General features: G+C 72.5%; 32 protein-coding genes (1 of these 32 running past the window's edge). 19 read left to right on the top strand and 13 right to left on the bottom strand.

The genetic code is table 11. The features are described from left to right. From ACIO3R_RS18155 to ACIO3R_RS18140, 4 genes are all read right to left on the bottom strand, one after another. Nucleotides 1-385, bottom strand: the 5' end (the start) of a protein-coding gene (locus tag ACIO3R_RS18155) for a S8 family serine peptidase (RefSeq protein WP_385026235.1). 818 nt of this gene lie to the left of the window's left edge; only the first 385 of its 1,203 coding nucleotides appear in the window; the start codon lies at nucleotides 383-385; the stop codon falls past the left edge of the window. Between the two features lie 252 nt (nucleotides 386-637). After that, nucleotides 638-1,930, bottom strand: coding sequence for an ABC transporter substrate-binding protein (locus ACIO3R_RS18150; RefSeq protein ID WP_402106681.1), 1,293 nt, complete (start codon nucleotides 1,928-1,930; stop codon nucleotides 638-640). Then, entirely contained in the window at nucleotides 1,930-2,769 is an 840-nt protein-coding gene (locus ACIO3R_RS18145; protein ID WP_385026229.1) for a carbohydrate ABC transporter permease, read from the bottom strand. The genes ACIO3R_RS18150 and ACIO3R_RS18145 overlap by 1 nt, the downstream gene beginning before the upstream one ends. After that, a complete protein-coding gene (locus ACIO3R_RS18140) occupies nucleotides 2,766-3,710 on the bottom strand; it encodes a carbohydrate ABC transporter permease (RefSeq protein WP_385026343.1) in 945 nt (314 codons plus the stop codon). The genes ACIO3R_RS18145 and ACIO3R_RS18140 overlap by 4 nt, the downstream gene beginning before the upstream one ends. 132 nt (nucleotides 3,711-3,842) lie before the next feature. Here ACIO3R_RS18140 and ACIO3R_RS18135 point away from each other — a divergent pair, with 132 nt between their 5' ends. After that, on the top strand, nucleotides 3,843-4,709 hold the full coding sequence (locus ACIO3R_RS18135) for a phosphotransferase enzyme family protein (protein ID WP_402106678.1): 867 nt from the start codon (nucleotides 3,843-3,845) through the stop codon (nucleotides 4,707-4,709). Nucleotides 4,710-4,752: 43 nt separating this feature from the next. On the opposite strand, the gene ACIO3R_RS18130 is transcribed toward ACIO3R_RS18135, so the two are convergent. Both ACIO3R_RS18130 and ACIO3R_RS18125 read right to left on the bottom strand, forming a co-directional pair. After that, nucleotides 4,753-5,481, bottom strand: a complete 729-nt coding sequence (locus ACIO3R_RS18130) for a 3'-5' exonuclease (RefSeq protein WP_385026223.1) — start codon at nucleotides 5,479-5,481, stop codon at nucleotides 4,753-4,755. A gap of 83 nt (nucleotides 5,482-5,564) precedes the next feature. Next, the gene (locus ACIO3R_RS18125; protein WP_385026220.1) at nucleotides 5,565-6,797 is read right to left on the bottom strand and encodes an SAV2148 family HEPN domain-containing protein; all 1,233 of its coding nucleotides are present in this window, start codon (nucleotides 6,795-6,797) and stop codon (nucleotides 5,565-5,567) included. A 356-nt stretch (nucleotides 6,798-7,153) separates the two neighbouring features. On the opposite strand from ACIO3R_RS18125, the gene glgX reads away from it, so the two are divergent. Both glgX and treY read left to right on the top strand, forming a co-directional pair. Beyond that, nucleotides 7,154-9,319: a glycogen debranching protein GlgX gene (gene glgX / locus ACIO3R_RS18120; RefSeq protein WP_385026217.1), complete on the top strand. Its 2,166-nt coding sequence runs from the start codon at nucleotides 7,154-7,156 to the stop codon at nucleotides 9,317-9,319. An 87-nt stretch (nucleotides 9,320-9,406) separates the two neighbouring features. Beyond that, entirely contained in the window at nucleotides 9,407-11,815 is a 2,409-nt protein-coding gene (gene treY, locus ACIO3R_RS18115; RefSeq protein ID WP_402106674.1) for a malto-oligosyltrehalose synthase, read from the top strand. On the opposite strand, the gene ACIO3R_RS18110 is transcribed toward treY, so the two are convergent. Together ACIO3R_RS18110 and ACIO3R_RS18105 are read right to left on the bottom strand one after the other, a co-directional pair. Then, complete coding sequence (locus ACIO3R_RS18110; RefSeq protein WP_402106672.1) at nucleotides 11,775-12,806, bottom strand: cytochrome P450; 1,032 nt, start codon at nucleotides 12,804-12,806, stop codon at nucleotides 11,775-11,777. The genes treY and ACIO3R_RS18110 overlap by 41 nt on opposite strands. 137 nt (nucleotides 12,807-12,943) lie before the next feature. Continuing rightward, on the bottom strand, nucleotides 12,944-13,858 hold the full coding sequence (locus ACIO3R_RS18105) for a LysR family transcriptional regulator (RefSeq protein WP_385026208.1): 915 nt from the start codon (nucleotides 13,856-13,858) through the stop codon (nucleotides 12,944-12,946). A 97-nt stretch (nucleotides 13,859-13,955) separates the two neighbouring features. On the opposite strand from ACIO3R_RS18105, the gene lpdA reads away from it, so the two are divergent. Beyond that, a complete protein-coding gene (lpdA, locus tag ACIO3R_RS18100) occupies nucleotides 13,956-15,377 on the top strand; it encodes a dihydrolipoyl dehydrogenase (RefSeq protein ID WP_402106668.1) in 1,422 nt (473 codons plus the stop codon). 35 nt (nucleotides 15,378-15,412) lie between these two features. Here lpdA and ACIO3R_RS18095 read toward each other — a convergent pair whose 3' ends face one another. Beyond that, the gene (locus tag ACIO3R_RS18095) at nucleotides 15,413-15,979 is read right to left on the bottom strand and encodes an FHA domain-containing protein (RefSeq protein WP_385026203.1); all 567 of its coding nucleotides are present in this window, start codon (nucleotides 15,977-15,979) and stop codon (nucleotides 15,413-15,415) included. Between the two features lie 209 nt (nucleotides 15,980-16,188). On the opposite strand from ACIO3R_RS18095, the gene ACIO3R_RS18090 reads away from it, so the two are divergent. The 3 genes from ACIO3R_RS18090 to ACIO3R_RS18080 all read left to right on the top strand — a co-directional run bounded on the left by ACIO3R_RS18090 (nucleotide 16,189) and on the right by ACIO3R_RS18080 (nucleotide 22,038). Continuing rightward, complete coding sequence (locus ACIO3R_RS18090) at nucleotides 16,189-17,142, top strand: GNAT family N-acetyltransferase (RefSeq protein ID WP_402106666.1); 954 nt, start codon at nucleotides 16,189-16,191, stop codon at nucleotides 17,140-17,142. Between the two features lie 305 nt (nucleotides 17,143-17,447). Next, nucleotides 17,448-20,753: a right-handed parallel beta-helix repeat-containing protein gene (locus ACIO3R_RS18085; protein ID WP_402107144.1), complete on the top strand. Its 3,306-nt coding sequence runs from the start codon at nucleotides 17,448-17,450 to the stop codon at nucleotides 20,751-20,753. A 67-nt stretch (nucleotides 20,754-20,820) separates the two neighbouring features. Further along, entirely contained in the window at nucleotides 20,821-22,038 is a 1,218-nt protein-coding gene (locus ACIO3R_RS18080) for a S8 family serine peptidase (protein WP_402106664.1), read from the top strand. A gap of 66 nt (nucleotides 22,039-22,104) precedes the next feature. Here ACIO3R_RS18080 and eccCa read toward each other — a convergent pair whose 3' ends face one another. Further along, entirely contained in the window at nucleotides 22,105-26,070 is a 3,966-nt protein-coding gene (gene eccCa, locus ACIO3R_RS18075) for a type VII secretion protein EccCa (protein WP_385026194.1), read from the bottom strand. A gap of 186 nt (nucleotides 26,071-26,256) precedes the next feature. On the opposite strand from eccCa, the gene eccD reads away from it, so the two are divergent. The 11 genes from eccD to ACIO3R_RS18020 all read left to right on the top strand — a co-directional run bounded on the left by eccD (nucleotide 26,257) and on the right by ACIO3R_RS18020 (nucleotide 52,180). Next, on the top strand, nucleotides 26,257-27,648 hold the full coding sequence (gene eccD, locus ACIO3R_RS18070; protein ID WP_402106661.1) for a type VII secretion integral membrane protein EccD: 1,392 nt from the start codon (nucleotides 26,257-26,259) through the stop codon (nucleotides 27,646-27,648). Between the two features lie 12 nt (nucleotides 27,649-27,660). Continuing rightward, nucleotides 27,661-29,130, top strand: coding sequence for a type VII secretion protein EccB (gene eccB, locus ACIO3R_RS18065; RefSeq protein ID WP_385026188.1), 1,470 nt, complete (start codon nucleotides 27,661-27,663; stop codon nucleotides 29,128-29,130). Nucleotides 29,131-29,317: 187 nt separating this feature from the next. Further along, a complete protein-coding gene (locus ACIO3R_RS18060) occupies nucleotides 29,318-29,668 on the top strand; it encodes a hypothetical protein (RefSeq protein WP_402106658.1) in 351 nt (116 codons plus the stop codon). Between the two features lie 61 nt (nucleotides 29,669-29,729). Beyond that, complete coding sequence (locus tag ACIO3R_RS18055; RefSeq protein ID WP_363026200.1) at nucleotides 29,730-30,068, top strand: WXG100 family type VII secretion target; 339 nt, start codon at nucleotides 29,730-29,732, stop codon at nucleotides 30,066-30,068. A gap of 54 nt (nucleotides 30,069-30,122) precedes the next feature. Continuing rightward, entirely contained in the window at nucleotides 30,123-30,584 is a 462-nt protein-coding gene (locus ACIO3R_RS18050) for a type VII secretion system-associated protein (protein ID WP_402106655.1), read from the top strand. Between the two features lie 55 nt (nucleotides 30,585-30,639). After that, the gene (locus ACIO3R_RS18045) at nucleotides 30,640-33,681 is read left to right on the top strand and encodes an AAWKG family protein (protein ID WP_402106653.1); all 3,042 of its coding nucleotides are present in this window, start codon (nucleotides 30,640-30,642) and stop codon (nucleotides 33,679-33,681) included. Between the two features lie 63 nt (nucleotides 33,682-33,744). Beyond that, nucleotides 33,745-34,239, top strand: a complete 495-nt coding sequence (locus tag ACIO3R_RS18040; protein WP_385026176.1) for a YbaB/EbfC family nucleoid-associated protein — start codon at nucleotides 33,745-33,747, stop codon at nucleotides 34,237-34,239. Further along, nucleotides 34,236-34,556, top strand: a complete 321-nt coding sequence (locus tag ACIO3R_RS18035; RefSeq protein WP_402106650.1) for a WXG100 family type VII secretion target — start codon at nucleotides 34,236-34,238, stop codon at nucleotides 34,554-34,556. Before ACIO3R_RS18040 ends, ACIO3R_RS18035 begins: the two co-directional genes overlap by 4 nt. A gap of 4 nt (nucleotides 34,557-34,560) precedes the next feature. Further along, nucleotides 34,561-47,943, top strand: coding sequence for a hypothetical protein (locus tag ACIO3R_RS18030; protein ID WP_402106647.1), 13,383 nt, complete (start codon nucleotides 34,561-34,563; stop codon nucleotides 47,941-47,943). A gap of 94 nt (nucleotides 47,944-48,037) precedes the next feature. Beyond that, entirely contained in the window at nucleotides 48,038-50,704 is a 2,667-nt protein-coding gene (locus ACIO3R_RS18025) for a hypothetical protein (RefSeq protein WP_402106645.1), read from the top strand. 66 nt (nucleotides 50,705-50,770) lie between these two features. Further along, complete coding sequence (locus tag ACIO3R_RS18020; protein ID WP_402106642.1) at nucleotides 50,771-52,180, top strand: hypothetical protein; 1,410 nt, start codon at nucleotides 50,771-50,773, stop codon at nucleotides 52,178-52,180. 21 nt (nucleotides 52,181-52,201) lie between these two features. Here the strand turns inward: ACIO3R_RS18020 and ACIO3R_RS18015 are convergent, their stop codons facing one another. Then, on the bottom strand, nucleotides 52,202-53,590 hold the full coding sequence (locus ACIO3R_RS18015; RefSeq protein WP_385347089.1) for a GH1 family beta-glucosidase: 1,389 nt from the start codon (nucleotides 53,588-53,590) through the stop codon (nucleotides 52,202-52,204). Between the two features lie 168 nt (nucleotides 53,591-53,758). Here ACIO3R_RS18015 and treZ point away from each other — a divergent pair, with 168 nt between their 5' ends. Then, the gene (gene treZ, locus ACIO3R_RS18010) at nucleotides 53,759-55,519 is read left to right on the top strand and encodes a malto-oligosyltrehalose trehalohydrolase (protein ID WP_402106639.1); all 1,761 of its coding nucleotides are present in this window, start codon (nucleotides 53,759-53,761) and stop codon (nucleotides 55,517-55,519) included. A 4-nt stretch (nucleotides 55,520-55,523) separates the two neighbouring features. On the opposite strand, the gene ACIO3R_RS18005 is transcribed toward treZ, so the two are convergent. Beyond that, nucleotides 55,524-56,654, bottom strand: a complete 1,131-nt coding sequence (locus ACIO3R_RS18005; protein ID WP_402106636.1) for an aminopeptidase P family protein — start codon at nucleotides 56,652-56,654, stop codon at nucleotides 55,524-55,526. 68 nt (nucleotides 56,655-56,722) lie between these two features. Beyond that, complete coding sequence (locus ACIO3R_RS18000) at nucleotides 56,723-57,397, bottom strand: nucleoside/nucleotide kinase family protein (protein ID WP_402106633.1); 675 nt, start codon at nucleotides 57,395-57,397, stop codon at nucleotides 56,723-56,725. Nucleotides 57,398-57,671: the final 274 nt, after the last annotated feature.

Below are 57,671 nucleotides of genomic sequence, written 5' to 3'. Positions count from 1 at the left end.
AGGACGGCGGGTTGTTCTGGGTGGCGTCGACGTGGAACTTCTTGTTCTGGACGACCTTGGAGACGGCCGGGTCGGCGGCGAGCCGCTTGGCCTCGGTCCGCGAAAGGCCGCTGGCGGAGAAGCCGTTGATGGCGGAACTGTAGTTGCGCTTGAGCTTGCCGCCGTACTCCTTGGCGAGCTTCGCCTTGTCCGCCTTGTGGTCGAGCATCACTATGTAGCTGCCGGACACGGCGGTTGCCGCGTCGGCACCGTAGATCTTGCCCATCGCGGGGGCGGGTGCCGCTCCGGCCATGGGGCTGCCCAGCAGGGTGATTCCGGCTGCGGCGGCGACCGCGGTGATCGCTGCGGTGAGCTTGATCCGGTGAGTGCGCTTGTGAATCGCCATGAAGAGGGGTCTCCTCGTCATTCTTTGTGGGGGGATTGGCCCTCGGCCGGAAAATCTCCGGGGGCTGCCTCGAAACCCTCACCCATTGACGCGCTCAGATCAAGACCTACATAGGCCTATGGCTTACTCAACAAGGTTTCGTAACAAGGAACCGGCCGGCCGTCGCAAGTCGGGTGCACGACCCCCCAATACCCTTTACATGTGAGGGGCGTACACCCTCCGTCCCGGGGGAACGACCGGCTGCGCGCGGGTTCAGCGCTGGTAGCGGGCCAGCACCCGGTTCCCGTCCTCGACCAGACGCTTCCTCAGCTCGGCCGCGTCGATCGCACCGCTGTAGTACTCCTGGAACGCGGGGGTGGCGACCTTGTCCTTCCACTCGGGATAGCCGCGCACGGACTGGGCGGGCGCAGAGCGCAGCGCGCCCGCGAGGGCGGCGCCGGTCGCCCAGCCCCGGTCCGCGGTGTGCAGCGAGGGGTCCGCCAGGGCCGCCCTGCCGGTCGGCAGCATCCAGTCCCCCTTGGCGAGCCGCACCATGTTCGCCGGCCGCAGCAGGAAGCCGATGAACGCCGCGGCCTCCTTCTTGTGCGGGCTGTCCTCGGCGACGGACAGGGTCTGCGGGCTCACCCCCTGGGCCAGTCCCGCACGGCCGGCCGGGGCGGGCAGCACCGTCCACTCGAAGCCCTTCGGGGCCTGCTCGACCACCTGCTGGCGGTAGGAGAACCCGAGCGGCACCATGGCGTACTTGCCGCCGAAGAGACCGGGGAGGGCGTCGCCGCCCCCCATGCCGAGCGCCGTGCGGGCGGCGCTGTGGTCGGTGTTGACCTGGTCGTGGATGGTCCCGGGGACGACGAGATCACCCGCGTCCATGGCGAGCGTGACCTTTCCGTCGGCACCGCGGTGGAACAGCTCGCCGCCGGCCGAGAGGCCGAGGTTGAGGGTGAGGGAGACCGGTTCCTTGAGCGGCCAGGCCACCCCGTAACGGCCCTTGCCCGTCAGCTTCTTGGCGACCCGGCGGAACTCCGTCCAGCTCCAGGGGTGCGCCGGGGTGGGGATGCGGACGCCCGAGGCCTTGAGGAGCCTGGTGTTGGCGATCAGGACGCGCGGCTCCTGGAGGAAGGGCACCCCGTAGACGCCGCCGTCGAAGGTGCTGGTCCGCCAGCTCCGCTGCGGGATGTCGGCGGTGAGCCGGTCCGGCAGCAGGGTGCGCAGATCGGCGAGGTAGCCGCCGTAGGCGAAGTCCGCGAGGTCGTCGGACGCGTCATGGATGACGTCGGGAGCCTCGTCCCCCTCGAACGAGGTGAGGAGCTGGTCGTGGACGCTGTCCCAGCTGCCCTGGACGTACTGGACCCGGACGTCGGGATGGCTCGCGTTCCACTCCTTCACCAGCCGCTTGTTGGCGTCTACGGACTCCTTCTGCCAGGCCAGCGACTGGAAGCGGATCGTGATCCGCCCGTCCGCCCGGCCGTCGCCGCCCCCGCCGCACCCGGTCAGGAGCAGGGCCAGTGCGGTGGCCGCCGCGGCTGCGGTCCGTACGAGTGCGCGCATCAGCTCTTCACCGCCCCGGCCAGCATGCCGCCGGTGATCCGCCGCTGGATGACCGCGAAGAGGACGAGCGAGGGAAGGGTGGCGAGGAACGCGGCGGCGGCGAGCGGCCCCAGGTCGCTCGCACCCTCCGCGCCGAGGAAGTGGGTCAGCACGACCGGCAAGGTCTGCTTCTCCGGTGTCTTGAGCAGGACGAGCGCGAAGAAGAACTCGTTCCACGCGGTGATGAAGGCGAAGAGTGCGGTCGCGACGATCCCGGGGGCCAGCAGCGGCGCGGTGACCGAGACGAGCGTCCGCAGCCGGCTCGCGCCGTCGACCGCCGCCGCCTCCTCCAGCTCGGGCGGGACCGCCCGTACGTACCCGACCAGCATCCACAGCGCGAACGGCAGCGACCAGACGACGTACACCATGATCAGCCCCCACAGCGTGTTGATCAGATGCAGATACTTGAGGACCAGGAAGAGCGGAATGATCAGCAGGACGAACGGGAACGCCTGGCTGACCACGACCCAGCCGGTGGCCGCGGCGGAGAGCCGCGAACGGTGGCGGGCCATCACGTACGCCATCGGGGTGGCGATGACGACGGCGATGGCCCCGGCGGAGAGCGCGGCGATCAGCGAGTTGGCGGCGGCCCGGAGCAGCGGCTGTTCGTCGAAGGCGGCCCGGAAGTTGTCGAGCGTCGGGTGCTCGGGGATCCAGGTGGGGTGCAGGGATCCCAGTTCGGGTGCCGGCTTGAAGGCGGTGGAGATCAGCCACACGAACGGGAACGCCAGGAAGACCAGGTAGCACAGGAGCGCGGCGTACTGTCCGGCGCGCGCGGCTCCGCGGGTACGCAAACTCATCGGTCCTCACCTCCGCCGAGCCGTCCCACGAGGTACACGGCCAGGAGCACGGAGATCACCGCGACCATCACACAGCCCATCGCCGCGGCGTAGCCGAACTGCCCGTACCGGAAGGCCTCTTCGTACGCGAAGAGCATCGGCAGCCGGGTCCGGCCGCCCGGACCCCCGTTGGTCAGCACGTAGACCAGGGCGAAGGAGTTGAAGTTCCAGATGAAGTTGAGGGCGGTGATGGAGAGGGCGACGGGTCTGAGCGCGGGCCAGGTGACGGTACGGAAGCGGCGCCAGGCGCCCGCACCGTCCAGGGCGGCCGCCTCGTGCAGCTCGTGCGGGGTGTTCTGCAGGCCCGCCAGCAGGGCGACCGTGGTCTGCGGCATCCCGGCCCAGACCCCGACCACGATCACCGCCGGCAGCGCGGTGGCGAGACCGGTCAGCCAGTCCCGGCCGTCCCCGAGCCCCAGGTCGCGGATGGTCTCGTTGAGGATCCCGGCGTCCGGGTTGTAGACGAGCCGCCACATGATGCCGACGACCACCTCCGGCATCGCCCACGGGATGATCGCCAGCGCCCGCGCCAGCCACCGCATCCGCAGGTTCTGGTTGAGCAGCAGCGCCAGGCCGAGGGCCAGCACGAACTGCGGGACGGTGACGCCGACCGCCCACACCAGGCCGATCCGGAACGAGTCCCAGAACAGTCCGTCGTGGAACAGGTCCTGGAAGTTCAGCGCGCCGACCCACTGGGTGGTCCGGGTACGGCCCGACTGGGCGTCGGTGAAGGCCAGCGCGACGCCGTAGAGCAGCGGGCCGACGCTGAGGACCAGGATCGGGATGAGGGCCGGCAGCACCAGGAACCAGGTACCGGCGTTCCGGTTGATCCGGGCGGACCCCTTGCCGGGCGGGCCGCCCGGCGGACCGTGCCGCCCGGACTGCACGGTTGCACTCGCCAATGTCACGGATACGACCCCCTTGCGTCATTCGACCGGCTTGATACCGTTCTGGCCGCTCAGGTGGCCCCCGTCATCGTGCTGAGGGCAGGCTTGTTCGTCAAGGCAACCTGCACAGATGCGAAAATCGGATCCATGAACGAGATGCGAGCGCGCGACGTACTGACCGCTGCCGGACACCCCGGCGACGCGGAGCTGCTCGCGCTGGGCGAGAACGCGGTGTTCGCCGTGGGCGACCTGGTGGTCAAGATCGGGCGGGACGCCGTACGGAGTCCGGAGCTGCGGCTCCGGGCCGAACGCGAGGTGGCCGTCGCACAGTGGCTCGCCGCGTCCGGTGTCCCCGCGGTCCGGGCCGCCGAGCCCTCGGCCCGGCTGGTCGAGGGCCACCCGGTGGCCCTGTGGCACCGGCTGCCCGACGCGGTGCGGCCCGCCGTGCCGCGGGATCTGGCGCCACTGCTCACCGCGGTGCACGCGCTGCCGGCCCCGGAAGGTCTCGTCCTGCCCCGCCGGGAGCTGCTGGGCGGCGTCGAACGCTGGCTGGGCCTGGCGGGCGACGCGATCGACCCGGCCGACGCCGCGTATCTGCGCGAGCGCCGCGACGGCTTCGCGACGGCCGCCGCCGCGCTGGTGCCGCATCTGGCCCCGGGCCCGATCCACGGCGACGCGCTCCCCCGCAATGTCCATGTCGGTCCGGACGGACCGGTCCTGGTGGACCTGGAGACCTTCTCCACGGATCTGCGCGAGCACGACCTGGTGGTGCTGGCCCTGTCCCGGGACCGGTACGCGCTGGCGGCCGACGCCTATGACGCGTTCACCTCCGCGTACGGCTGGGACGTCCGGGAGTGGGACGGCTGCGCGGTGCTGCGCGGCGCGCGGGAGACCGCGAGCTGCGCGTGGGTCGCACAGCACGCACCGGCCAACCCGAAGGCACTCGCGGAATTCCGCAGGCGTGTGGCGTCGCTGCGCGACGGCGACACCGGGGTGCGCTGGTACCCGTTCTGAGCCCGGGGACACGGCGCGGCCGAAGGCCGGGCAGCACCCCCCCTCAGCCCGAGACCGGCACCGGCTCCCGGACCGGCCACCGGCCGTCGATGACCGCGTCCGCCTCGCCCTTGCGGCGCAGGAACTTCTGGAAGTCGGCGGCCCACTCCGCGTACCAGGTGATCTGGCGCTCGTGGAGCTCCGCCGCCGACAGCGCGGCCACCGAGCCGTGGCGCGCGGCTATCGCGTACGCCACCCGCACCGCGGCCAGCGCGTCCGCCGCCGCGTCGTGCGCGCCGCCGTGGACCACGCCGTACTCGACGCAGACCGCCTCCAGGTTGCGCTTGCCCTTGCGGTAGCGGTCCACCGCGCGGTCGATCGTGTACGGGTCGACGACCGGCCCGATCCCCGCGCCGCCGAGGCGCTCGCTCAGCGAGGGCAGTCCGTGCCGGTGCAACTCCGCCGTCAGCAGCGTCAGGTCGAAGGCGGCGTTGTACGCGACGACCGGCACGCCCTGTCGCCAGTAGCCCGTCAGGGTGTCGGCGATCTCGTCGGCCACCTCGCGCGCCGGCCGGCCCTCGGCCGCCGCCCGCTCGCTGCTGATGCCGTGGATCGCCGAGGCCTGTGCGGGGATCCGGATCCCCGGATCGGCCAGCCAGGTGTGCCGGTCCGCCGGTTCGCCCTCACTGCCGTCGACGGCGACGACCGCGGCCGTCACGATCCTGGCCTCCAGCGGTTCCGTACCCGTCGTCTCCAGGTCGAAGCCGACCAGCGCATGCCGGTGCCAGCTCATCCCGTACCTCCTTCGTGGTGCTTCCCCCAGGTGACGACCACCCTCGCACGGGCCACTGACAGCACCCTTTGGGGGACGGTCCCTCAGGAGACCGGACGGGAGTCCGTCCACACGGACTCGAACTCCTCGCGGTACGTCTCGAACAGTCCGTGCTCGCTGTCCTGCCCGGCCCGGACCACCGCCCGCCCGCCGCCCCGGAGCACCAGCACGGGCGCCTCCATGCCGCGGGCCCGGCGCAGATAGGTCTGGACGACCCCCACCGCGTCGGACCCGTCGCCGTCCACCAGGTAGGCGGTGAAGCGCGGGGTCTCGTCGAAGACGTGGATCTCGAAGGCGCCCGGGTCGCGGAGCTTGGAGCGGACCCGGCGCATGTGGAGGATGTTCATCTCCACCGTCCGGCTCAGCTCGCCCTTCTTGAGGCCCAGCTCCCGCTCCCGGCGCTTGACCGCGCTGCTGGCCGGGTTGATGAAGAGCAGCCGGACCCGGCAGCCCGACTCGGCGAGCCGGATCAGCCGGCGGCCGGAGAAGTTCTGCACCAGCAGATTGAGCCCTATGCCGATCGCGTCCAGCCGGCGCGCTCCCCCGAAGAGGTCCTCCGCGGGCAGCTGGCGCTGGAGCCGCACCCGGTCGGAGTGGACGGAGACCACGTCCGCGTACCGGTCACCCACCAGCTCCTCGACGGCGTCGACCGGGAGCCGGTCGGCGGACGGGACCGCGGCGCCGCTGCCAAGGATCTCCAGCAGCCGCGCGGAGGCGCGCTCCGCCTGGGCGAGCACCGCCTCGTTGAGCGCGCGGTTGCGGGAGACCACGTTGCGGGCGACCTCCAGCTCGTCGAGGGCCAGCTCCACATCGCGGCGGTCGTCGAAGTAGGGCTCGAAACAGGGCCAGTGCTGGACCATCAGCTCACGCAGCTGGGGCAGCGTGAGGAAGCTCAGGACGTTGTCGTCGGCCGGGTCGAGCAGATATCCCTTGCGCCGGGAGACCTCGCGCACGGCGACGGCGCGCTGCACCCACTCCTGCCCGGCGGGACCCGCCGCGGCCACCACCCAGTCCTCGCCGTGGACCGGTTCGTAGATGGGCCGGAGCACCGCGGCGACCACGGCGCGCAGCCGCTGCTCCACGAGATTCAGCCAGATGTAGGCGCGCCCGGCCCGCTGGGCACGCGTGCGCACCTCGCTCCACGCGTCCGCTCCCCAGTCCAGCTCCGCGCCGATCTCCATGGGCCGGGCGAGCGAGACCGCCCCGGGCGGCACAACGGTGGCGTCCCCCTCGTGACCAGCGTCACCTGGGGGCAGCTCGAAACCTCCCGAGCTCACCCGCACACCGCCTTCCACTCCCCCACCAACGATCAAGGAAGGGTACTCCGGGAGCGGGAGCCGGTGCAGCCGGATGCGCAGGCTCCTTTCTCAACTCCCCAGCGGGTCAAGCTTGTTCCCTGGGACAAGATCTGCCGTAGTGAGCGGATTCATAGTGATTAAACACCCCACGGCAAGCCGCATACCGGGCAGCCGGCCGGATGCGTCCACCGGATTCCGGTTCCGGGCGACATGGAGGGGCCCGATGTTGACCGGACCGGGCGACGTCCTAGGTAAGGGGCGCTCTTTCGGGGAAGATCTGCCCCAGGGAGCCCGCATTCCCCAGGCAACCGCATCAGAGTGGAAGAGTCGAATCTATGCAGGTCTGGCCGGGACAGGCGTACCCCCTCGGTGCCACGTACGACGGCGCCGGGACCAACTTCGCGGTCTTCTCGGAGGCCGCCCACCGAATCGAGTTGTGCCTGCTGCACGACGACGGTTCAGAGACGGCGGTGGAGCTGCGGGAGACCGACGCCTTCGTCCGCCACGCCTATCTGCCCGGGGTGATGCCCGGTCAGCGGTACGGATTCAGGGTCCACGGGCCGTACGAGCCGCAGCGCGGCGCCCGCTGCAACTCCGCCAAGCTGCTCCTCGACCCGTACGCGCGGGCGGTCGCCGGACAGATCCAGTGGGGCGAGGCGGTGTACGGCTACCCCTTCGGCCGGCCCGACGCGCGCAACGACCTCGACTCGGCGCCGCACACCATGACGTCCGTCGTGGTCAATCCGTACTTCGACTGGGGCGACGACCGGCGGCCCCGTACGGACTACCACCGCACGGTGATCTACGAGGCCCATGTGAAGGGCCTGACGATGCTTCACCCGGGGCTGCCGAAGGAGCTGCGCGGCACCTACGCGGGACTGGCCCATCCGGAGGTCATCGCGCATCTGACGGAGCTCGGGGTCACGGCGATCGAACTGATGCCGGTGCACCAGTTCGTCCAGGACCACCGGCTGGCGGACGCGGGGCTCGCCAACTACTGGGGCTACAACACCATCGGCTTCTTCGCCCCGCACAACGCCTACGCCTCCTGGGGCGACCGCGGCGAACAGGTCCTCGAATTCAAACAGGCCGTACGGGCGCTGCACCAGGCGGGCATCGAGGTGATCCTCGACGTGGTCTACAACCACACGGCCGAGGGCAACCACCTGGGGCCGACGCTCTCCTTCCGGGGCCTGGACAACGCCTCGTACTACCGGCTCGCCGAGGACCAGCGCTACTACATGGACACCACGGGGACCGGGAACTCCCTGCTGATGCGCTCCCCGCACGTGCTCCAGCTGATCATGGACTCGCTGCGGTACTGGGTGACCGAGATGCACGTGGACGGGTTCCGCTTCGACCTGGCGGCCACTCTGGCCCGTCAGTTCCACGAGGTGGACCGGCTGTCGTCGTTCTTCGACCTGGTGCAGCAGGACCCGGTGGTCAGCCAGGTGAAGCTGATCGCGGAGCCGTGGGACGTGGGCGAGGGCGGCTACCAGGTGGGGAACTTCCCGCCGCTGTGGACCGAGTGGAACGGGAAGTACCGGGACACGGTCCGGGACCTGTGGCGCGGTGAGCCCCGGACCCTGGCCGAGTTCGCCGGGCGGCTGACCGGCTCCTCCGACCTGTACCAGGACGACGGCCGGCGGCCGCTCGCCTCGATCAACTTCACCACCTGCCACGACGGATTCACCCTGCACGACCTGGTCTCGTACAACGACAAGCACAACGACGCCAACGGCGAGGGCAACCGGGACGGCGAGAGCCACAACCGGTCCTGGAACTGCGGTGTGGAGGGCGACACGGACCGGCCCGAGGTGCTGGAGCTGCGCGAGCGGCAGATGCGGAACTTCATCGCCACCCTCATGCTGTCGCAGGGTGTGCCGATGCTCAGTCACGGCGACGAGTTCGGCCGCACCCAGCTGGGCAACAACAACGGGTACTGCCAGGACAGCGAGCTGTCCTGGGTGCACTGGCCCGACCCGGCCGGGGCGGCGGACGACGACGGCGAGGAGACGGAGCCGCAGAGCGGCGACGGGCTCGGCAGCAGCCTGCTGGAGTTCACCCGGGCCATGGTGTGGCTGCGCCGGGACCATCCGGTCTTCCGGCGCCGCCGGTTCTTCCACGGGCGGCCGGTGGAGGGCACGCACGACGAGCTCTCGGACATCGCCTGGTTCACGCCGGAGGGCGAGGAGATGACCCAGCGGGACTGGCAGGCCGCGCACGCCAAGGCCCTGACGGTCTTTCTGAACGGGCACGCCATCTCGGAGCCGGGGCCGCGCGGCGAGCGGATCTCCGACGACTCCTTCCTGCTGATGTTCAACGCGAGCGCCGAGACGCTGGAGTTCGCCGTCCCGGTCAATCACGGGCGGCAGTGGCATGTGGTCGTCGACACGGCGCGCCCGGCCGGTGTGCTGACCGGCGCGGGGCCGAAGGTGGCGGCGGGCGATCGGGTGACGCTGGTGGGGCGGAGCATGGCGGTGCTCCAGCGGCCCGCGTAGGGAGAACGCCGGGTACGGGGCCGCCGGTCGGGCCCTTGTGCGCAATGGGGTGACACAGAGCGCCCGGATCTGGGTACGAACGTCCCCATGACGCCTTCCGCCACGTACCGGCTCCAGCTCCAGCCGGACTTCCCGTTCTCGGCCGCCGAGGACGCCGTGCCGTACCTCGCCACGCTCGGCGTCTCCCATCTGCATCTGTCCCCGGTCCTGGAGGCCGTGCCCGGCTCCCGGCACGGCTACGACGTCGTCGACCACGGCCGGGTGCGCGCCGAGCTGGGCGGCGAGGAAGGGCTGCGGCGGCTCGCACGCACCGCCCGGGAGCACGGGCTCGGGCTGGTCCTGGACATCGTGCCCAACCACATGGCGGCCGATCCCCGGCACAATCACGCGCTGCGGGAGGTCCTGCGCGAGGGGCCCGGCTCCCCGTACGCCCGCTGGTTCGACATCGACTGGGCGGCGGGCGACGGGCGGGTCCTGCTGCCCGTGCTCGGCGGCCGGCTCGGCGAGGAGATCGGCGCGCTCCGGGTCGACGGGGAGGTGCTGCGCTACGGCGAGCAGGAGTTCCCGCTCCGGGCCGGCACCGCCGGTCTCGACCTGCCCGAGCTGCTGGACGCCCAGCACTACCGGCTCGGCTGGTGGCGGCTGGCCCGGACCGAGCTGAACTACCGGCGGTTCTTCACGATCTCGGAGCTGATCGGGGTGCGGGTGGAGGACCCGGAGGTCTTCGCCGCCACCCACGCCAAGATCCTCGAACTGGTCCGGGACGGGACCGTCGAGGGGCTGCGGATCGACCACCCGGACGGGCTCGCCGACCCGGCCGCCTATCTGGAACGGCTCTCCGGGGCGAGCGGCGGGGTGTGGACGGTGGTGGAGAAGATCCTCACCGGTCCCGAGCCGCTGCCGGCCGGCTGGGCGGTGGCCGGGACGACCGGGTACGACGCGCTGCACCGGATCGACGGTCTCTTCGTCGACCCGGTGGGCGCCGCGGAACTGCTCGGCCACTACCGGGAGTCCGCCTCCCCGGCCGGCGACCGGGGAGGCTACTGGAACGCAACCGTGCGCCGGGCCGCGTACCGCGTCGTCACCCATGAGCTGGCCGCGGAGACCGCCCTGCTGACCCGGCTGGCGTCGCGCGTCTGCGCCGAGGACCCCGCGCTGCGCGACCACGCCCCGTGGGCGCTGCACACCGCGGTGCGTGAACTGCTGGTCCGGGTGCCGGTCTACCGGCCGTACGTGACGGCCGGCGGGCCCTGCACGGAGTCGGCCGGGGCGGCGCTCGACGCGACGGCGGTGAGCGACGCCAAGGCGGTGTTCGCCGTGCGGGAGGAGGCGTCGGCCGTCGACGTGGTGCGGGAGCTGGCGCTGGGGCGGCTCGGTCCGGGGGGTGACCGGGCGGCGTTCTGCGACCGGTTCGCGCAGACGGCGTCCGCGCTGCGGGCCAAGTCGGTCGAGGACACCGCGTACTACCGGTACGTGCCGCTGGTCTCGGCCAACGAGGTGGGCGGTGATCCGGGGCAGCCGGCGGTGGCTCCGGAGGACTTCCACGCCTTCTGCACCCGGCTCGCGCGGGACTGGCCCGCCACCGGCACGGCGCTGACCACGCACGACACCAAGCGCAGCGCCGACGTCCGGGCCACCGTCGCGGTGCTCTCGGAGTGTCCGGGGCCGTGGGCGCGGCTGGTGGCGGAACTGGCCCGGACGGCCCCGGCGGCCGCCCCCGATCCGCAGCTGGCCTGGCAGGCGTGGCAGACCGCGTTCGGCTGTGTGGGGTTCCCGGCCGCTGAGCAGGCGGCACGGCTGGAGCCCGCGCTGCTGAAGGCGGTGCGCGAGTCGGGTCTCTTCACCAGCTGGACCGAACCCGATCCGGGGTACGAGCGGGCGATGTCCGACTTTGTCGCCGCCGGTCCGGCCGCGGGGACCGGTCCGGTGCGGGCACTGCTGAACCGGTTCGCGGACACGCTCGCCCCGCAGGTGCGGGCCAATGTGCTCGGCGCGGCGCTGGTGCAGCTGACGATGCCGGGGGTGCCGGATCTCTACCAGGGCACCGAGCGCGCGTATCTGGCGCTGGTCGACCCGGACAACCGGCGGCCGTTTCTGCGCCCCTCCCCTGACCTGCCTTCCGGGGCGCTCTCGGAGGAGAAGGAGGCGCTCACGGTGGCGGCGCTGCGGCTCCGGCGCGCGCGGCCCGGAGTGTTCGGCGAGTCGGGGACGTACGCCCCGCTGGCGGCCTCGGGTCCGGCGGCCGGGCACTGCCTGGCGTTCTGCCGCTCGGGCGAGGTCGTCACCGCGGTGACCCGGCTGTCGCTCCGGCTGGCGGAGTCGGGCGGCTGGCGTGGGACGGAGCTGACGCTGCCGGACGACGGGGTGTGGCGGGATCTGCTGACGCCGGGCCAGGAGTTCTCCGGCGGCACGGCCGCGGTGTCCGAGCTGTTCGCCGGGCGGCCGGTGGCGCTGCTCAGCCGGGCCGTACCAGAAGGGACCGCGGGCCCCGGGTGAGCAGGCCGGTGGCGGCCGGCCTGAATCCGTCCGCCCAGCGGAGCCGGGGCATGGCGTCCAGCAGGGCGCGCAGGCCCTGTTCGGCCTCCAGCCGTCCGAGCACCACGGCCGGGCAGCCCGCGGGGCCGGTGGTGGTGGTACGGCCCTGGTCGCGGCGGAAGGGGTCGAACAGGTCCGGTGCGGCGAACCGTTCCGGATCGCGTCCCGCCGCGCCGATCAGGCAGGCGACGGGGGTCCGTGCCGGGAGGGTGCCGCCGCTGAGGGTGACCTCGGTGAGGGTGCGCCGCAGCACGACCTGGACGGGCGGGTCGCGGCGCATCGACTCCGTCCAGGCCCGCCCGGCGAGTGCCGGTTCGACGCGCAGCGCGGCCAGCAGGTCGGGGTCGTCCAGCAGGTTGGCCAGCAACGAGGCGAGCGCGGTCTCGCGCAGCCCGGTGTGCCGGGTACAGGGCCCTTCGTCGGCGGCGGCGCCGCCGGCGGTGCGCGGCGGGGCCCGGAAGGGCCCGGCACCGGCGGGCAGCCAGTGGCAGAACTCCTCGACGAGATCGGCCTGCCGGCGTCCGGCGATGCGCCGGGCCAGCACGTACGCGGTCCGCTCGACGCGTTCGGCCAGGTGCCGGGGCGCGGTGCCGGTCACCACCGTGTACCGGTCGCGGGGCAGGCAACGGGCACTGCCGTGGCAGAGGCCCAGCGGTGCGGGGCCGCCGCGCGGTGCCCCGTCGTGCGGGAAGCCGGTGAACCCCGGGCCGGTGAGCGCGGCGACCACGTCGTCGTACCGGCTGATCAGCCAGGCCCCCAGGGGGGCGTCGTAGCTGAGCGGGTACTCCTCGCGCAGCACCCGGTAGAGCCGGTACGGGTCGCGGGCGGCGCCGGGGGCGAGGAGGCTCGGTCCGGCGGGGCGGGCCGTCCGGCGGTTCCGCGCCGGCCTGGCGGCGCGGTGGTCGGGCGAGGGCGTCGGGGCGGGTATGTCTCCGGGGGCGTCGGCCTGCATCCGTACCCCCGGGCGGTCGGTGCGCCGGTGTGCGGCGCGGTCCCCCTCAGGGGATCACCGGGCCGGGCCCGCCGCAGTCGGCGCGCGGCCGTCCGGGTGACGGGGCGCCCGCCGCCCGGCCCGGCGGCGTCCCGCGCTCACCGCCCGCCCGGTGCCGGGGCGGTCCTCGGGTCCGGCGGCCAGGACGCGTCCAGCAGTTCGGTGAACGCGGCGGCGGCGCCGGTCAGTTCGACGCGGGAGAACACCGCGAGCGGGCGGGCCCACGGCGGGTCGACGGCGAGCACCGCGCAGTCCTCGCCGACCGCTCCCCGGACGACGTGCGCGGGTGCGGTCGCGATGCCGACCCCGGCGGCCGCCATGCGTACCGCGGTCGAGGTGTGCTCGGTCCGCACCGCCGTACGCGGGACGAATCCGGCCTCGGCGCAGACCCAGTCCAGGAACGGCCGGCCGTGCACGACGGCCTCCATCGCACAGCGCACCCAGGCGCGCTCGGCGAGCTCCTGGAGGCGGACGGAGGCGCGTCCGGCGAGCCGGTCGTCGAACGGGACGACCAGGACGATCTCCTCCTCGCCGATCGGGACGACGGGGCCGGGCCAGTCGGCGGGCGGCGGGCCGACGGCGAGGTCGGCGGTGCCGCGCTCGATCTGCTCCTCCAGCGCCTCCGTGGTGGCGTACTCATGGAGCACCAGACCGACGCCGGGGTGCGCGCCGCGCCAGCGGGCGAAGACCTCGGGAAGGATGCCGACGGCGATCGCGTGCACGGTGGCGATGTGGAGTTCGCCGCCCTCCGCACCCGCCGCCGCCCGCGCCGCGCGCCGGGCCTGGGCGGCGCTGCGCACGGACCGCTCGGCGTGCGGCAGGAAGGCGCGGCCCATCGGGGTCAGGCGCACCCCGCGCGGCAGCCGTTCGAGCAGGGCGCCGCCGACGGTCCGCTCCAGGGCCTTGATCTGGTGGGACAGCGCGGGCTGGGTGACGTGGAGCAGTTCGGCGGCCCGGGTGAAGGAGGACTCCTCGACGACGGTGAGGAAGTACTCCATCTGACGCAGACTCATCGCGCCGCTCCCCGCCCTCAGCCATGAACGTTGTGCATCGGACCCACACAAACATTGCCTTGGACTCATGGCAAGGGCCGGGCGGAGGGTGGGAGCCATGACACAGACGGAGAAGGTGACCGGGACCGATGTGCTGGTGATCGGCGGGGGGACGGGCGGCTACTCGACCGCGCTGCGGGCCGCGGCGCTCGGCCTGGGCGTGGTTCTCGTGGAGCGCGACAAGGTGGGCGGCACCTGTCTGCACCGGGGCTGCGTCCCCAGCAAGGCGATGCTGCACGCGGCCGAGCTGGTCGACGGGATCGCGGAGGCCCGTGAGCGGTGGGGGGTGAAGGCGACCCTGGAGTCGGTGGACTGGCCGGCGCTCGTCGCGACCCGTGACGACATCGTGGACCGCAACCACCGCGGCGTGGCCGGCCACCTCGCGCGCGCGGCGGTGGAAGTGGTGCACGGCAGCGCGGAGTTGACGGGCCCGCGCAGCGCCCGCATCGGCGGGTACGGGGAGGTCACCGCCCGGCGCGGTGTCGTGCTCGCCACCGGGTCGCGGCCGCGCATGCTGCCGGGGCTCGTGGCCGACGGGCGGCGGGTGGTGACCAGCGACGACGCGCTGTTCGCCCCCGGTCTGCCGGAATCGGTGCTGGTGCTGGGCGGCGGGGCGATCGGCGTCGAGTACGCCTCCCTGCACCGGTCGATGGGGGCCCGGGTCACCCTGGTGGAGGCCGCGGACCGGCTCGTGCCCCTGGAGGACGCCGATGTGTCCCGGCATCTGACCCGTGGTCTGAAGAAGCGCGGGATCGATGTGCGGACGGGTGCGCGGCTGCTGGAGGCGGCCGTCCTCGACGACGGGGTGGGGGCCACCGTCCGCACCCCGCGCGGTGAGAGCCGCACGGTGGAGGCGGAGCGGCTGCTCGTCGCGGTGGGCCGGGCCCCGGTGACGGACGGTCTGGGGCTCGGCGCGGCCGGGCTGGGCACCGACGGGCGCGGGCATGTGGTCCCTCGGGACTGGGCCCGGCTGGAGACCGCCGTGCCGGGCATTCACGTGGTGGGCGACCTGCTGCCGCCGCCGTCCCCGGGGCTGGCCCACGCGTCCTTCGCCGAGGGGCTGTTGGTGGCCGAGACGCTGGCCGGACTGCGTCCGGCGCCGGTGGACTACGCCGCGGTGCCCCGGGTGACGTACTCCGCCCCGCAGACCGCGTCGGTGGGGCTCTCCGAGGCACAGGCCCGTGACGCCGGGCACGACGTCGTGGTCAACACGATGCCACTGACGGCGGTCGCCAAGGGCATGGTGCACGGGCAGGGCGGCATGGTGAAGGTGGTCGCGGAGCGGGACGGCCGGGTCCTGGGCGTCCATCTCGTCGGGCCGCACGTCTCGGAGATGATCGCCGAGAGCCAGCTGATCGTCGGCTGGGACGCGGAGCCGTCCGACGTCGCCCACCACGTGCACCCCCACCCGACGCTCTCGGAAGCGGTCGGCGAGGCCTTCCTCACCCTGGCGGGCCGCGGACTGCACCAGCAGGCGTGAGAACGGGCCGGGCGGGCCGTTCGTGGACAGAACAGCTAGGCGGGCGGCGTGAGCGCGGGTGCGGAGAGCCGGAACATCATCGTGCCGAAGCTCACCTGGTCCCCCTCGCGTACCGAGACCGTGCCCGTGACGCGCTGTCCGTTGACACAGGTGCCGTTGGTCGAGCCCAGGTCGCGCAGCAGCCACCGGCCGCCGCGCACGGTGAGTTCGGCGTGTGTCCGGGACACGGTCTCGTGGCTGAGGCGCAGCCCGTTGCCCGGATCCCGGCCGATGAGCAGGGGGTGCGGGCTCGGCGCCGGCAGCAGCAGCTTGGGCAGCCGCTCGGCCCACCAGGCCCTGCGGACCCGCTCGGGGAAGCCGGAGACCCCGCCGACGACCCGCATCAGCTGCCGCGTCCAGCGGCCGCCGCTGTCCAGGTCGGCGGTGAGCGCGGCCAGCTCCTCGGAGCGGTTCGCGGTCAGGGCCAGCTCCATGCGCCGCATGAAGGTGTCGTGGGAGAGCTTTCCCTGCGCCGCGCCTTCTCTGAGCACGCCGAGAACACGGTCGCGCTGGGCGTCGGACAGCCGCGCGGGATACGTGTGGAACTCGAAGGAGGACGTCACAGGGCCAATTGTCGGGCCGACCGCCCCAAGGTGTCCAGAACGGCCGCGTCCTCCTCGCTCCTGACCTGCGCGCGGGCGGGCCGGCCCGTCAGCCCCGCGCACACCCCCGCACCCGGATATCCAGGGGCGCCGGGGGCGAGAGGTTGCTACCGTCTGCCGCCGTGCCGGCCCGGCGACCGCCGGGCGCCTGCGTAGTCCCTGGAGACTTTGTGCCTGATGCACCACTCGAACTGACCGTCCGTCCGCTCGCCGGCCCGGAGGAGCTCGGTCTCTTCCGCCGGCTGTCCTACGTCCTCGATCACGAGCTGGCGGACGACCTCGGGTCCGGCCGCCGCCGCCCGGAGTGGATGTGGGTGGCCCTGCGGGGCGAGCGGGTGGTGGCGCGGATCGCGTGGTGGAGCCCGGACGGCAGGGCGCCGCTCCTTCTCGACTTCTTCGACCTCGACGACACCCTGCCCGAGCCCGAGCGCGGCGAAGCGGGCCTGCGGCTGCTGGAGACGGCGACCGCGGCGGTCGTGCCCGCGGGCGGCCCGCGTCCCGAGTACGGGCGGTACGTGCCGCCGGACTGGCGTGCGGACCCGGTGGTCCGTGATGCCGTCGAGGCCCGGATCCGGGTCATGGAGCGCACCGGGGCCCGGATGCTGGTCGAGCGGCTGCGCCTGGAGTGGCGCGCGGGCACCCCGGTGCCGGCCGACAGCGGCCGGCTGCGCTTCCGCCCGGTGGCCGGGCGCGAGGACCTCCTCGCGCTGATGGCGCCCGTGATGGAGGGCACCCTCGACGCCCACGGCCAACAGGATCTGGCCTCCGGGCTGTCGGGGCGCCGCGCCGCGGAGAAGCATTACGACGAGGAGCTGGCCGGCTACACCACCCCGCGGGAGTGGTGGCGGATCGCGGAACTCCCCGGCGGTGAACCGGTCGGCTTCGTGATCCCGGCGCGCAACAGCTACAACCCGATCATCGCGTACATCGGTGTGCTGCCCGCGCACCGTGGCCACGGCTACATCGACGACCTCCTCACGGAGGGCACCCGGGTACTCGCCGGGCAGGACGGGGTGGAGCGGATCCGGGCCGCGACGGACGTGGGCAACGTGCCGATGGCGAAGTCCTTCGAGCGTCTGGGGTACGTCGACTTCGAGCGCGCCTTCGACATGGTGTGGGACTGACGGAGCCGCCGCGGCAGGCGGTCCGGGCCGCGTACCGGACCGCCTCCCTCTCGTGCTCGTCTCCGTGGGCCGGACGTGGGATCGGGGTCTTCCCGGCGGCCGGCCGGCCGCGGACGCGAAGCCCGCGGTGCGCGGCGCCGGAGGGGGCCGTTCGGGAGCGGCGGCCGGGCCCGGACCACCATGGCATTCGACCTGCGCGAACAGGCATGATGGGCACTCAAGTTCCGTACGCCCCACCACATGCCGCGTGTCCCCGCCGCCCCACCGGCTCCGGGGGCCGGGAGGTCAGATACGTGTCACGCCAGATGCTCACCGTCGCAGTGGACGGTTCGGGCGATTTCCGCACCGTCGCGGAGGCCGTCGCACGGGCCCGTACCGGGGCTGTCGTCAGCATCGGTCCCGGCCGCTACGAGGAGTCCCTCACCGTTTCCGCCGCGATCACGCTGACCGCGTCCGAGGGGGCCGGAACGGTGGAGCTGGCGCCCCGGCGCGGCACCGCGCTGACCCTCACCGGCGACGCCGTGATGGTGAGCGACCTGGTGCTGCGCGGCCACGATGACGAGCTGCCGGTCGTCGACTCGCCGCGCGGACAGATCGCGATGGACCGGTGCGAGGTGCACGGCTCGGCGTGGGCGGCGCTGTTCGCGCGCGGCAGTGGGTCCCTCGCCCTGCGCGAGTGCCGGGTCAGCAATCCGGCGGGCGCCGGTGTGGTCTCGACGTCCGGGAACGAGAGCTTCCTGGAGGACTGCGTCGTCGAGCACCTGGGCACGTCGGCGGTGGTGGCCGGGGAGCGCGGGCGGATCACCGTGCGCGGCGGCAGGTTGCGCGACACCCGGGGCAACGGGGTACTGACGAACGGCCAGGCACACCTGCACCTGGAGGACTGCGAGATATCCGCGGCGGACAAGCCCGGGGTCGCCGTCGAGGAGGACAGCACGGTGCGCATGGTGCGCGGCTCGGTCCGCGAGGCGGTGGTCGGGGTGTACGTGAGCTCGACCGGGCCGACCGTGCTGGAGGAGGTGTCGGTGACCGACACGACCGGGCACGGGTTCGTGCTGGGCGCCGGAAGCTCCCCCACTCTGACCGCCTGCCGTACGGAACGGACCGCTGGGCACGGTCTGTTCGTGACCGAGCGCAGCCGGGGCACGTTCAAGGACTGTGTGTTCGCCTCCGCGCAGGATGCGGCGATCCGGGTGAACGGGTTCTCCTCGCCGGTGCTGACCGGGACGGTCGTGGCGGACGCGAAGGCCGTCGGGGTACTGCTCGACGAGGACTCGGCGGGTGAGTTCGACCGCCTGGAGGTACGGGACGCGGGCGGGTCCGGCATCGTCGTCCGCACCGGCGCCAACCCGTTGTTGCGCCGCGTCACCGTCACGCGGCCGGGTTCGCACGGGGTGGAGGTCTCCAAGGACGGACGGGGCCGGCTGGAGGAGTGCGTCGTCGAGGCGTCGGCCGGCTCGGCCGTGCACGTCTCGGGGCACGGCACTCTGTACGTCGGCGGCAGCACGCTGCGCACGGCGGCCGAGGCGGGCGTGCACGTCGGGGCACTCGGCACGCTCACCCTTCGCGACACCGCCGTCCAGGACGCGGCCGGGGCGGGCGTCCGGATCGAGGCGAAGGGCGAGCTGTCCGCCGCGCGGGCGCGGGTCACCGGCTCGGGTGAGCACGGTGTGCTGGTCGCCGCGGGCGCACGGGCGGCCCTGAAGACCTGCGAGGTGTCCGGCTCGGGCGCCGACGGCGTACGGATCGAGGGCACCGACCCGGCGTCACTGATCGGCTGCACGGTACGGGAGAACCGGGGCAGCGGGCTGCGCCAGGCGGTGCCCGGCGACCGGCTCGCCGTCGAGGGCCTGAACAGCGCGGACAACGGTGCTCCCGATGCCTGGGGCAGTGCGGCGGGCGCAGAGGCGGCGGGCGGCGGGCGACTGCCCGGCGGTGCGGTTCCGATGGCCGCCGAGCCGGACAAGGACACCGGCCCGGTGGCCGAGCTGGAGTCCCTGATCGGTCTCGCCGACGTGAAGCAGCAGGTCCTGACGCTGATCAATCTGAACCGGCTGGCGCAGCGGCGCGCCAGCCTCGGCATGCCCGCCCCGCCCATGAGCCGCCATCTGGTGTTCGCGGGCCCGCCCGGCACCGGCAAGACGACGATGGCCCGGCTGTACGGGTCGATCCTGGCGTCACTCGGAGTGCTGCGCACCGGTCACCTGGTGGAGGTGTCGCGGGCCGACCTGGTGGCACAGATCGTCGGCGGCACCGCGATCAAGACCACCGAGACCTTCAACAAGGCGCTGGGCGGTGTGCTGTTCGTCGACGAGGCGTACACCTTGCTCTCCGACGGCGGCGGTTCGGGCGCGGACTTCGGCCGGGAGGCCATCGACACCCTGGTGAAGCTGATGGAGGACCATCGGGAGGACGTGGTGGTCGTGGCGGCCGGCTACCCCGAGGAGATGACCGGCTTCCTCGCCTCCAACCCCGGTCTGGCCTCCCGGTTCACCCGCACCGTGGAGTTCACCGACTACACCTCGGACGAGCTGGTCACCATCGTCGAGCGGATGTGCACGGGGCACCACTACGAGCTCGAACCGGCGGCCCGGACCGCGTTGCACGGCCACTTCGAGGCCATTCCGCGCGACGCGTCCTTCGGCAACGGGCGCACCGCCCGCAAGGTGTTCGAGGAGATGGTGGACCGTCAGGCATCCCGGCTCGCGGGCATGCCGGAGGTCAACGAACGGGATCTGGCGGTACTGACCGCCAGGGACGTCGGCGTGACCGCGGCCGTGGGCCGCAGGGCCGACGACGACCCGCTGCTGCGGCTCGACGCGCTGGTGGGACTCGCAGCCGTCAAGCGGGAGGTGGGCGACCTGGTCAACCTGCTGGCCACCGCCCGCCGCCGCACCGAAGCCGGACTGCCGGCACCGCGCATCAGCAACCACCTGGTCTTCGCGGGGCCGCCCGGCACCGGCAAGACGACGGTGGCCCGGCTGTACGGGGAGCTGCTGGCCTCGCTGGGCGTGCTGCCGCGCGGCCAGTTGGTGGAGGTGTCGCGGGCCGACCTGGTGGGCCGGTGGGTCGGACACACCGCGCAGCTCACCAAGGAGGTGTTCACGCGCGCGCTCGGCGGTGTGCTGTTCATCGACGAGGCGTACACCCTCACCCCCGCCGGGAGCGGCGGCTCCGCCGATTTCGGCCAGGAGGCCGTGGACACCCTCCTGAAGCTGATGGAGGACCACCGCGACGAGGTGGTGGTGATCGCGGCGGGCTACACCGAGGAGATGGCGCGCTTCCTCGGCTCCAACCCGGGTCTCGCCTCCCGTTTCCCCCGGCACATCGAGTTCCCCGACTACTCCAGTGACGAGTTGGTCACGATCGTGCGCCAGCACGCCGTCGACAACGGCTACGAGTGCGCGCCCGGCGCCGCCACCGCGCTGCGCGCGCATTTCGACGGACTGCCCAGGGGGCGCACGTTCGGCAACGCACGCCTCGCGCGGCAGACGCTGGAACAGATGATGACGCGTCAGGCGGGGCGGTTGAGCACGGTCGTGGCGCCGAGCCTGGACGATCTGCAGCTCCTGCTGCCGGAGGACCTGGCAGGCCTGCGTCAGCCTTCCTGAGAGCTGTCCCCGCCGCGCACTCCTCCCCCGGACCCTCCGGACCTCACCGAACAGAGGAACGTCCCGCATGCACCGCCGTACGACCGTTCTGCTGCTCAGCACCGCTCTCACTGCCCTGCCGGGCCCGCTCGCCCTCGCGGACGACGGCGGCAACAGCAGCAGCAGCGGACAGGTGGTGCTGCCCGGGGTTCCCGAGCGGCTGTCCGCACAGCAGGCGTGTACGGCCTTCAAGGGCCGGGCCGCCTCCGACGCCCCCTGGACGCGCCGGGCGCTCGGCCTCGACCAGGTGTGGACCCTGTCGCAGGGGCGGGGCGTGACGGTCGCGGTCGTCGGCACCGGGGTGAGCGACGGGCCCGCCGTACTGGCCGGCCGGGTCGACGCGGTGGGTGACGCGGGCGATGACTGCGTGGGCCGGGGGACCTTCCAGGCGGGTCTGGTCGCGGGGGCGGCCACCCCCGGCCAGGGCTTCTCCGGGGTCGCCCCGCAGGCGAGGATCCTTGCCATACGGGGCACGGGCGTCCGTGGCGAACCCGACCCGGCACGCCTGGCGGCCGGGGTGCGGGCGGCGGCCGAGCGCGGGGCCGGGGTGATCACCGTGACGGCTCCGCTGGACGGCGCGGACAAGGCGGTACGGGCGGCGCTGTCGGTCGCCGCGGCCAAGGACTCGCTGGTGGTGGCCCCGGCGGCGGCGGACAGCGTCCCGCCCTCGACCAGCGGCGACACCCCCGCCAAGCCCGCTCCCGCGCCTCCGAAGGGTGTTCTCGCCGTACTGGACACCGGCCCGCAGGGCACCCGTCCGGAGACCGCCCCGCCCTACACGCGCGCCGACCTCACCGCACCCGGCGACGCACTCGTCGGGCCGGGCCCGGTGGACGGCGGCAAGTGGACCGGCTCGGGCTCGTCGCTGGCGGCGGCGGTGACGGCGGGCACGGCGGCGCTGGTCCGTTCCTACCACCCGGAGCTGAAGGCGGCCCAGGTGCGGGAGAGGCTGCTGCGCACGGCGTACCCGGCGGACCTGCCCGCGCTGGATCCCTACGGTGCGGTGGCGGGCGCGGAGGCCCCGGCCCCGGATGCGGCGGCGGCACGGCCGGACCCGGTGAGGCCGGTGTCCCCGCCGGACGCCGCGAGTGCCAGGAACACCGCGCTGCTGGTCACGGCGGGCGCCGCGGGGACGGCTCTGCTCGTGGCGTTCCTCGCGGCGGCGCTGCCGCGGGGGCGGGCCAGGGGCTGGCGGCCGGGACGGCTGGACCCGCGGGGCACCCGCGGGGAGGGCGGCACCGCCTGAGGACAGCGGCGCCGGCCGGGACGGGCGGCCCGCTCTCGCACCCGCCCGCCCACCGGAACCCTGCCTCTACCCCTCCTGCCCCGCCGCCTCCTGCGGCAGCGCCACCTGCACGAGCGCCGCCTTGCGTCGGGCGATCCGCAGCGCACGCCCCGGCGGCAGGATCCTCGGCTTGACGCTGTCGAAGACGTAGCCCTCCGACGGTGGGCAGGACAGCTGGAGGGCCGGGGAGTTGACCTCCTGGAGCTTGCGCATCAGGGGGTCCAGACGTGACGCACCGGTCGCGGCGCGGGCGACGACCACATGGAGGCCGACCTCGTAGCCGAGCGGAATGTGCGGCAGAAGCGGTTCGAAGGGGCCGCTGAAGCCGGTACCGACCATTTCGTAGTCGTCGACGAGCACGAACAGGCGCGGCCCGGTCCACCAGTCGGCCCGCCGCATCCGGGCCGGGGAGATGTCCTCGCCCGGGGCGCGGACGACCATCGCCCGGGTGACCCCGTCGATGAGTTCGCGCAGCGGGTCCGCCGCCACCGCGTGGCCGAGGCGGTACTCCTCGGGGACGGCCTCGACGAGCTCGCGCCGGTAGTCGACGACCAGGATGCGCGCCTGCTCGGGGGTGTGGGTCGCGACGATCTGCTGGGCGAGCAGCCGCAGCGCGCTGGTCTTGCCGCTCTCCGTGTCCCCGATCAGCATCAGGTGCGGGCTCTGCCCGAAATCGTGCCAGACCGGGGCGAGTTCGGCCTCGTCCAGGCCGAACGGGATGCGCAGCGGCCGGGCGGGGTCCGTCGGCGGAAGATCGGCGGCGGTGAGGTGGGCCGGAAGCATGCGGACGGGCGGGGCCGGCGGGGCATCCCAGTGCTCGGCGACGGCCTCGACGAGGTCCGCGAGGGCGTCGGTGAGGTCCTCGGCCTCCTCGCCGCCGTCGATGCGCGGGAGCGCGGTGAGGAAGTGGAGCTTGTCGGGGCTCAGACCGCGCCCGGGTACGGCGGGCACGGTGGCGGCCTTTCGGATGTCGATGGCGGAGTCCATCGGGTCGCCCATCCGCAGCTCCAGACGGTTGCCGACCTGGTCGCGGAGGGCGGCGGAGAGCTCCACCCAGCGGGAGGTGCTGACCATGAGGTGGACGCCGTAGTTGAGGCCTCGGGTGGCGATGCCGTTGAAGACGGCGATGTCGTCGAACATGTCGCTGCGCACCGTGGACCAGCCGTCCACGACGAGGAACACGTCGCCCAGCGGCTCGTCCGGGTACTGTCCCTCGGCCCGCCGCCTGCGGTAGGTCGCCATGGAGTCGATGCCCTGCTCCTGGAAGAACAGCTCCCGCCGGTTGAGCAGCGAGGTGACCTCGGCGAGGGTGCGGGAGATCCGTTCCCGGTCGAGACGGCCGGCGACCCCGCCGACGTGCGGCAGTCCGGCGAGGCCCAGCAGGGCTCCGCCCCCGAAGTCCAGGCAGTAGAACTGCACTTCGCGCGGGGTGTGGGTGAGGGCGAGAGCGGCGATGAGGGTCCGCAGCACGGTGGACTTGCCGCTCTGGGGACCGCCTGCGACGGCGAAGTGTCCGCCCGAGCCGGAGAAGTCGACGGTGAGCAGGTCGCGCACCTGGTCGAAGGGCTTGTCGACGATGCCGACGGGGACGCGCAGCTTGCCCCGGTCGGGGGAACCCGTCGTGGTGAGGCCGAAGTCGGGGTCCGGGACCAGCGGCGGCAGCAGTGCGTCGAGGGCGGGCGCCGCGTCCAGCGGAGGCAGCCACACCTGACGGGCGGGCGGGCCGCTGTCGCGCAGCCGGTCGAGGGCGAGGGCGAGGAGGGACTCGCCGGAGCCGGGGTCGGGGGCCGGCGGCTCGGGGGCCGAGGGCAAGGTGCGCGGCACCACCCAGTCGGTGCCCCACGGGACGACCTGCCGGGCGATCTGCGCCTGCTGGACGGTGCCGCGCCTGCTCGTGTACGCCCCGGAGACGTACGCGGCGCGGAACCGGGTGAGGGCTTCGACGCCGCTCTTGAGGTAGCCGCTGCCGGGGGTGGGCGGCAGGTGGTACGCGTCGGGGACGCCGAGCACGCCGCGGCTCTCGATCGCGGAGAAGGTGCGCAGGCCGATGCGGTAGGAGAGGTGGGACTCCAGCTGGTGCATTCGCCCCTCCTCCAGCCTCTGCGACGCGAGGAGGAGGTGGACGCCGAGCGAGCGGCCGAGGCGGCCGATCATCACGAAGAGGTCCATGAAGTCACGGTGCGCGGAGAGGAGTTCGGAGAACTCGTCGACAACGATGAAGAGGGAGGGCAGGGGTGCCAGCGGGGTGCCGGAGGCGCGGGCCTTCTCGTACTCCAGCACGGAGGAGTAGTTCCCGGCCCGGCGCAGCAGTTCCTGGCGTCGCATCAGTTCGCCGTGCACGGCGTCCTGCATGCGTCCGACGAGGGGGAGTTCCTCGACCAGGTTCGTGATGACGGCCGAGGTGTGCGGCAGCTCGTCCATCCCGAGGAAGGTGGCACCGCCCTTGAAGTCGACGAGGACGAAGTTGAGGGTCTCGGACGAGTGGGTGAGGGCCAGGCCCAGCACAAGGGTGCGCAGCAGTTCGCTCTTGCCGGAGCCGGTGGCGCCGATGAGCATGCCGTGCGGGCCCATGCCGCCCTGGGCGGACTCCTTGATGTCGAGTTCGACGGGCATCCCGTCCTCACCGACGGCTATCGGCACCCGCAGCCGGTCGCGGCTCTCCAGCGGGCGGGTGTCCCACAGCTTGGCGGGGTCGTGGCGGCGCAGGTCCGCTATGCCCAGCAGGGAGGTGAGTTCGGTGTCGGTGGCGAACGGCTCGGCCGAGACCGCACCGCCGCCGAGGCGGTACGGGGCGAGCCGGGCGGCCAGCGTACGGGCGGCGAGCGGGCCGAGCGTGTCGGGCTCACCGAGCAGGGTGGCCTGCTCCTTGCGTTCGCGGTCGGTGCGCACCAGGTGGAGTCCGCCGTCATCGATGCGCAGCCGCAGGGTGCCGCGGGCGGGCTTCCAGGCCAGCGCCTCTGACAGGTCGACGACGACGGCGTTGCGGTACCCGGCTCCTTCGAGGCGGTGGCCGCCGGGCACGGTGCCGCCGTCCACGACGATGACGGTGAAGGGCTCCTCCCGGCCGGGCGCGGTCTCCGGGTCGAACGGCGGACGTTCGGTGAAGTCCGCACCGAGCAGCTCGTCCAGCTCCACGAGTCCGGCCGCAACGGTACGGGCCTGCCCCGCACCGTCGCGCTGGTAGGCGTGCTGGGTGTGCGGCAGCCACTTCACCCACTCCCAGTCGGCGCGCCGCGCGTCGGAGACGCAGAGCGCGACGGTGAGTTCCTCGGGTGCGTGGAATGCCGCGAGCTGGGCGATCAGGGCGCGGGCGAGGGAGCGGGCCCGGTCGTTGTCGCCGTGTACGAGGATGCGCGACCAGGCCCGCAGGTAGAGGGCGATGGGCTGGCCGGGGACGGTTCCGTACGCCCGGATGAAGCTGCGCAGGGCGTGCGCGGTGAGCGGTTCCAGGTCCTCGACCGGTTTGGTGGCCAGCGGGGCGAGCCGGGTGCCGAGCTTCTGCTCGCCGACGGCGACCCGTACCTCCGCGAAGTCCTCGTCGGCGGGACGGCGTTCCCACTGCCGGCTGGTGCCGGTCAGCGCCCACAGTCCGGCCGGGTCCGGGTGCCGCCAGGCCAGGGCCTTCTGCTGATCGGCCACCGTGCGGCGGATCTTGCGCCGGGTCTGGGCCAGGTACCGCAGGTAGTCCCGTCGCTCGCCCTTGAGCTTGCGCTTGCGTTCGCCCGCGCTGCGCATCAGCTGTCCGACGATCATCGCGACGGACGAGAGCAGCATCAGCCCGATCGCCAGGTAGCTGAAGGTGGTCGCCTGGCCGGGCCTGATGAACATCATCATCATGGCGAGTGACGTCAGGCCCATGGGGAGGTACATCCACATGGCCGAGGTGTTCGGCTCCGCCTCCGGGAGAGCGGGCGGCTCCTGGAGGCTGATCTCGCCGTCCGGCATGTCGGGGCCCCGCCGGCGGGCGGGGCGACGGAACAGAACGGTGCTCACGCGGAATTACTCCTCGGGCTCGTCGCCTCGGACGCGGTGGGGAGGCAGGGGATCCAGGGCGGTTCAGCACGTGTATGCCCGGCACGGGGGGCGCACCAGGGGCTGACGGCCTGACGCGGGATCAAAGGTAGTGTGCGGTGATCAACTTTGGTATCCCCGCCCCTCGGAGAGGTGTGGCCCCGCCGCATGTCAGACATATCCGCCCCCGGCCTCTGTCGGCTCACGGTAAGAACTCAGGAACGGCTCATCGATCTGGCGGTCCCCGCCGACGTCCCCGTGTCCGACTTGCTGCCCATCCTTCTCGACCACGCGGGCCACGACCTGGCGGAGAGGGGGATCGAACACGGCGGCTGGGTGCTGCAACGCCTGGGCGGGGAGCCCCTGGACGAGGAACGCACCCCGGAGGGCCTGGGCCTGCGGGACGGCGAGACGCTGTTCCTCCGTCCCCGCACCGAGGCACTCCCGCCCGTCCACTTCGACGACCTGGTGGACGGGGTCGCCGTCACGATGCGCGACCGACCGCACGGCTGGGAGGACCGCACCAGCCGGTGGCTGCTGCGCGGCACCGCGGTCGTGCTGCTCACGGCCGGGCTGCTGGTGCTGGCGCTGCCGGGCGGCTCCGCGGCGCTGCGGGCCGCGGTCGCGGCCGCCACCGGACTGCTGGTGCTGTTCGGTGCCGCCACGGCGAGCCGGGCGGTGGGCGACTCCGCCGCCGGCGCCGCGCTCGGCGTCCTCGTCGCCCCGTATCTGGGGCTGGCCGGTGCGCTGCTGCCCAGTGGTGACGCGGATGCGCAGCTGATGGGTGCCCGGCTGCTCGCCGGTTCGGCGGCGGCCGCGGGCGGGGCGGTCCTGGCGGTGGCCGCGGTCGCCGCCTTCGTGCCGCTGCTGCTGAGCGCGGCGGTGGTCGCGCTCGCGGGCGCCCTGTGGGGCGCCCTGATGCTGGTCACCGACTGGCCCGCCGCACATGCGGCGAGCGTCCTCGCGGTCCTCGCGGTCGTCTTCGGCGGCCTGGTTCCTGGCATCGCCTTCCGGCTGTCCGGGCTGCGGCTGCCCGCCCTGCCCACCAACGCCGAGCAGCTCCAGGAAGGCATCGAACCGCACCCCAGCCGGAGTGTGGTGAGCCGCACCGCGCTCGCCGAGGAGTGGATGACCGCCCTGTACGCCGGGACCGGTCTGGTGTGCGCGGTCGTCCTGACCGTCCTCGTCCTGGACCGCCCGAACACCGCCGCCCTGGTCACCGCCGGAGTTCTGTGCCTGCTCCTGCTCCTGCACGCGCGCGGCATCGGCAACGTCTGGCAGCGGCCCGCGGTGATGCTCCCGGGCCTGTACGCCCTGGTCCTGATGGCGGTGCGGGCTGCCCGTTCGCTGGAGGCCGGGCAGCGCCCGTTCCTGATCGCGGCGCTCATCGCCGTCGCAGCGTCGGCGGCCATCGCCTCGTGGACGGTGCCCGGCCGCCGGGTGCTGCCCTACTGGGGCCGGGCGGCGGACATTCTGCACAGCCTGCTCGCCGTCGCCCTGATCCCGCTGACTCTGTGGGTGCTGGGCGTGTACACGGCCCTGCGCACCGCCAACGGCTGAGGGGCGTACGACATGCAGTCCAGGAAGGACCAGGTCCAGGCCCACCTCTTCGTCATGGGGCGGCTGACCAGCGGCATGCTGCGGGGCGACCCGGACTCCCCGGAGTCCCCGGTGGGCCGCACGAACCGGGGCATGGCCTGGGGCATCGGCCTCGGAGTCGTGCTCGTCGTCGGGTTCCTGCTCTTCGGCATGATCTCCCCCGCGGGTTCCAAGACCTGGCGGCAGGAGTCCGCGCTGATCGTGCAGAAGGACACCGGTACCCGCTTCCTCTATCTCGGCGGGACGCTGCGCCCAGTCCGCAACTACGCGTCGGCGAAGCTGATCGCGGCCGATGAGCTGAAGGTGGTCTCGGTGTCCGGGACATCGCTGGCGGGTGAGCGGCACGGGACCCCGGTCGGCATCCCCGGCGCCCCCGACGCGCTGCCCGGCCTCGGTGACCTGGAGCAGGGTGCGTGGCAGGTCTGCGCCGAGGAACCGGACCGCACGGGCGCCGACCGCACCGGCCGCCGCCCCGTCACCTCGCTGCGCCTGGGCCTGCCCGCCGGCGGGGTCTCCCCCGGCGAGGACCGCGCGGTCCTCGTCCAGGGCCCGGACGGCAGCACGCACCTGCTGTGGGGCGATCACCGGCTGCGGCTCGGCAAGCACGGTGCGGCCGAGGCGCTGGGCTACTCCGGGGCGACGCCGGTGCCCGTCTCGGCGGCGTTCCTCGACAGCGTCCCGGCCGGACCCGACCTGACCGCGCCCGAGGTGGACGGCCGGGGCGCGGCCGGCCCCCGGATCGGCGGGCACGCCGGCCGGACGGGCCAGGTGTACGCACTGGCCTCGCCGGGCACCGTCACCCAGCACTTCCTGCTGGAGAAGAGCGGGCTGCGCCCGCTGAGCACCCCCGGGGCGGCCCTCGTGCTGGGCGACGACCGGACGGCGAAGCTGGCCTACAAGGGGTCGGTGCCGGCCGCGCTCCCGCTCACCGCGGACCAGCTGGCCCAGCACCGGGCACCGGCGGCCGAGGCGGCCAAGGACCCGGCTGACTGGCCGTCCCGCATCCCCGTCGTACGGGACCCGGGTCCCGGCACGTCGGTGTGCGCCCGGATCCAGCCGGAGGGGGCCGCGCCCCGGGTGGCCCTGGCACTGGTGCCGGCGACGGTACGGGCCGCTCCGGTGGCCTCCGGTCCGGAGATCCGGCGGGCGTGCCTGGCGGTGGACGGTCTGGAGGTACGTCCCGGGGGCGGCGCGCTCGTGCAGGCGCTGGGGGCGGGCGGCTCGGTGATCGGCACGACGACGTACCTGGTCACCGATGTGGGCATCAAGTACCGCTTGCCGGACGCGAAGTCGGTGGAGCGGCTCGGCCTCAAGGGCGGACACGCGCAGGCGGTGCCGTCGCGGCTGCTGGACATGCTGCCGACGGGGCCGGTGCTGGACGCCGCGGTGGCCGGCGGTGAACGGGCGTCCCTCGCGGGCCCGTCGGAGCAGCCGTGCGGATGAACGGCCGGTGAAGGGGTGACGTCCGCCCTTCACCGGGCCTTCAACTGCGCCCGTTCACAGGCCGATGGACGCCTGTCGGCGTCATCAATGATCAATTCCAGCTCAGATCTCACCTCTGAGCATTGCTTGCGCCACACCCGCATCTCTAGCATCAACAGACGCTCAAGTTCTGGAAAGGACAACTGCCATGTCGACTCCCCCCGCCCCTCCCGGCAACCTCCAGACGTCGTCGCAGTCCGAGAACCAGAAGGGCTACACCGCGCTGAGCACGGTCCAGAGCGGCATCAAGCAGTCCCAGGAAGAGGTGCGGACCACCATGAGCGGCCTGATGTCGGCGTACGGGGGCCAGGACGGCGGCGCGTACCAGCGGCTGCTCACGGACTGGAGCGGCCAGGTGGACATCATCACCAAGAACATCGGCCAGATGATCGAGAAGCTCCAGGAGACCGGCGTGCTTCAGCGCGGCCTTCAGGGACGGACCACGGAGACCATCCAGAGCAGCAGCCGGTCGAACGACGTCTTCGGCCAGCTGACCTGATCGCCGGTACGGCGCCTCCCCCTTCCCGTCCCCGCCCCGTCTCCCCCTCCAGGAGTTCGTCATGACCACCCCGTACGACCCCTCCAACAAGACCGACGGCATCATCCACGTCGAGTACAGCCGGGTGGACCAGGCCGCCGAGGACATGCGCCTCCAGACGACCCGCATCCAGTCCCTGGTGCAGGCCCTCAACGAGGAACTGGCCGGGCTGCACGGTGCCTGGCAGGGTGCGGACGCGGCGACGTACGCGGCTCTGCAGAACCAGTGGAACCAGGCCACCACCCAGCTGGGCCAGGTCCTGACGAAGCACAGCTCCACGCTGAGCGACATCTCGGACCAGTACCGCAAGCACGAGAACCGCAGCGCGTCGGAGTGGGGGACCATCCGCGTCGGCGGGTGACCGCCCGCCCCAGCCTCCCGCCTGCCCCGCCTCCCCCGTCGATTGTGAGAAGCCATGGCGGCCGACCCGACCAATCTGTCGCACCTGGACACGGAGTCCCTCCAGAAGTTCGTCGACACCGACGTGCAGGAGTTCATCGACCTGCTGACCGCGCTGGAGAAGGACACCGAGACGGGTGGGATCTCCTCCCTGAAGTTCCTCAGCGCCCAGATGGCCACCCCTGAGGTGGGCCTCAGCAGCCATGTGCTCAAACTCGGCAAACTGGTCGGGAAGGACGCGACCCCGCTGAGCGCGAATCCGCTGGTGGAGTACCTCACGGGCGCGGCGGGGTCCCAGGCGGGCGTCATCAGCAACCAGTTGAAGCTCTTCAACGACATCCAGAAGAACATGAAGACGGTGCTGGAGACGATGAAGAAGAACCAGGCGGACAGCCTGGAGGACATCAAGAGCCAGGAGTTCCTGAACGACCTGGGCGATGTCGACGGGGACCTCGCCCCGACCCAGAAGACCGCCTGACCCCCACTTCTCGTCTCCGCTCGTCGCACAGACCCGTACAAGGAGTGTCCTGCCCGTGGCAGCCGATTCAAGCTGGGAATCCGTCGTCAAGCAGCTCACCGGCTTCGACGGCGGCACCAGGGCCAACGTGGCGGCCGTGGGCGGTGCGGACGCGAAGTCGGGAACCGGCAGCGAGTGGATGCGGGTCACGGTCAAGAGGGTCACCAAAGCGGGCGTGCCCGACGACCGCAACACCACGGGCGAGGTGGAGGCGGGCGAGACTCCCGAACGGGTCATCCAGTTCTACGGCCCCTCCGACGGGCAGACCAGCACCTACCTCGACGTCTACAAGGCGACGATCTCCCTCCCCTGGAGCTCGTCCAGCGGCGCCGACTGGAGCAACACCGGGAACGCCGGGGCCTATGACTACGGCTACGGGAAGGCGCTGGAGGCCCTCCGGGACACCTTCACCACGGACGGGTTCGGTGGTGGGTACGACCACACCCCGGCGGTCGTCACGGCCGACGCGATCAACCTCAAGGAATTCAGCCCCATCGCCGAGGCGTTCAACAGGGTCGTCGACTACTTCTCCGCCAAGTCCGTCGACCTCGAGAAGTGGGTGAAGCAGCTCGACGGCGAGTTCTCGTCCTATCAGGGCAGCGGAGCGGACGTCTTCCGCGACCTGATCGACGCGGTGGGCCTCGGCTACAAGGACTTCCTCACGCTGATCGCGCCCAGAACGGGTGCGGTGCAGCCCGGCGGCGGCAGAGACTTCAAGAGCAACAAGGACTACAAGTCCCGGTCCGTGGTCGGGGACAAGCTCATCGACGCCGAACTCGCGATCTGGACGGCGGCGAACGAACTCGCCACGGCCTGGAACGGCTGGCAGAACAACTCGGACCCCGGCGTACAGACCGCGGTCAACACGGCCTACGCCGGTCTCAGGGCCCGGCCGGCGAACGTATGGCTCGGCACATCCCATCTCGACGCGCTGCTCGACGATCTGGCGATGTGGCTGAACGAGAACAACATCATGAAGATGCGGCAGAACTACGGCAACAACAAGCCCGGGGACGGCTTCCTCCACATCCACCCGGTCTACGGGAATCTCACCGTCGAGGGCGACTGGAAGAACCTGGCGACGCTGGCCTGCACCAACTGGCTCGCCACTCTCGCTCCTCTCGACCAGGCGGCGAGCAAGGCCATGCTGGAGCTCAACCAGGCCATGGTCGGGCTGAACTCGGATGCGTCCTTCCCGTTCAAGGCCGGCGCCAACAGCCTCACGGAGGCCAACGCCGCCGACGAGGCGGGCCGCGCCAAGGAGGAGGCTGAGAAGGAGAAGGCCGACGCGGAGAAGGAGAAGGAGGACGCCAAGAATGAGATGGACAAGTTCAAGAAGGACCTGGACAGCGACGGTGGAACCGGCGACATCGAGCCTCCGCCGCAGATCGGGGAGAACGACACCGGCGGTGAATTCGGAGGCGGCGGAGCCGGCAGCGGCGACCTCGGTCTGAACGGCGGAAACAGCGGGGCGGGTGGGAGCGGCACCGGGATCGTCCCTCCGCCCACGCTCGGCCTCAACGGCACGGGCGGCGGCAGCGGCCTGGGCGGCGCGAACGTCCCCGTCGGGAATCCCGACGGCTCCACCAGCATCACGAACCCGGACGGTTCGACCACCACCACCTACCCGGACGGCCACAAGGAGATCACGCCCGCGGGCGTCATCCCGCCTCCGCTGTCGCCCAACGCCACGGGCGGAAACACCGGCGGCTACCCCGTCAGGACGGTCAAGGGCCCCGACGGCAGCACCACTTCGTACAACGCCGACGGGTCGCGCACCACCACGCACAAGGACGGCACGACCACCACCGTCAACCCCGACGGCACCTCCGTCACGAACAATCCCGACGGCTCGAAGACGGTCCTGAACAAGGACGGCGGCGAGACCATCACCTACCGGGACGGCACGAAGGCCACCATCAGCCCGGACGGCACGACGGTCACGCAGTACCCGGACGGCACCTCGACGAAGCTCGCCCCGAACGGCACGCTCACCAGCACCGACGCTCAGGGCCACAGCACCACCAGCCACCCGGCGCCCGGTTCGACCGTCAGGAACCCGGACGGTTCGTCCACGGTGTACGGCAAGGACGGCACGGTCACCACCACGCACGAGGACGGCACGAAGACCACCGTCTCAGCGAACGGCACCGTGACCACGGTCGACCCGGACAGCACCAAGACCGTCTCGCACCTGGGCAAGGGCACCTCCACCGTCCAGTACGCCGACGGCTCGGTGTCCCAGGTGGGCAAGGACGGCACGGTCTCCACCACGTACCAGGACGGCAGTACCACCAAGCTCGGCCCCGACGGTACGTACACCACCACCGACGCCGACGGCCACAAGCAGACCGAGCACCTCAACACCACCGGCAGCGGTGGTACGCAGACGCAGACGAAGCACAACGCGGACGGCTCGTCCACGACGACGTACCCGGACGGCACCGTCGACAAGACCCTCAAGAACGGCGGCCACCAGATCAGCTACCCGGACGGGCGCACGGTCACCACCGACGCGTACGGGCGGACGACCGGCACGTCGGGCGGTACCGGCGGGCTCGGACCGAACAGGACCGGTGGCGGCAGCAGCGACTTCGACTACTACGACTACCCGGACGGCGGCAGCGGCGGATCGCCGCTGGGCGGCGGGGGTTACGGCGACCCGGGCGCTGACACCGGCGGGGGTGGCCGGCTCCCGCTGAACCCGCTCGGCAACCAGGGGCTCGTCCCCGGAGGCGGCACGGGAGCCGCGTCGGGCGCCGCCGGGACCGGGCTGGCCGGGGAGCGCGGCCGGGCGATGGCCGCGGGCGAGGCGTCCGCCGCGCGCAGCGGTAAATCGGCTCAGCTCGCCGCGGAGGAGGCCGCGACGGCGAGTCGGCGGCCCAGCACCACCTCGTCCGGCGGCACGCCGATGATGCCGCCGATGGGCGGTGGCATGGGCGGCGGCGCGGGCGGCAACACCCAGAGCGACGAACGCGAGCGGTCCACCTGGGTGAGCGAGGACGAGGACACCTGGGGCACGGACGAGGGTGGCGTGTCGGCGGTGATCGGCCGGTAGCCGGCCGAGGAAGGGACCGAGTGACATGAGCGGGATGAGCGGGATGAAGGGCGCGGAGCGCATATGAGCAACCCGATGGAAGAGCACCTGGCCGAGGCGCTGGCCGAGTTCGAGGAGGCCCGGACCAAGCTGACCGAGGCCGGGGCCGCCGCCGCCCGGATCTCCGCGACCGTCATGGCGAAGGACCGCTCGGTGGAGGCGACGGTCGGACCGCAGGGCGAGCTGACGAACCTGCGCTTCCCCACGGCGAGGTACCGGACCATGCCCCCGGCGCAGCTCGCCGACGTGCTGATGTCCACCATCGGATCGGCCCGCGCCCGAGCGGCCGAGCAGCTCGCCGACGTGTACCGGCCGTTCGGCCCCATCCCCGGTCTCTCGCCGACCGGCGAGGGCGGCTTCCAGGAGCTGGACTGGGACGCCCTGTTCGCCCCGCTGCGCGAGGAGGGACTGCCGGTGCCCCCGTCGAAGGCGCCCACCCCCTCGTCCGGTGGCGCGCTGCTCGACGAGATCGTCGAAGACGACGACGCGGCCGGCACGGACGGGGGGTCGCAGCGATGAGCGGACTCGACGTCGACACCGATGGACTCGACCGGAGCGGCGAGAACCTGGACCAGGTGGCCGACCACATCAAGCTGATCCGCGACGACTACCTCGACAAGATCACCTCGTACCACGGGTGCTGGGGCACCGACAAGTTCGGCATGACCTTCGCGGAGAAGTACCTGCCCGCCGTCGAGGACGCCAAGACGGGGATCACCGAGCTGAGCAACGCGCTGAACGGCAGTGCGCAGAGCCTGCGAGACGCCTCGACGGTCTTCGGCAACCTCCAGACCGACATCACCGACTCGCTCGGCCAGCACTCCCGGAAGAGCTGACCCCTTGTCCCTGGAGTTCCCTCCCGACTGTGCCTGGCTGTTCGCCGCGCTGACCGGTGAAGTACCGCCGAACGGCGACGAGGACAAGCTGTTCGCGCTGGCCGAGGTCCACAAGGACCTGCACGGCAAGCTGAACAACGACATGAAGCAGCAGATCGCCGCCGCACTCGGCTACACCAGCGAGAGCTTCGACGGTGACGCCGCCGCGATGTACCAGGCGGCGATGAAGAGCTTCATCGGCGAGGAGGGGCTCAACTACTTCGACGCGGTCGCCGACCAGGCGCAGCTGCTGGCGACGTACACCCGCAAGGCCGCAACGCAGCTCCAGTACACCAAGTACATGATCATCGCCCAGCTGGTGGAGCTGCTGTTCGAGGCGGTCGTCGCGGCGGCGCTGGCGTTCTTCTTCGGGGCGTCGATCCAGGCGTACCTGGCGAAGTGCGCGATCGTGCGGTTCCTGATCCGCTCGTGGCTCGGGCGGGCGCTGATGACCCTGTTGATGCACCAGCTGATCAACGTGGGCATGGGCGTCGCGATGGACCTGCTGGTCCAGTGGTCGCAGCTCAACAAGGGCACGCGCGACGAGTACGAGGGCGACCTCACCAAGGGCGCGGCGCTGTCCGGCATGATCCAGGGGTTCCTGGCCGGACCGTTCCAGTTCCTGGGCAACAAACTGGGCAAGAGGCTCGCCGACCTCTTCGGCAAGGGCGGCGGCAAGCAGCTGGGCAAGGAGCTCGACAAGGCGTTCCCGCAGCCGCCCGTGCAGGGCCCCAAGGGTCCGAAGGGCGCCGGGCCGAAAGCCCCGAAGACGTTCGGCGAGGACTTCGCCAAGAACTTCGCGAACGACATCCCCCACACCACGGGACCGGGCGGCAAGGCGGCCGGGGACAGGTTCGTCCGCAACATCGGTGAGACCTTCAGCAACCACCTGGGCGGCGACAAGGCGGGTGCCGTCGGCCGCGACTGGGCGAGGACGCTGCTGGAGAACACCGGCAAGAAGGACCTCCCGAAGCTGCTGGACAACGCGCTCAAGCCGCTCGCCAAGGAGGGCAACGGCGCCCTGGGCAAGATCCTCGGCCAGGGCGCGGCCGACCAGCTCGGCAGGAGCGCCATACGGGCGATGGCCCAGTCCGGGGTCCACGGCATCACCGAGGGCGTGTCCGAGGGAGCGCACGCGGCGGTCTCCGAGGGCTTCTACAACCTGTTCTTCAGCGACGAGCACACGTTCAGCACCTCGGGCCTGACCTTCGGCTCCGGCATGGTGGAGGGGCGCGTCGGACACATACTGGAGGGCGCGGGCGACAAGCTCGGGGGCAATCTGCGCAACCAGACGCTGGAGGCCGGGTTCAAACTGCCCGGCGGCGGTCTTGAGACCCCGGGCGGTTCCACGGGCCACGAGTCCGGCGGCGGCACGGGGAGCAACGCGGGCAGCGGTCCGGGAGTGCAGTCGGGCCCGGTCACGGCGAGCGACGGCCTGAGCGATGACCTGAGCGACACCTCGTCGCTGCTCTCCACGGACGACGACGACACGGTCTCCAGCACCACCGACAACTCCTCTTCCGTAACACAGAAGTTGTACGACGACGAGGGCTTCGAGCTGCTCGACGTGTCCGGTCCCTCACGCGACGACCACGGCAACCTCGTCAGCGACGACGAGAACGACGGCAGCGGTGAGGGCGGTGTCCAGCCCGTCGTGGCGGCGCCGTCGACGACGACGCACCAGGGCACCACCGTCCCGTCCACCACGTCGGCGAACACGCCGGCCTCCACACCGTCCGTGTCACCGTCAGCGTCCGCGTCCTCGGACATGAACAGCACGTCGAACCGGCCGAACACGACCTCGACGGAACCCACCATGGAGGAGCAGGCACAGGAGCAGGCACAGGAGCAGGTCCAGGAGGAATCCTCCGCGGCCGAGGACCCGCACTCCGCACCGCAGACGCTCTCGCAGTCCGATACCCGGCTCACCCCCGCCGAGTCCCGCCTCGCCCCGTCCGAGAACTCCAACGATTCCGGCGGGTCCAGCGAAACCGACGGGTCCACCAAGGCTGCCTCCCCCGCCTGGACCAGCAGCCAAGCACCGCACACCGTCATCACCATCGACACCGACACCGACGTCCGCTTGGACATGGACATGGACGACGGCAACGAGAGCGACGGCGCTCCCGGCCCGAGCAATTCCACTCCGCCTCCCCCTCCCCCGCCTCCGCCCTCGAACGTGCGGCTGTCCGACGAGGTAAGGCGGTTCGGCACCCACGCCTCCGAGGGCGTCAGCGGCGTACACCTCGCGCCGATCCCGGACCAGGTCGCCACGGCCCTCCAGCGGCAGACGCTCACCACGCTGGAGACGCTCACCGGCACCCTCACCGAGACACAGCGCGCCGAGGCGCGCAACCGGCTGGCCGAACTGCTCTCCCCGCAGGCCCTCCAGGACAACCGTCTGATGCTGCTCAGCAGGGACGGCCACGTGATCACCCTGGACGTCGACGGCCGCCCGCGCTCGCTGGCCGTGCAGCTGCAACTGGAGCGGCCCAGGCCCTCCGCACTGTTCGGCGCGGGTAGCCGGATGCCGCCGCACAACAACGAGCAACGGCATGCGGCCGCGTTCGACAGCACGTCCACGGCCTCGACCACCGCTGTGCGCACCATCTCCCTGAATCCGTTCTCGAACACCTTCGGCGTGCTCAAGAGCTTCCTCACCGGTGTGCCCACCTCGTTGAGCTTCAGCATCACCCATCAGCAGACGAGCCTGTCGACGACCGTGAGCAGCGCCGTCAACTCCACCAGTCTGCTGCGCAGTACGGAGCCGGCCAGCCCGTTCGACTACACCGCTCTCGGCCGGGTGCGGGAGGCTTCCACGCCCCCGTTCCAGGAGATCCCGCCGGACCGGGCGGGGGTGCGGGAGCTCGGCACGGTCTCCGCGTGGTTCCCCGAGCACCTGGCCGTGCCCGGTCACGGCACGGCGGACGGCAACGTCTTCCGCCAGGAGGACACCGTCGGTTTCCAGGCGCACCTGAACGATTCGCCGCTGTGGGTGATGGACTCGATGTCCGACCCCGGCAGTCTGCTGCGCGCGGTGCGGGCCCGGTTCGGCGGCCGGCTCGACGGTCTCGGGCCCGGGTCGCTGGCCGCCGTGCAGAAGTACTTCGGCGCCGAGCACCTGCTCGGGGCCCTCCCCCTGCAACGGACGACGGACGACCCCGGCGGCAGCACGGGTACGTGGTCGCCGGTCCTGCTGGACAAGCGCGGCAACGCCGTCGGCGTGTTCAGGGTCACCGCGGAGGTGACCCGTCGCGAGGGCCAGGACGTCCGGGTCGGTCCGAAGTACAGCCTGGAACGCTTCCTGGAACGTCAGCTGAAGACCGACTCGCTGGCGAAGGTGTCCCAGGCGTACAGCGTCGAGGGCGGATTCGGCGGAGTGTTCAACGAGAAGCCGGAGGAGGCGGACAAGTCGTTCCGGGACTTCCATCTGAGTGGCTCCGTACAGCCCAAGGGCGGCTACGGCGTGCAGAAGGACAAGAGTCTCGGCGCGGGCGCCACGCACGGGGTGACACACAACATCCGCACCAACGGCGGTCACGTCCTCACCCCGGCGAACGTGGTCTACAGCGTGGAGTTCATCGCGGCGGACGGCACACGGACCACCCCCGAGACGATGCCGGTGACTCCGGTGCGGCTCCGGACGCTCACCCCGCAGACCGCGCGGGGCGCCGTGCCCGCGGCCGGTGCGCAGAAGCAGGCGCCCACGGAAGTGACGCGGCTGGACGCCATCGGCCTCACCACCACCCCCCTGCGGGTGAACGGCGCGGGCATCACCGCGGTCCTTGAGCAGGCGCGCGGCTGGCTCAGCGACAACGGCTACCTGCCGAGGCCGGGCGGGCAGGACGGCACGCTCATGGACGAGCGCCTGGTCAAGGCCCGTCTGGAGAACCTGCGCAAGCTCTCCATGCTCGGCTCGCAGCACGGTCTGCTGGGCACCATGGACGAACTGGTCGACGGCGGCCTCGTCCTGCACTTCGGCAAACCCGGGCTCGGCGGCGGTGTGGACCGCGTCCGGCTCCGCTTGACCCTGGACCGCGATCCCAAGGACACCACCGCCCCCACCCACGTCACCTCACTGAGCGATGTCCACCTGCCGAGCATCAGCAGCCTGTCCGTGCCCGGAACCAGCCAGCAGTCGTCCGGCAGCTCCGGCACCTTCCAGCTGGGCACCCAGCTGACCGGTCTCGCGCCCGGTCATTTCAGGGGCGCTCTCAGCGCGGACTACAAGGGCACCTGGCAGACGACGGACACCTCGACGGCCGGGGCTTCGGTCTCGCACTCGCAGATGATCAGTACGACCCAGCAGAAGACGGAGGTCTTCCGGGTCCCGGCCGTGTTCGCGGCCGAGATCACCGGTGGTTCAGGTCCGCTGCCGCCCGGTCCGTTCACCTCGGCCGGGCAGCCGGTCTCCGTCGATCTGGCGGTGCCGGAGAAGCGCACCGAGGGTTTCTCCGAGGCATACGGGGAGGCGGTGCTCCAGCCGGCCGGCACGCCGCTGCCGCCGGAGCAGGAGACGTTCCTGCTGCCCGACAGCTCCCTCGTCGACGTCGTACGCGGCAGCAAGCAGCTGTACGAGGCGGTCGACTCGATCCTGTCGGATCTCGCGGCGCCCCCGGTGGAGGAGGAGTCCGCGCAGCAGACCGGGCCCCTCGCGACGCAGAGTTCGCAGCCGTCGCCGATACCCGGCGCGTACCCGCAGGAGCACGCGGGCGACATCGAGCTGAACGAACTGGGCAACGCCGGTGGTTCCGGCCACGGCCCGACCCTGCCCGTCAGTACGGAACGTCCGTTGGCCACGGCCCCGGCCGACGCCCCCTCGTCGTCGTCCTGGTGGGCGGCGGCGGCCGGTGCCGCGAGGTCCGTCGTCGACTCGGTGGTGTCCATGGCCACGGTGGTCCGGCAGACCGTGTCCACCGGTGACCGCTCCGACCAGGGCCTGCTGCTGCACGAGGCGCTGCACGCCCAGCTGACGCCCGCCGCCCTGATGTCGCGCGCGCACCAGATGGTGAAGGGTGTCTTCGTCATCGACGACCTGTTCGTGCCGGGGGTGTCGGGCGGCACCGACCTGGTCGTCGAGGTACGGGCCGTGCTCAGCAATCCGCAGGACCTGGGCACGGTCCGGCAGTACGGCGAGACGGACCTCGGTGTCACCGACAGCGCCTCCCACCAGGTCACCCGGACCACCTCGCACGAGGGCGGGCCCGGATTCACGATGAAGTACGGCCAGAGCCGGGAGGAGGCCGAGCAGGCCGCCGCCGCGCCGCCCGTCACCGATGATCCGTCCGCGCCCGCCGCGCCGAAGCCGCCCACGGGCGGCGCGGGCGGCAAGGGCGTCTACGGACGGGGGACCGGCAACTCGGTGACGACGTCGGCGTCGACCAACATGACGCGGGTGCCCGTGGAGGACGGCACCCATCACCGGATCGGCGCGGACATCACGTACGAGGTGACGGTCCGCCGGGGGCACCGGCGGGTCTCGCCGCTGAACCGGTCGGCCGCCTCGGTGACGCGCACGGTCCATGTGCCGGGCGGCATCACGTTCCTGGCCACGGCCGATCAGCTCCGGCGCGGCGGCACGATGCTGGAGTGGATCGCGGGCGAGGAGACCGGGACGTCCCGCCCCGCCACCGCCCGGCTGCCGTACCGCTTCGTCGAGCACGGCGCGCTCGGACTCGCGGCGGTGCTGGAGGCGACGCCCCTGGCAGAGCCGCTCCCGGCCCCCGTCCCGGAGCCGAGTCCCGCCCTGACCGACGGGAGCAACTCCCAGGAGCAGAGCGTGGCCGGGCAGACGGCCGAGGAGCAGGAGACCGCGCACACGGACCGGCCCCGCCCCACCACCAACGAGGACCCGCGCCGACCCCATCTGCTGCGCGAACGGCTCACCGGCCTGGTCGAGGAGCACGCGCCGGGCAGCCTGACGCCCGGCCACCGCGGCTACGTACCCGGGCTGGCGCAGCGCATCGCGGACTACACCTCGCCCGCCGCTCTCGGCGCGCTGCCCGGCCGCGGCGCGGGCGGGCCGCTGAGTTTCAGCTTCCCGTACACCGGCGGTCCGACCACCCGTACCGTCACGCTGCGGGTGCACGGCAGGCCCGCGTGGACGAAGGAGCAGCTCCGGCTGGTGACCGGCCGGAGCGGCGACCAGGGTGCGGGGGTGGAGAACTACTCCGCCCACTCCCCCGCGAACGTCACCCGGAGCCAGGCCCGCACCACCCGCTGGGGCTTCTCACTGCCGGGCAGCATCGTGGTGCCGACGTCCGGTGAGAACTCCCGCAGGGCGACGTTCAGTCCCTCCGCCGGCGGCTCGACGACCCGTTCGGACAACGTGAGCACGACGTTCACCGCAGAGGACCGGCTGTGGCAACGCGTCGAGGGAGGCAACGAGTTCACGCTCGGGTACGTGTTCACCGCCGACCTCCGCGTTGAGGGCGAGTCCGGGACCCGTCCGTCCGTGGACGTGCCCGGCCGGGTCACCCTGCGGTTCTCCGGGGACCACGCCCGGCAGCAGGCCCCGGCGCCCCTGCCGGAGAGGGAGCGGCTCGACTACGTGGTCGCGACCGAGGACCCCACCCTCTTCGGCCCGCTCGCCGCGGCGACACCGCTGCGGCCGACCGGCAACGAGGTCGCGTACGCGCTCAGCAACCAGCAGGACCTGCTGCTCGCCGTGCGGGAGCTGGCGCCCGAGCTGGCCGGCGAGGGCCTCGGCTCCGGAAGCTCGTCCGAGGGTGCGGCGGTGCGGCTGACCGAGCTGCTGCACGGCGGGACCATCACCATGGACCCGGTGCGCGCGGCCGCCGGCGCGGGCGGGACCGTCACCGGGACGGCGAAGCACCCCATGGTCACCCTGTCCACGCGGGTGTTCCGGCCCCGGCTGATCGACACCGCCCGGAATGTGACGGTCGACCGGGTGCGGGTGACGGGCTTCAGCACGACGTCCGGCTCCTCGACGTCCCGCAGCAGTTCCTTCACCCTGGGCGTGTCCGGAACTCTGGGCTCGAAGGGCGGCTTCGACTTCGGCGGATCAGCGCCCCTCCTGTCGAACCAGTCCACCCCGGGCGGTCAGGGCGGCGGGGTGTCGGCACTCGCCCGGCACTGGGAGAAGACCGGCACCGCGGGCATGCCCGGGGCCGACCAGGGGCTGCGTACGTACGAGGTCGAGGTCGACACCGTCACCACGCTGACCGGCCCGACCGGGGAGTTGCGGTACGCGACGGGCACCGCGTTGCTGCGGGTGTCCGAACGCGATCTGCTGGGCCTCGGAGTCCTCCCCGAAGGGCACCGCGGCGAGGGCGTGTGGGACCTGTCCGCGCCGGACGTACGCGAACTGGCTCCCGCACAGGTCGCACAGCTGATCACCGCCTCCGGCGACGTGCTGCCGACGGGAGCCGTGGCGCAGCTGTGGCTCGACCTGGGCCCGGACCCCACCCCGGCCGCCCGGATCGAGGCGCTCTACCGGGCGCAGTCCATCGCCGAGGAGAGCGGGCAGACGCTGGAGCTGGCGCTGCGCGACGGCGACGGAACCCGCGTCTGGACCCTGGTCCCGGACAGCACCGTGTTCCCCGACCGGAACGGCGCCCGGGTCCGGCTCGACGCCGCACGTGAACGGTTGCGCCTGTTCGAGGAGGAGCACGGCAGACCGCCCGGCCCCGCCCCGGATCCGCGGGAAGCGCTGCGGCAGGCCACCGCTCTCCGTGCCGCCGCCGCTCTCGACCGGCAACGGGCACAGCAGGTGTACGCGGACCAGCAGGATCTCGTGACGGGCCTCGACCGCACGAGGAAAGAGGCCGGCAAGGCCCTCCTGGACGCGACCCGCATGATGGAGTCCACCCGCAAGCGCCTCACCGCGGCGGCCCCCGGCCGGGGCGACGCCCTGGCCCGGCGGCAGACCATGCTGCTCGACGCGGTGGCCGAGCTGGAACAGGCCGTCACGGCGTACGAGGATCTGGACGCGGCGGCCCGGTCCCTGGGCGAGGCGGACGCCGCACTGGAGCGGGCGGCACGGGCCGAGGACGCCGCGCGGCTGGAACACCAGTGGCACGAGGCGCGCCAGGCCGTCGAGCGGGCGGACGCGCGGCTCATCGAGACCGGCGTCGAGCTGCTCGCGCTCGGCGCCGGGATCTCGCGGGCGCACCGGACGGGCGGTACCGGAGTGCCCGGTCTCCTGCTGCCGCCGCTCTCGGACCCGACCGCTCAGTCGCTGGCCTCGCTCACCCCCCAGTGGCCCGCCCCCCGGGCCCCGGGCGAGGGCACGACGCCGCCCGCCACGGCCGCCGGCGGCGGCCGCAGGAGGGGCGAACGCACGGAGAACCCCGTACTTCCGCACGAGGTGGCCGCGTTCCACGAGACGACGACCGCAGCCGTGCACACCGAGCGGTTCGACCCGAAGCGGGTGCAGTCCCGTCGCGAGGCGGGGCGCCTCGACGGTTCGCTGACCCTGATCCGCAGCCACGTACGCCGGATGCGGATGCCGGACGGGCGGACGGTCCGGCAGTTCTTCGTGACGCTGCCGGTGCGGCTCACCGACGGGCTGGGCCCGCAGGACCTGGCGGCGCTGCGGACCCGCCTCCAGGCGACGCTGGACGCCCATGTCAACACCGGCTACACGCTGCCGGACTCGGGGGACCAGCTGCACGTCACGGTGGAGTTCGTGGAGTCGGCCGGGCACAGCGAGGTGGTGACGCTGTCGCAGTCGGACGGTCCGCCCGCACGCGCCGACCAGCGCGGGTGGGACGTCGGGCACAGCGACGCGGTGCTCACTCACGAGATCCTGCACTACCTCGGACTGGCCGACGAGTACTCCGACGCCGGGGAACGGCCCGAGGAACGCCATCTGTTCCGGCGCGACGACCTGGCGAGCGGGGTGCACCGCGAGGGCCTCATGGTGAGCACCGCGCAGGAGAGCCTGGAGAACCTTCCGCACGACTACCTCGCCACCATCGAACGGGTCAGTGAGAACGCGGTCATACCGCTGAGCCTCGGAGTACTCGGTGCCGAGGACAAGCCCGCGATCCAGGACAGCGACCGTCACCCGGCCGACAACTCCGGTGAGGTGCCGCAGCAGGGCGTCAGCCACAGTCCGCAGCAGCGGGACGACGGGCTGACGTACCTCAAGCAGCCGCACTACGCCTCCGGTGACCAGTTCGCCATCGCCGCCGCGCTCATGGCAGACCCCGCGCTGTCTGTCGTCATCACGTACGGGAAGGAGCAAGCCGCCTCATCGGACGACGGCCCTTCCGGCGAGGAGGCGGCGGATCTGCGGAAGGCGGAGACGATCCGGAGGTTCTACCTGGAATCCAGAATTCCGGACGCCCGGATCCAGGTGATCCACGCCGCCCGGTCCAAGGCCTTCTTCAAGTCGTTCGGCGATGACCGGGGGCTGAGCAGCAAGGAGAGAGGAAACCGGGTCCTGGGGGTCGGAGATGCCACCCGGATCGTGGGGGAGCGGTTCAGTACGGAGCTGCGCGAGAGCGTCAAGCAGTCCTGGAACCTGGATCAGGAGCAGGACACCGCCGTGGAGTCCTGGTTGGCGGCCAAGGGCGTCACCCTCGGTGAGAACGACCGGGTCGCGGTGCTGTGGTCGCGGTTCAGCGGCAAGAGGGGTGAAGTGCATATCGAGCACGACACCGGTTACTTCGGCCTCGCACAGATCATCGCGGGACTCGGTGACGTCAAGGCCGTGCTGATCGTAGGAGACTCCGGCGCCGAGCCGACCCGAGGGGCGGAGCTGTCTCCCGGCAAGCAGAAGCTCCGTTCCGTGACGGCGTATTTCAACGAAGGGGAACTCCCCGGCAGCGATGAGCGGGTGCACCACGACACCTTCGACGCGCGGGTGGTCGACCTCACCGAGTTCTGGAACGACCCCGGGGCCGGGGCCTGGGGAGGCACCACCCGTACCGGGCAGTTCCGGCTGTTCGACTACCTCCACCGTCACTCGACGACCCGGCACCTCGGCTTCCGCAGCGGCAACCTCGAAGCCATGGCGCTCATGGGCTTCCCCGTCCGCTACCTGGAGGAGCCCAACAGCGAGATGGGCGGCGACCGGATGACCGTCTGGCACACCGCCGGGACCGGAACGGACGGGACCGGGCGCACCACGCTGGGAGGCGTCGCCCCGGGATACGAGCGCCTCATGGTGAGCAGGCCCCCCACCCGCTCCGGGCAGCATCAGAAGACCCTGGAGCTGTCCGCGCGCGCGAAGGAGCAGAAGCACGCGCGGTGGCATGTCGAGGACCGGCTCGCCAAGCGCCTGGCCACATCCCGGCCGAAGGGGTTCACCGACGAGGACCTCGCCAACTTCGACGCCTTCCTGAAGACGGGCGATCCCGGTGGCGGCATCCCCACAGGCCTACGAGAGCAGGTACGGGACATCGGTCGGCGTGCCCACACGGAGCACATCGCGGTCGAGGGCCTGAAGCAGGACATCGCCAAGGCGGCACGCGCGAAGGACGCACAAAGACAGCAGGGCCTGCAGCGCAGCGCAGCGCTGGAGGAGCGGCTGCGCACGGCGCAGGTGGGGCTGGACACGATCGTCGCGGAGTTCTCCGCGCTCTTCAGCGCGGAAACGGGACACGAGCGCCAGGACATCCTGCGCGCCCGCAACGCGGAGACGCAGTCGGTCGCTCACCTGCTCACAGAGCCTCCGCCGTCGACCACCGGCACCGGTCGGCAGGGTGCGGAGCGGGGACCCGAGTCCCGGCTGGCCCCGGACAACGGGATCGAGCCGGCCGACAGCAGCCGGGCGCCCGGCAACGGGCGGCCGAGCCAGAATTCCCCGCAGGACCGACAGAACCAGCAGAACCGGCGGGGCCGGCCGAACCGTGACCTCGGTCAGCGCGGCTCCGACAACGGCACACGCGGGCGGGAACGCGGGCGGGGCGGCCACCACGGCGCCGCCGGCCGGGGACAGGGCATCCGCACCACCAGCACCCCGGGCACGGGCGGGTCGTCCGGTCCTTCCCCGAGCCCTCAGCCGGCTCCCACGGCCCGGCCCTCCCTGACGCAGGAGCTCCGGTACCGCAACGCCTCCTTCACCGCCCTCACCGGGGACGTCACCGGGCACGGCACCCTCACGCCGCAGAGCTACCTCGCGCACGTGGCCGCCGGCGTCGGACAGGGGCACCCGGCCTCGTACGTGGTGAACGCGATCGTGGACGGACAGACGTTCGCGCGGGAAGGCCGGCTCCAGAGCTTCATCGACTCGGTGCTGCGCGGGCTGTCCCCCGCGATGCGAGGGCGGGTGGCCATCGTCATCGGCGTCAACGGGCGGGTCACTTCCGAGAACGAACGGTCGCTGCTCCTCGACGCCGTCGACGCCGGAACCCGCAACATCGACTCGCCGGTCCCGCTGGCCGTCGTCGCCGTGCCCATGCGGTGGAGTTCCAAGACGTTCCCCTTCGGGGAAGCGCGCAACACGACCCTGACGAGCGACGCCACCCGGCAGGCTCTGCACGGCCTCATCACACGGAACAGCCACCCTTACCTGTCCTTCATGGACTTCGACGACTACCCGCACACCACGCCGTCCGGCGCGCACGTCTTCGACCACTTCGCGCGGGAGCTCGCCTTCCCCCCGCACACGACGGCCGGCCCCGCCGCGGCGATACCGCCGCTGCGGCCGCTGCTGATGTCGGGCGGCTACCGGATTCCCGACGGGACCGACGCCCCGGGGCGTGCCCAGCTCGTCAGGGAGACACGCGAGCGGTGGCAGCGGTACAACGCGGAGAATCCGAAGAAGAGTCTCGGGGAGCCTCCCGCAGACCTGGCGGACATGGTCGATGAGTTCGACCGGGAGATCAGGGAGGACATGCGGGCCAGGGCCCGCATGGTCGGCCAGGCACCGTTCCAGGCCTACTCACCGGAGCCGAACCTCTTCGTCGACGGGCTGGCCACGCTGCTGGGGGGCGACGGATCGACGCCGCCCCCGGTCCGGTTCAGCACGGGCAGTGCCGAGTTCAACGGTCTGGCCCTGTCTTTGATGCACCTCGCGGCCTGGGAGATCGTCCAGGACCACGGGACACGGTCCCCCGCGGAGCTGAGGACGGCTGCCGAGCTGCTGCGTCCCGCCGTGCGCGGCACCGCCTTCGTGATCGACTTCGAGAATGCCGCGACACAGACCGATCTGTCACGGCTGTATTTCGGCATGCTCCAGTCCCGGCGCGCCCTGGTGACACAGGCGTCGCCCGAACTCACCGAGTCGCAGATCGACCGGCACCTGCTGCGCGTTCCGCAGAGCCACCTCAACCCGGTCCCGTACACGAAGCTCTTCCAGGAGCCGGGCCCTTCGTCCGGGACGACTCCGTCGAAGGCCGACACCTACCGGGCACTGGCAGACCTGCGCGAATCCGGGGTGCCGCTGACGGATCCGCCCTCCTCCGAGAACGTCAACCGAACGCCGACGGTCCTTGATGTCCTCGCGCGACGGGAGCTGCTGACAAGGCTGTCGACACCGATGCCGCACCAGGACGGCCTGTGGGCCGGACTCCAGCCGGGTGCGCCGAACCCGTACGCGTACGCGATGAACCTGCTGTACGGAACCGACGCGGGAGTACTTCAGCGGAGCTTCCACGAAATCGTGTCGACCTACCTCACCCCGGCCGGTGGCCACACCCTGACCACGCGGCCCGGATCGTTCTTCGCCGCCCTCGCGCAGGCACTGGCCACCGGGACTACAGCGCGGCGGGACACCGCCTCCTCCGCCGCCGTCCACGTCCCCCTCGACGACGCCGTGCGGCAGATGCTCGTGGGCCTCCAGCAGACATACGCCACCACCTCCAGCGCCCGGGAACTGCTCGCGAACGCCGCACGCCAGGGGCTGACGGTCGAGGACCTGACCACCCGGCTGTTCACCGGCCGCGTCCACCCCATGGACCACGGCCTCGACGACTACGTCAGCGGACGGACTGAACCCCGCCCCGGCCGGTCGACGCCCGTCGCGTTCACCCTCGACGGCTCCGCGCAATTCCTGCTGGACCTCTACGCGAACTCCCTCGGACGCGCCCTCCACATCACGGGGCCCGACGGAACGGTCCACTCCCTCGGTCCTGACACGGACACCGCGCCGCTCCGCATCAGCTGGCGGGCGGGCGAGGGCTGGTCGGCCGCCCCGGAGGACAGCGGGAACCAGCGGGCCAGGGGCGAGGGGGTGGACCGGAGTCCGCGCCCGTCGTCGGCTCCCGCCACGGCCCCCGCCCCGACCGCGATCCAGGACACGGCCACCACTGCCGTGCCCACCGAGGGGTCCGACCCGGAGCATCGGGAACACGGGCCCGCCACCTCGGCGCTCTCCGACCTCGCCCTGGACATCCTCACCGGCGGGTCCGCCACCGGCCCTGAGCGTCCCGCGTGAACATCCGGAAGCTATGGTCAGCGTCCCAACCAGGCACAATCGTTGATGGAGGGTCAGTGCAGCGCAGCGGCTTCACCCGGCGGGAGGGCTCCCGATGAGCGGACTGACCTCGCGGCTGCCCCGGTGGCGCGGACGGCGCTCGGCGGCGGAACCGTCCCCCGGCCCTGCCTCGCCCGGCCCCGTCGCCCGTGATCCGGAGGGCCCTCGTACGGTCCTCGACGAGTTCGGCGCGGCATCCGGTCCCGACGGCGCGTCCGGGTTCCTGCTGCGCTCCTCCGCCGACCGCCGTACCTCCGTGCGGGAGCTGGCCCGGAACCTGCGCGTCGATCGGGACCGCCCGGTGGTCATCGTCGATGTCGCACCGGACGCGGCGGGGAACCTGGGCGAGGAGCTGGGCGGCCTGCTCGCCCGGCTGCGCGACGAACACCGCTCCGCCGCCCGGCTGGTGATGGCCGGCGCCGCCGCGCGGAAGCCCGACGGGCAGCTTCCGCTGGCCCAACGCCTGGCTGACGCGTGGGACTTCGAGATCGAGGCGCCGGACGCCGCCGCGGTCCTGGTGCCCGGCGGCGGGCTGTACGTGACCGAGCCCGCGAGCCCGGCGGGCGGCTGGTGGCGCTTCGCGCGGGGCGCGGAGCCCTTGGCCCTGGGAGCGCGCATACCCGCCCCGCGCTGGCAGCGCGCACTGGCCCGGGTGCCGCTGGGCGAACTGGGCGACCACACGGTCCGGCCGATACCCGCGGGCCTGCTGCTGCACCCCACGGGGACGGCGGCGCCCCGCCCCGGCGATCTGGCGTTCGCCCTCGCCGTGCACCCGGACCGGCTGACCGTTCTGGTGAACGGCGCGGACAGCCGGAACGACCTCGCGGAGGACCTGGCGACGCTGCTCGCCCGGCTGCCGGCGGAACTGCGGGACCGGGTGCGGCTGGCCCCCGGCGGCGGAAACGATCTGCTGCCCGTCGCCCAGCGCGTGGCGGACCTGCTCGGCACCGAAGTGGAGGTCTGCACGGGCCTCCCGCTCTCCGTGCCGAACCCCTCGGACGGTACGTACCAGGAGCAGGTACGGCTGGTCTCGGCCGAGGGCGAGAGCACCTGGCCCGCACTGCTCGCCGCGGTGAGCTGCGCCCCGGCGGAGACGGGAGCGGAAGCGGAGACGGCGGCCCCGCGTCCGCTGCGGTGGCTGCTGCCCGACGCCGTGGCCGGCCCGGATTCGGAACCCGCCGTGGGGCGCCTGCCCGGCGGATCGTACGTGGTCGCGGTGCGGGCCGGATTGTGGGTGGGCGCCACCCCCGACCCCCCGGCGGCGGTACGCGACCGGCCCGCCGAGGCACGGGCGGTGCGGATCGAGGTGGCGGACGCGGACGGCGACGGACAGACCGGGGGCACCCTGCTGAAGGCGCTCGCCGCTCTGTTGCCGGAGCTGGACGCCCAGGTCCGCGAGCACGCAGAGATCGCCTCGCCCGCCGGTGCGGGAGCGGAGACGGTGGACGCGCTGCGGCGCTTCGCGGTACGGAACGCGCTGATGTTCGCCGCGCCGCCCACGCGGTCCGCGCCGCCCACGCGGTCCGCTGCGGCTGCGGCTGCGACACCCGCGCCCGTACCCGCCGCGTCCATACCCACCGCGCCCGCGCCCATACTCGCCGCGTCCATACCCCCCGCGCCCGCGCCCCCGACGAGCGCTGCCGTGCCGCGCACCGCGACGCCGCCCCCGGTCCAGGTCACTGCCCAGGCCCCCGCTCAGGCCCCCGCGCCTGCCTCGCGTCCGGCCACCAGCAGCGGCCACACCGGACTGCCCAACTCGCCCGCGCCGGAAGCCGGGCCGCTCCCGCAGGCCCCGGAACCCCGGACGGCCCCGCAGGTCGCATCGGCCCCGAGCACGCCGGCGTCCCCGACGAACCCGGCCCCCAACCCGGCCCCGGCTCCGGCCCCGGCTCCGGCCTCCGCTCCGGCCTCCGCTCCGGCTCCGCGCGCACCTGAACCGCCGGTCCGCGTCGCCGCCGCACCGTCCCGGCACTCCACCGCCCCGGCCCCGGCCGGCCTCAGCAGTGGCGCCGACCGGGCCGCCTTCCGCGAACTCGCGGCGTCCGTCTGGGAGGAGCACACCGGGCCGGTCAACCGGGCGCTGGTGCATCTCCCCGCCCTGCGGGGGCCCCAGGAGGAGCAGGCCCGGATCGACCTCGTCGCCGTACACCTGTATCTGACGGCTGCGCCGGACGGACGGTTCGGAGCGCTCGCGCTCGCCTCCGACGCGGCCTCGGGCGGGGGCGGGCTGGCCCCGTACGCCGCCTGTCTCGCCTCCGGGCTGCGCAGACTGCCCGCGCTGCGGGGGACCCTGCTCCGGGCCGTGCCGGGGCCCGGCATCGCGGACGACGTCGTTCCGGGAACCGTGCTGCGCTGCGACGCGCCGCTCGACGTCGTGCACCTGGAGCAGAAGGGTGCTCCGGCGCCGCCGGACGGCCATGTCCGTTACGTCATGAGGCCGGTGACCGCACGCCGTACGTCGGTGCTGGCGGCCCCGGGTGACAGCGGTGCGACAGCGCTCTTCGCGGCGGGTACCGAGTTCTCCGTACTGGCCCGGCACGAGGCTTCCGAGGAGGCTCCGGCACGGGTGCTGCTGGCCGAAATCCCGGGCGGGACGCGCCAGTTCCGGGCGCCGTCGGACGAGGCGGTCGCACGGCTCGACGAGGCGGCGCGCCGGGACGGCGGCGCGACGGCCGCCAGGTGGCCGGAGCGCTGCACCGGCCACTTCCCCGGCTCCACCTGATCCGGCGGCCGGCACCCCGGCCGCCCGTTTTCCCGTCCCCATCCTGATCCGTCCGAGAGGCATGTCATGGCAACCAGCGAGTCAGCCGCAGCCGGTGCGGAGTCCGGCACTCCCGGCTCACCGGTCCCCCGCGCCGCGGCGGTTACGGTCCTGGCCGAGGAGCCGTCCACCGGACTGTTCCCGGCGAAGCCGGAGGCCGGGACCGCCGCCGCCCCGCCATCCGGCAGCGGCACCCCGGCCACCGTGTCCGCTTCCGCCGCCCCGGCCGCCGCCGAGGGCGAGAAACCCTCCCGAACGCAGGCCGGGGCAGAGACAGAGGCAGCGGCGGAGGCAAGGGCGGAGGCCGAGGAGCAGCCCGAGGCGGAGACCGCGCCGGAAGCCGCCACCGCCACCGTCGCCGCTGTCGCCACGACCGGCGCGGCCACCTCCGCCGAGACCGAGACCGAGACCGCAAAGGCCACCGCCACCACCACCGGCGCCCGCCGCACCGGAGTGCTCCCGCTGGGCCGCCCCGGCAAGCCCCTGATCGCGGCAGCCGTGGCGGGCGGGCTGGTCCTGGTCGGTGTGCCGTTCCTGATCTCCGGGCTGTCCGGATCGAGGGACGACACCTCGCCGCCCTCCGCGCTGGCACCCGCGGGCAGCCGGATGGGCCCCGACGGCTCGGGCCCGGGTTTCGTGCCGGGCCGGCAGAACGCGCCCGGTGACAAGCTGCCGGAGTCCGACGGCAAGCCCTCCGCCGGTTCCGGGACGGGCGGCTCGGGAACGGGCCGCGCGGCGACGGGCGGAGTGCACGAGGCCGGGACGAAGAATCTCGCCACGGGCACCGGCGAAGTGGCCAAGGACGCCAAGGCAGAGAAGGACGACAAGGCGGAGAAGCACGCCGCGCCTTCGGCGTCCAAGTCTTCGGCAGCCAAGGACAGCGCCGGCGAACCGGCCGACAAGCCCGTGTCGACCGAGCAGGAGCGGGTGGCCCCGGTGACGTACAGCCACTTCATCGGGCCCGGCTGCGACACTCCGGGCTTCGCCACGTCCAACCAGTGGCGCGACGGCCTCCAGGGCTGGGTCGGCAGCACCGGCAGCCAGACGTCCTACGGATGCAGCGGGTTCTACTACAGCGTGCCGCTGTCCAACAGCACCACGAAATCCACCGGCTACGCCCAGTGGAAGTTCCCCACCGGGTCCGTGACCAAAGGCAGCTGCCAGGTGTCCGTCTACATCCCGAACGTCAAGAACATCAGCCGGGTCGGCGGCAACCCGGCCCACTACGCCGTCCACCGCTACTTCGAGGCCAAGCCGAGCACCCAGATCGGCACCTTCGAGATCAACCAGACCTCGCACCTGGGTCAGTGGATCAACGCCGGAACGTTCCCGGTGAGCACGGGCAAGATATCCGTCGTGCTGGAGAACCGCGGCAGGACCTCGGGCAACCGGCACGCCGCCGCCGCTCCGATCAAGGTGAACTGCACGGCGTCGTGACCGGGTGCCCGGGGCCGGTCCTCAGGCCCGGTCCGCGCCGGTCCGGTCGCCCGGACCGGCGCCCTGCCGCTTCTGCTCCCTGATCATGTCGCGGTACCAGGCGTACGAGTCCTTGGGCGTGCGCCGCAGCGTCTCGTAGTCGATGTGGACCAGACCGAACCGCTTGCTGACCCCCTCGGTCCACTCGATGTTGTCGGTGAGCGACCAGGTGAAGTAGCCGCGTACGTCGACGCCCGCGTCGATGGCCGACCGCAGGGACTTCAGATGGGCGTCGAGGAAGGCGATCCGGCGGGTGTCCTCGGTCGGTTCGTCGAAGGCGCAGCCGTTCTCGGTGATGTAGAGCGGCGGGAGCCGGTCGCCGTAGCGGGTGCTCAGCTGGACGAGGGTCTCGCGCAGTCCGTCGGGGACGACGGGCCAGCCGAAGTCGGTCGTCTCGTAGCCCTCTATCTCCCTTATTCCGAAGGGCAGTTCGGCGGGCATGTCGAAGCCGGCGAAGGTGTCGAGGGAATCGCCCCTGGGCGCGCCGACGCGTGTGGGGTTGTAGTAGTTGACCCCGTACCAGTCGAGCGGGGTGGAGATGGTCTTCAGGTCGTCCTCGACCGGGCCGGGCATCAGTGCGGCGAAGTTCTCGTCGGGGTAGCGGCCGGTGAGGAGCGGGTCGGAGAACAGCCGGTTGGTCAGTGTGTCGTACAGCTCGGCGGCGAAGCGGTCCTCCTCGGACTCCCCCGCGGTCCAGACCGGGGAGTGCGAGACGGCGATGCCGATGTTGTCGGCCCCCGCGGCGCGCAGGGCGCGTACGGCCAGGCCGTGGCCGAGTAGCTGGTGGTGGGCGGCGGGCAGCGCGTCGAAGAGGAGGGCGCGGCCGGGGGCGTGCTGACCGAGTGCGTAGCCGAGCATGGTCACTTCGGCGGGTTCGTTGAGGGTGATCCACATGGGTACGCGGTCGGCGAGGCGCTCGGCGACGATGCCCGCGTACTCGGCGAAGCGGTAGGCGGTGTCCCGGTTGAGCCAGCCGCCGGCCTCGTCCAGGGGGAGCGGGGTGTCCCAGTGGTAGAGGGTGGGGGCGGGGGTGATCCCGCGGGCGCAGAGTTCGTCGACGAGGCGGTCGTAGAAGTCGAGCCCCTGGGGGTTGACCGGCCCGCTGCCGCCGGGGACGACGCGCGGCCAGCTCACCGAGAACCGGAAGGCGTCGGCGCCGAGACCGGCCAGCAGGGCGACGTCCTCGCGGTAGTGCCGGTGGAAGCCGGTGCCGCGGCCGGTGTCGGTGCCGTCCTTGATCCGTCCGGGCCGCGCGGCGAAGGCGTCCCAGCCGGAGGGGCCCTTGCCGTCGGTGTCGGCGGCCCCCTCGGTCTGGAACGCGGAGGCGGAGGCTCCCCAGAGGAAACCGGGTGGGAACGTCGGCACAGTCATCTCGGCCTCCACAGCCGTAAGTAAGAGGGGGTGCGTATGGCAGAAGCCGGCAGGGCAGTGATCAGGACCAGACCTTAATCGCCAGTAACGGGCTGGATCCAGTGTCAGCGGTCGGTGATCGCGGCTTCTGCCGACCATGGGCCGGGACGAGAAGACGAGGAGACGCGCATGCTGTTCGAGGTATGGGCACCGGATGCGGGATCGGCCGCTCTGCGGCTGGCGGGTGAGCCGCGGTCCATGGAGCGCGATCCGGTACGGGCGGGCTGGTGGACGGCCGACGCACCGGCCGCGGACGGTGACCGCTACGGGTTCGTCCTCGACGGCGGGCCGGTGCTCCCCGACCCCCGCTCGCGCCGCCAGCCGGACGGGCCGGACGGCGAGAGCGCGGTCGTCGACCACTCCACGTACCGGTGGCGCGAGGACTGGGCGGGGCGCGGGCTGCCGGGGGCCGTCCTGTACGAGCTGCACATCGGCACGTACACCGCGCAGGGCACCTTCGACGCGGCGGCGGCGCGGCTCGGGCATCTGGCGGAGCTGGGCGTCACCCATGTCTCGCTGATGCCCGTCTGTCCCTTCCCCGGTGTTCACGGCTGGGGGTACGAGGGGGTGTCGCTGTGGGCCGTGCACGAGCCGTACGGCGGCCCGGAAGGGCTGAAGCGCTTTGTCGACACGGCGCACGGGCTGGGGCTCGCCGTCGTCCTGGACGTGGTCCACAACCACCTGGGCCCCTCCGGCAACCACCTCCCGGCCTTCGGCCCGTACTTCACCGAGACGCACCACACGCCGTGGGGCGCGGCGGTCAATCTGGACGCCCCCGGCTCCGACGAGGTGCGGGCGTTCCTGCTGGGCAGCGCGCTCGCCTGGCTGCGCGACTACCGTCTGGACGGTCTGCGGCTCGACGCGGTCCACGCGCTGGCCGACACCCGGGCGCTGACGTTCCTGGAGGAGCTGTCGGCGGCGACCGACGCGCTCTCCGCCGAACTGGCCCGTCCGCTCTCGCTGATCGCGGAGTCCGACCTCTGCGACCCCCGTACGACGACGCCCCGGGAGTCGGGCGGCACCGGACTGCACGCGCAGTGGAACGACGACTTCCACCACTGTCTGCACACCTCGCTCACCGGCGAGTCCCAGGGCTACTACGCGGACTTCGCCGTCGCCCCGCTCGCCGCGCTCGCCAAGACGGTGACGCGTGCCTTCTTCCACGACGGTACGTACTCCGGCTTCCGCGGCCGTACGCACGGCCGCCCCGTCGACGTCACCCGCAGCGCCGCCCACCGCTTCGTCGGCTACGCCCAGACCCACGACCAGATCGGCAACCGGGCGCTCGGGGACCGGCTCGCCGCCTCCCTCTCCCCCGGTCTGCTGGCCTGCGCGGCGGCGCTCGTGCTGACCGGGCCGTTCACACCGATGCTGTTCATGGGCGAGGAGTGGGGCGCCCGTACGCCCTGGCAGTTCTTCACCGACCACACCGATCCGGAGCTGGCCGAGGCCGTACGCAACGGCAGACGGCGGGAGTTCGGCGCGCACGGCTGGCCGGAGGAGGACATCCCGGACCCGCAGGACCCGGCCACCCGGGACCGCTCCTGCCTGGACTGGAGCGAACCCGGCCGGGAGCCGCACGCCCGGCTGCACGCCTGGTACCGCGAGCTGATCGCGCTGCGCCGCGCCATGCCCGACCTCTGCGACCCGGATCTGGCGACGGTGAAACCGGCGTACGACGACGAGGCCCGCTGGCTCGCCTTCCGCAGGGGCGATCTGCGGATCGCGGTCAACCTGGACGAGAAGCCCGCCACGATCCCGCTCGGCGGCGGCCGGCACCGCGGCGGCGGGGGCCGGGTGCTGGCCGCCTGGCTGCCGGTCGAGGCGCCCGGCGCGGACGGGGCGCTGCACCTTCCGCCGGAGTCGTGCGTGGTGCTGGCCGACGGCTGACGGGCTACTCGACGATCGCCAGTTCGCGTGCGGTGGCGTTGAGCCGCCGGCCGCCGTCCTGCGTGACGGTCACGATGTCCTCGATCCGCACGCCGAACCGGCCCGGCAGATAGACGCCGGGCTCCACGGAGAAGCACATGCCGGGGACGAGCGGCTGCTCCTCGCCCTCGATCATGTACGGGGGCTCGTGGGTGGTGACGCCGATGCCGTGGCCCGTGCGGTGGATGAACCGGTCGCCGTAGCCGAACTCGGTGATGACCGCGCGGGCGGCCCGGTCGATGTCCTGGCAGGCGGCACCGGGCCGGACCGCCCCGCAGCCGGCCTCCTGCGCCTCGCGCACGATGTCGTGGACCCGCTGCTCCTGCGCGGTGGGTTCACCGACGTGGACCGTACGGGAGGTGTCGGAGCCGTAGCCGTGCTTGAGGCCGCCGAAGTCGAGGACGACCATGTCGCCCCGCTCGATGGTGCGGCTCCCCGCCTCGTGGTGCGGGTTGGCGCCGTTCGGCCCGGAGCCGACCACGGTGAAGTCGACCTGGGAGTGCCCGTGCTCGGTGAGCAGCCGGGCCAGGTCGGCGGCGACCTCGGTCTCCGCGCGGCCCGCGAACCGGACCGTGAGGATCTCCTCGTAGGTGGCGTCGGCGGCGGCGCCCGCCGCGGCGATCCGCTCCAGCTCGGCGGCGTCCTTCACGGCGCGGAGCATCGGCAGCGCCTCGGTGAGCGAGGCGTACGAGGTCCCGGGCAGGTGCTGCTGGAGGCCGAGCAGATGCATCGCCCAGGCGTTGTCGCTGATCCCGAACCGCCCCTTCGCGTCGAGCAGCGGCGCGGTCACGGCGTACGGGTCCTTGCCGTCCGTCCAGTCCCGCAGGGTCAGGGCGGGCGCGCCCACCGCCTGTTCGGCGTCCGGCGCCTCCAGCGTCGGTACGACCAGGACGGGGTCCTGCCCGGCGGCGAGGACGAGCAGGGTGAGCCGCTCGGTGACCGCGGTGGGCCGGTACCCCGTCAGATAGACCAGATCGGGTCCGGGCGCGACAAGCACGCCCGCGAGTCCGGCGGCGGCGGCGCTCTCGGCGGCACGCGCCATCCGGGCCCGGTAGTCGTCGGCGGTGAACGGCACGGGCTGGTTCGGGCTGGACATGCGGGACCTCCTGGCGGCACGGAACGGCTCCCTGCATCCTGCCGGTACGGACCGCCGGGCGCGAGCGGTCAGGGGCGAGGGCTACGCGGTTCCTCCCGGGTGCCGGGAGTCAGCGCCTGCCGGAGCCGTACGACGAGGTCGGCCCGGTCGCGGCCGGGGGCGACGAGCCGGGCGTTCGCCTCGTCGGAGCCGGCGGCCCAGCGCTCCGCGTACGGCCGCGGCTTCCCGAACCGGACGTGCCGGTCGACGAGCCTGCTCATCCGTACGTCCTGGTCGAGTTCGAGGTACCACGCCTCGTCGAGCAGCGCGCGCACCGGCGCCCAGCCGTCCTCCCCGTGCAGCAGGTAGTTGCCCTCGGTGATGACCAGCGGAACGTCCGGACCGACCGGGACGGACCCGGCGACCGGCTGCTCCAGGGCCCGGTCGAACGCGGGGGCGTACACGACGGTCCCCGGTTCCGGTGCCCGGAGCCGCCGGAGCAGGGCGGCGTACCCGGCGGCGTCGAAGGTGTCCGGCGCGCCCTTGCGGTCCGCCCGGCCGAGCCGTTCCAGTTCGGCCTGGGCGAGGTGGAATCCGTCCATGGGCACGAGCGCGGCGAGCGGCCCGAGGGCGTCGGCCAGTTGTCCGGCGAGGGTGGACTTCCCCGCGCCTGGCGGGCCGGCGATTCCGAGGACGCGGCGCTTCCCGGCCAGGGCGAGCCGACGGGCGCGGGCCGTCAGCCCGGTGAGGTCACTGGTGTCCATGGCGGATATTGTCCCGCCAAGGGCTGTCCCGCAATTGCTGGCGGATCAGCGCGCGGCGTCAGATGCGGTGCATCGCAAGGCGGAGGGACGTCCGCATACTGGATGTATGTGGACGTTCCGACAACGCGGTGAGGTGCCGTAGCTGTCGTCGCACGCCCGCCAGGAATTGCGGGACAGCTCTTAGGGCTTGCCGGGAATCAAGGTGTTGCTTCCGGTTCTGGTTGTCGTTGTTGTGGTATGCGCATCGCGGACGAAACTCGTGACCAACTCGCCT

This window comes from Streptomyces sp. NPDC087428, from assembly GCF_044744085.1.
Lineage (GTDB): Bacteria > Actinomycetota > Actinomycetes > Streptomycetales > Streptomycetaceae > Streptomyces.
The sequence above is the reverse complement of the archived record's forward strand: the minus strand, read 5'-3'. Positions and strand labels throughout refer to the sequence as shown.

Coding starts and splice junctions, on each gene's coding strand:
- ACIO3R_RS18055 (WP_363026200.1), top strand. CDS start 29,730: ATGACCACCCCGTACGACCCCTCCAACAAGACCGACGGCATCATCCAC.
- ACIO3R_RS18035 (WP_402106650.1), top strand. CDS start 34,236: ATGAGCGGACTCGACGTCGACACCGATGGACTCGACCGGAGCGGCGAG.
- ACIO3R_RS18145 (WP_385026229.1), bottom strand. CDS start 2,769: ATGAGTTTGCGTACCCGCGGAGCCGCGCGCGCCGGACAGTACGCCGCG.
- treY (WP_402106674.1), top strand. CDS start 9,407: ATGACGCCTTCCGCCACGTACCGGCTCCAGCTCCAGCCGGACTTCCCG.
- ACIO3R_RS18005 (WP_402106636.1), bottom strand. CDS start 56,654: ATGTCCAGCCCGAACCAGCCCGTGCCGTTCACCGCCGACGACTACCGG.
- ACIO3R_RS18130 (WP_385026223.1), bottom strand. CDS start 5,481: ATGAGCTGGCACCGGCATGCGCTGGTCGGCTTCGACCTGGAGACGACG.
- ACIO3R_RS18085 (WP_402107144.1), top strand. CDS start 17,448: ATGCTCACCGTCGCAGTGGACGGTTCGGGCGATTTCCGCACCGTCGCG.
- glgX (WP_385026217.1), top strand. CDS start 7,154: ATGCAGGTCTGGCCGGGACAGGCGTACCCCCTCGGTGCCACGTACGAC.
- treZ (WP_402106639.1), top strand. CDS start 53,759: ATGCTGTTCGAGGTATGGGCACCGGATGCGGGATCGGCCGCTCTGCGG.
- ACIO3R_RS18105 (WP_385026208.1), bottom strand. CDS start 13,858: ATGAGTCTGCGTCAGATGGAGTACTTCCTCACCGTCGTCGAGGAGTCC.
- eccB (WP_385026188.1), top strand. CDS start 27,661: ATGCAGTCCAGGAAGGACCAGGTCCAGGCCCACCTCTTCGTCATGGGG.
- ACIO3R_RS18060 (WP_402106658.1), top strand. CDS start 29,318: ATGTCGACTCCCCCCGCCCCTCCCGGCAACCTCCAGACGTCGTCGCAG.
- ACIO3R_RS18020 (WP_402106642.1), top strand. CDS start 50,771: ATGGCAACCAGCGAGTCAGCCGCAGCCGGTGCGGAGTCCGGCACTCCC.
- ACIO3R_RS18025 (WP_402106645.1), top strand. CDS start 48,038: ATGAGCGGACTGACCTCGCGGCTGCCCCGGTGGCGCGGACGGCGCTCG.
- ACIO3R_RS18150 (WP_402106681.1), bottom strand. CDS start 1,930: ATGCGCGCACTCGTACGGACCGCAGCCGCGGCGGCCACCGCACTGGCC.
- ACIO3R_RS18050 (WP_402106655.1), top strand. CDS start 30,123: ATGGCGGCCGACCCGACCAATCTGTCGCACCTGGACACGGAGTCCCTC.
- eccD (WP_402106661.1), top strand. CDS start 26,257: ATGTCAGACATATCCGCCCCCGGCCTCTGTCGGCTCACGGTAAGAACT.
- ACIO3R_RS18110 (WP_402106672.1), bottom strand. CDS start 12,806: ATGCAGGCCGACGCCCCCGGAGACATACCCGCCCCGACGCCCTCGCCC.
- ACIO3R_RS18000 (WP_402106633.1), bottom strand. CDS start 57,397: ATGGACACCAGTGACCTCACCGGGCTGACGGCCCGCGCCCGTCGGCTC.
- ACIO3R_RS18015 (WP_385347089.1), bottom strand. CDS start 53,590: ATGACTGTGCCGACGTTCCCACCCGGTTTCCTCTGGGGAGCCTCCGCC.
- lpdA (WP_402106668.1), top strand. CDS start 13,956: ATGACACAGACGGAGAAGGTGACCGGGACCGATGTGCTGGTGATCGGC.
- ACIO3R_RS18080 (WP_402106664.1), top strand. CDS start 20,821: ATGCACCGCCGTACGACCGTTCTGCTGCTCAGCACCGCTCTCACTGCC.
- ACIO3R_RS18040 (WP_385026176.1), top strand. CDS start 33,745: ATGAGCAACCCGATGGAAGAGCACCTGGCCGAGGCGCTGGCCGAGTTC.
- ACIO3R_RS18135 (WP_402106678.1), top strand. CDS start 3,843: ATGAACGAGATGCGAGCGCGCGACGTACTGACCGCTGCCGGACACCCC.